Here is a 43,770-nt window from a genome sequence, read left to right on the forward strand (position 1 = left end):
TGCCGGGGGTGACCGTGATCCGGCCGGTGACCGGGCCGAGCACCTCGGCCGCGAGGTCCATCGCGTGGACGTCGACCGACTGGCCGCGTTCCAGGCCGGCCCGCAAGCCTTCCAGACGCGCCGACAGGCTGGCGTGGCGTCGGTCCAGCTCGCTCTCCTGCTGCCGCACCTTCGTGAGCTCCTGCTCGGCGGCGCCGACCGCTTCCTCGGCGCGCTCCCATTCCTCGTCGAGGTCGGACTCACCGGAATCGAACTGCGCGACCTTGGTCTCGAGGCTCTGGAAGCGGCGGGTGGCCTCCTGGGCACGCTGCTGGGCGGCGGCGCGCGAAGCCTCCAGGCGCTCGACCTCCTCGTCGGCGGCAGCGGCGCGGGACTCGGCCGAACCGACCTGACCCTTGAGTTTGGCCAGACCCTCGCGCCGGTCCGCGACCGCCCGCAGCTGCGCGCTGTACGCCTTCGCCTCGGCTTGAGCAGTGGCCTCGGCCGCAGCCCGTTCCTCGCTGGCGGTGGTCAGCGTCTCGCGTCGCTGTCCCACCTGCTCGGTGAGTTTGGCTTCTTCCTTGCCGATCTGGTCAGCCTCGGCCAGAAGTTCGTCGGGGCTCTTGCCGCGTCGTTCCTCGGTGGGCTGGTTCTTGGCGTGCCGGATGCGTTCCTGGGCGATGGCGGCGGTGGCGCTGGCCCGTTCGGTGAGCCCAGCCAGGGCATACCAGGTGTCGGCTGCCTGCTGCAGTGCCGGACGATGCTCAGCGACGGCCTGTTCGGCGGCGGCTTCGCCCTCCCTGGCGGCCTGGGCGGCAGCGGCGGCTGCGGCTTGCTGTCGCTCCAGTTCGCGCTCGTCGGCCAAGTCGGCCGCCAGCGACAACTGCGCCTGGACCAGGTCGTCGGCGAGCAACCGGGCCCGGGCGTCGCGGGCCTCCGCCTGGATCACGGCAGCCTTGCGGGCCACCTCGGCCTGCCGACCCAGCGGTTTGAGCTGTCGGCGGATCTCCTGGACCAGATCCTCCAGCCGATGCAGGTTGCCCTCGGTTGCCTCGAGCTTGCGCAGCGCCTTCTCCTTGCGCTTGCGGTGCTTGAGTACGCCAGCGGCCTCCTCCACAAAGCCCCGGCGGCCCTCGGGGGTGGCTTGCAGGATCGAGTCGAGCTGCCCCTGCCCGACGATGACGTGCATCTCTCGGCCGATGCCGGAGTCCGACAGCAGGTCCTGCACGTCGAGGAGTCGGGCCGGGTTGCCGTTGATGGCGTACTCGGAGCCGCCGTTGCGGAACATGGTCCGCGAGATCGTCACCTCGGTGTAGTCGATCGGCAGCGCATTGTCGGAGTTGTCAATGGTGAGGACCACCTCGGCGCGGCCCAGCGGGGCACGGCCCGAGGTGCCCGCAAAGATGACGTCCTCCATCTTGCCGCCGCGCAGTGACTTGGCCCCCTGCTCCCCCATCACCCAACTGAGCGCGTCGACGACGTTGGACTTGCCCGAACCGTTCGGCCCCACGATGCAGGTGATGCCCGGTTCGAACTCAAAGCTGGTGGCCGACGCGAACGACTTGAATCCGCGCAGCGTCAACGATTTCAGGTGCATCGGGCACCCTCATCGGTCACCAGCTCAGCCGTCCTCACTCGACCTGCTCCTGCCGGCGGCGGAGTCAGACTCGTCCTGCTCCGGTGCGGGTTCGCCCAAGTGTGCCTCGTCGTCATCAATCACCTCGGGGGCGACCACGGCCCCGACCATCGGCGCTTCCTGCTTGCCGCCGCGTACGGCGGAGAAGGTCCACAGTTTGTTGATGATGAAGTTCAGCGGGGTGGTGATCAAGATCATGATCATCTGGGCCCAGTAGGCCTTGGTCCGGAAGCCCGAGGAATTGTCGAAGATGTCGTCGGGCAGGTTCAGCGGCGATGTCGGGTTGGTCAGCAACACCAAGATGCCGAGGCCGATGAACTGGGCGATTGCGCCAACCGCGACGAAGGGCAGATATTCCTTCCACCAGGCCCGGTGCTTGGAACTCTTGAAGGTCCAGGTCCGGTTGAGCTGGAAGTTCCACAGATTCGCGACCAGGAAGGAGATCGTCGACATCACCAGCAAGTAACGGATGCTGAAGTCGGTGCCGAAAAGCGGGATGAAGACGTCGTGCTCGTTGATCCCGAAGGAGCGGATCAGCCGGGTCAGGCCGATGAACACCAGCAGGTTGACCAAGAAGCCCGAGGCGCCGACGAGGCCGAACCGGATGAACAGCAGCCAGTTGTGGCGGTGCCGGACGAAGAGCAGATGGGCGAGTTTGGTCACAGTTGCCTCAGATTAGCCTCAGAACCGGGTGTCGCCGAAATTCCTGACGCGGCGATCCGCGGATCACGGCCCACCAGTTCACACCAGGCCTGCCGTTCGCGGAGCAGCCGAGCGACCTGGTCGGGGTGGGTTGTGGAGACGTCGGTGGTCTCACCCGGGTCGTTGGCCAGATCGATCAGCCGCAGCCCTCGCCCCAGTTGGGTGTGCTCGACGGATTCGATGGCGGCCAGTTGCTTGGCGTCCGGATCGACCCAGTGCAGCTTCCAGTCCGGTTCCACCACTGCCCACTGGAATTCGGTGTCGAAGTGGAGCCGGTCGTGTCCAGCGGCGTCGGCCTCGGCGGACAGCACCGGCGTCAGGTCCTGACCGTCCCACGCGTCCGGGTCCTCGATCCCTGCCAGCGCCGCCAGGGTCGGGACCAGGTCGAGGCTGGAGACCAGCGCATCGGTGCTGATTCCTGCGGGCCCGTCGGGATGATGGACCATGAAGGGCACGCGTACGCCACCCTCGTAGAGCGAATACTTGGTGCCTCGCAGCGGCGCATTGTCCCCGAAGTTGCAGGTGGAACCGCCGTTGTCGGTGAGGTAGATGATCACCGTGTCACGGTCCTGCCCGCTGGCCGCCAATGCCTGTCGGATCCGTCCGATCTGGGTGTCCATGATCTCGAGCTGGGCCAGATAGAACGCCCGACCGTGATCCAGCCCTGGGCTGATGGCGCCGTCGTACCAGTCGAGGTAGTCGTTGGCGCCGTCATAGTCGGGATGCTTCGGGAGGCCGCGAGCGTCGAGCTCGTCGTCGGGCAACTGCCACGCGAAGTTGTGCACCGCGTTGTAGGCAACCATGCACAACCACGGGGCGTCGTCGTCCTCGTCGATGAAGTCGATGGCGCGGTCGGTGAGGGCGACGGTGAGGTGTTCCTCGACGTCCTGCTGACCGTTCTCGGTCCACAGCGGCGCGACGCCGTGCACCCGGTGCTGGTCCCCGTACGCCTCCATGGTCGCCTGCGAGTGGTACAGGTAATGGAGCCGCCCCATCGACTCGGCGGCCAGCCCGTACAGCGTGGTGCCGAACCCGTGTTGGTCGGGGCAGGCGCGGCTGCCGGGCTCGTCGGGGCCGTAGTGGACCTTGCCGAAGTAGCCGCAGCGATAGCCGGCCGAGCGCATCACTTCGGCCATGCTGGGCACCTCCGGCGGCGGGAAAGCGGATGTGTCGAACCAGCCGGCCCCCCAGCGCTGCTGGTAGCGACCCGAGATCAGACCGGCCCGCGACGGCGAGCAGATCGGGGCGGTGACGTAACCGCGGGTGAAGCTCACGCCGTCGGCAGCCAACGCATCCAGGTGTGGGGTGCGTACGCCGGGGTCCGCGCTGACGGCGCTGCGGTCCCCGTACCCATGGTCGTCCGAGACGATCAGGACGACATTGGGTCTGCTGGTCATGTGGCTCCTCACCGCGCTGTGCACCTGTACACCCACCTGCTCGTGTACAGGCAACACGCTAGCTCAGCGGGCTGCAGCGGCGGGCGTACGCAACGCCCGCGCCGGCACGCACGCCGTCGGCGTGGGAGAAGATCAACTCAGCTCGACCGACGTTGGCACCGCGGGCAGAAGTGGCTGGACCGGTTCGTCCACTTCTGGCGTACGATCGTCGACCCGCAGCGGGGACACGGCAGGCCTTCCTGGCCGTACGCCTGCAGGCTGCGCTCGAAGTAGCCCGACTCGCCGTTGACGTGGGTGTAGAGCTCATCGAAGGACGTACCGCCCTGGGCCAGCGCCTCGGCCATCACCGTGGCGGCCGCCTCCAGCAACGCCACCGCGGTCTGCTGCCGGAGCCGGTCACAGAGACGCTCGGGATGCACCCGTACCCGCCACAGCGTCTCGTCGGCGTAGATGTTGCCGATGCCGGACACGAGTGCCTGGTCCAGCAGCGCCCGCTTGACCTCACCGCGACGACGTCGCAGTCGACGGGCGACATTGGCCACATCGAAGGCGTCCTCGAAGGGATCGGGCGCGATGTGACTGATCTCGGGCGGCAGCTGCGCTCCCCCAGGCGACAACTGCAGACCCCCGAACATGCGCTGGTCCACGAAGCGCAGTTCGTCGCCACCGTCGGTGAAGCGGAACCTGACCCGCAGGTGCCGCTGGTCCTCGGTTCCGGGGGCATCGATGCGGAACTGGCCACTCATCCCCAGGTGCGCGAGCACGGCGTCACCGTCATCCAGCGGCAGCCACAGATACTTGCCGCGGCGGCGCGGTTCGGTGAAGGTCCGGCCGATCAGTCGGGCGGCGAAGTCCTCGGGGCCGCCGAGGTGGCGGCGTACCGGGCGGGGGTGCAGCACCTCGACCGCGCTGATGGTGCGCTCTGGCAGCACCGCGGCCAGGCCGCTGCGGACCACCTCGACCTCGGGCAGCTCAGGCATCTGGGCTGCTCATCTGGATGCGGCTACGCCGGTGCCCTGCAGACTCCGCACCGCCACCTCGGCGGCATGCTGTTCGGCCTGCCGCTTGGTGGTGCCAGTCCCCGGCCCGAACCGGGCGCCGGCCGCGCTGACCCAGGCGGTGAAGCTGCGTTGGTGTTCGGGACCGGACTGCTCGACCTCGTACGTGGGCAGGTCCCCATTGGCGCTGGCCAACTCCTGCAACGCGGTCTTCCAGTCCAGACCTGCCCCCAGCGACACCGCCTGGTCGACCAGAGGGGCGAACACATGGCGTACGAAGTCCGCTGCTGCCTGCTCCCCGACGCCGATGTGGATGGCGCCGATCAGCGCCTCGGTGGTGTCGGCCAGGATTGAGGATTTGTCCGCTCCCCCGGTGGTGACCTCGCCGCGCCCCAACAGGATGTGGTGGCCCAGCCCGTGCCGGCGGGCCACATCGGCCAGGCTGTGGGTGTTGACCACGGCCGAGCGGACCTTGGCGAGCCGCCCCTCGGGCAAGTCGGGTTGGCTGCGATAGAGGTAGTCGGTCACGTGGATCTCCAGGACCGCGTCGCCCAGGAACTCCAGCCGCTCATTGGTGGGGATCTGGCCGTTCTCGTACGCATAGGAGCGGTGCACAAAGGCCAGGTCCCGCTCCGGTCCACTCAGGTCGATGCCCACCTCGTGGAGCAGGGCATCCAAGCCATCCTCGGGGCCCTGCGCCACCGATTCGGTCATCAGCGGCCCGCCTCCGGTCCCTGCCCCTGGTCGGTCTCCGAGTCCTGCCCAGCGTCCGACTCGTGCTCAACGTCCGATTCGCCCTGCCAGCCCGCGAGCTGGGCCCAGCGGGCGTCGATCGGCGCCTCGTGGGCGTGGTCGGGATGCTCGTTGAGGTTGACGCCGCACTCGGGGCACAGCCCCGCACAGTCGGGTCGGCACAGCGGGATGAACGGCAGATCCAGCACCACCAGGTCCCGGATCAGCGGTTCCAGATCGATGCAGTCGTCGATCACCCGGTCGGCCTCCTCCTCGCTGGCCTCGGATTCTTCGTAGACGTAGAGCTCCTGCAGGTCCACCTCGATGGTGTCGGAGACGGCCGTGAGGCACCGGGAACACTCCCCGGTCAACGGCATCGACGCGTCACCGGTGACCAGCACTCCCTCGCCGACGGACTGGAGGGTGACGTCCAGCGCGATCGGCGCCCCCTCGGGTACGCCGATGATCGGCGATCCGATCTCGGCAGGCGCCGCGACGGTCTCCTGGATCTCCTTGGTGGCGCCGGCCTCGCGGCGCAGTTCGTGGATGTCGAGCACCAGCTCGCTGCGGCGATCAATCTTCATCGCTGTCCTCCTCATCGCTACGCCAACCAGGAATCGGCTCAACCCGGTCCTCGTCCAACCCGGCCCGCTGCGACAGCTGGGACCGGATCTGGCCGATCTGGCTCAGGGTGCGCTGCAGGTCGGCCTCCAGACCTGCCATGCGCTGGTCCACGAAGGTGTCCGCCTCCTGCTGGAAGCCATCAGCCTCCTGACGGGCCGTCCGGCCCAGCTCCTCGGCCTGGGCGCGGGCCGCCTGCATGATCTCGGTCTCCGACACCAACTGCTCGGCCTGCTGGCGCGCCTCCGCAATGATCTGTTCGGCCTGCTCCCGGCCCCGCTCCACCTCGGCCTCACCCGAGCCGATGATGGTCTGGGCGCGTTCCAAGTCCTGCGGCAGGTCCGCCAAGGCAGCGTCCACCATGGACAGCGCCTCGGAGCGGCCGATCATGCAGCTGGTCGACATCGGAACGCCCTTGGCGTTGGCGATCAGGTCACGCAGTCCGCGCAGATGAGTCTCAGTGCTCATGGGTCCCTCCCGATGGTGTGGTCAGGCGTTTCAGGATGGCGGCTGGCACGAGGTCCCTGACGTCACCACCGAATCGGTGGACCTCTCGCACCAGCGTCGAGGAGACGAACGCCCATTGTGGCGCGGTGGGCAACAGCACCGTCTCCACGTCGGCGATGTGGGCATTCATCTGTGCCATGCCGAACTCGTAGTCGACGTCGGCACCGTTGCGTACGCCCTTGACGATCGCCTTGGCACCGACCTCGGCGCACAGGTCGACCAACAAGCCGGTCAGCGGGCGGACCTCGACAGCTGCCAGGTCGGCGGTCGCCTCCTGCACCGCCGCGACTCGTTCCTCGACCGGCGGCACGCCGGCCTTGCTGGAATTGGTGCCGACCGCGATCACGACCCTGTCAAACAGGGCGGTGGCCCGGCGCACGATGTCGTCGTGGCCCAAGGTGAACGGATTGAAGGATCCGGGAAACACAGCTGTCACGGCAGGCATCACTTCGTCCCCTTCTCCAGCGTGTCTTTGTCCAACATGTCTTTGTCCAACATGTCTTTGTCCAACATGGCGTAGTGAATCTCGGTCTCACCGTAGCGCTTGGACCACTGCTCCCCGACCGGAACCTCGGCGGGCCACTGCGGCGCGTCGCTGCGGCGATCCCGCTCCAGGGCGATGATGCCGTCGGCGACCAGCCAGCCCTGCTGCCAGGCCGACCTGATCACCTCCACCGCCCGCTCGGTGGCGAGCTCATAGGGCGGGTCCAGCCACAGGATGTCGTACGCCCGGGGCGCTGGCTCGGCCATCGCAGCCGCGGCGTCCCCGGTGCGCACCTGGACCGGCAGGTCCAGGTCACCGGCATTGGCGCGGATCAGGTCGGCGGTGCGTCGGTCCTGTTCGACGGCGAGCACCGGCGCACAGCCGCGGCTGGCGGCTTCCAGGGCGATCGCGCCACTGCCGGCGTACAGGTCCAGCAACCCGACTCCAGTCAGCTCGCCGGCCCACGCCGTCAGTGCCGAGAAGACCGCTTCGCGGGCCCGGTCGGTGGTCGGCCGGGTCTTGTCGCCGGCAGGTGTCCGCAGCCGGCGGCCGCCGTGGCTGCCGGCGATGATGCGCGTCACGTCGTGCCCCGCTTCATGCTGGTCCCCTGTTCACTCGTTCCACCATTCGTCGCCGGCGATCTTCTCCACCTGCGCGACCGCATCGGCAAAACCGTCGGTGGTCAGATCAGGATCGGCGCGCAGCGCCTCGACCGCATCGTCGCGAGCCCGCAGGATCAGGTCGACGTCCACCAGCGGACTCACCAGCCGCAGCCCGGCACTACGACCGGACTGTGCCGACCCCAACACGTCGCCCTCCCGGCGGAACTGCAGGTCCACATCCGCCAACGCGAAACCGTCGTGGAGACTGGCCACCTGCGCCAGCCGTTGGGCGGCCAAGGTGTCCCCCTCCACCCCGGTCACCAACAGACACAGACCGGGATGTTGGCCACGTCCGATCCGGCCGCGCAACTGGTGCAGCTGGGAGATCCCGAAGCGATCGGCGTCCATGATCACCATCACGCTGGCGTTGGGAACGTCGACGCCGACCTCGATGACGGTGGTGGCCACCAGCAAGTCGGTGTCGCCGGCAGCAAAGGACCGCATGATCCGGTCCTTGTCCTCGGTCGGCAGTCGGCCGTGCAGCACCTCCAGCCGCAGCCCCTCGAGCGGCCCCGCCGCCAAGTCGGCAGCCACGGCCTCGACCCCGTCCTCACCCTCGATCCTGGGCACCACCACGAAGGCCTGCCGGCCAGCCTCGGCGGCCTCCCGGATCCGCTGCCAGGCCGTCGGCAGCCAGTCGGTGGTCAGCGTCGGGATGACATGCGTGGCGACCTCAGCCCGGCCCGCCGGCACCTCCGTGAGCGAGGACACGTCCAGGTCGCCGAAGACCGACATCGCGATCGTGCGTGGAATCGGGGTGGCCGTCATCACCAAGGTGTGGGGTCGACGACCTTGACTCCCCTGCAAGGCAGTCCGCTGCTCGACGCCGAAGCGGTGCTGCTCGTCGATCACGACCAGCCCGAGATCGGCGAATTCGACCCCGGACAGCACCGCGTGGGTGCCGACCACGATGCCGATCTCGCCGCTGGCGATCTCGTCGTGGACCTGGCGACGCTGGGCCGCGCTCACCGCACCGCTGAGGTAACCGATCCGGGTCGCGTGCGGCGCCGCGGTCAGCGTGCCGCCGGCAGCCAGATCCCCCAGCAGCGCCTCGAGGCTGCGCAGGTGCTGTCCGGCGAGGACTTCGGTGGGTGCGAGCAGCACCGCCTGACCACCCGCGTCGACCACCTGGGCCATCGCCCGCAGCGCCACCACGGTCTTGCCCGAGCCGACCTCGCCCTGCAGCAGCCGGTGCATCGGCACCTGTTGCTGCAGGTCGCTGCTGATGTCAGCGCCGACCCTGCGCTGGCCCTCGGTGAGTTGATACGGCAACGCCGCATCCACGGCAGCGAGCAGTCCGTCGGCGACCGGCGTACGCGGTACCGCAGCGGTCGCGCGGGCCCGTTGCCGGCGTACCTGCATCGCCAGCTGGACGCCGAAGGCCTCGTCATAACGGATCCGTTCGGCTGCCGCTTCGGCGGTGGCCCGGTCGGTCGGTTGGTGCACCTGGCGCAGCGCCTGCGGCAGGCCCATCAGCTCCGCCCGTTCGATCAGCCAGTCCGGCCACGGGTCGCCCCCGCTGATCTGGTCCAGCGCCAGTTGGATGCACTCAGCAACCCGCCAGGTCGGCAACTTGGCCGTCGCCGGATACATCCCGATGTAGCCGGTCTGCGACATTCTGGCCATCGTCATGTTCCGCTCGGCGCCGCCGATGACATTGCCCTGCTCATCGACGATGACGAAGTCCGGATGGCTCAACTGCGGTTGGTCACGGAAGGCGCCGACCTTGCCGGCGAAGATGCCGCGAGCGCCGGGTTTGAGCAGCGTCGACCAGTACTTGATGTGGTAGGGCTTGCCGAAAAAGGTGACCCGCAGCTGACCCTGGCCGTCGCTGAGGACCAGTTCGAGCCGTTGCCGCGGCTCGTACCCCAGGATGTCGACCTTGGCGACCACCGCCATCACCGCCACGTCCTCGCCGACAATCAGCTGGCTCAGGTCACTGGTCTCGGTGCCGGACAGGTAGCGTCGGGGCAGGTGACGCACCAACTCACCGACGGTGGAGATTCGTAACTTCTCCAGTTGTTTGGCGGTCTTGTCGCCCACCACACGCACCACGGGCCGGTTCAACTCGGCAAAGATCTGCGTACGCCACTGGTCACCGGCCATGGCCCCAGCCTAGGGCCGGGCTCCGACGTTTGGTGTGACCGCGCGCGAGTGTGTAACATTGTCCGGGTTGCCTCGCCGCGGACCCCTTCTCGGAGGACCGGCGGGCACCCGAACTGTCAGATTTCCAGCAAGGAGACTCCCGTGGCCGCTGTTTGCGACGTATGCGCCAAGGGCCCGGGCTTTGGTCACAACAAGCCCTGGTCGAAGAAGAAGACCAACCGCCGGTGGAACCCGAACATCCAGACGGTGCGCGCCAACATCAACGGTGGCACCAAGCGGATGAACGTCTGCACCAGCTGCCTGAAGGCCGGCAAGGTCACCCGCTGACCACTGGCCCCACGCCTTTCGCCAATCGGCCCGTCCCACTAGGGGGCGGGCCGCTTGCGTTCCCCTCTGACGAGCAGGTGCGCTGCCGATGCCGGACGAGTCCCCTGGTGGCGCCTCAGCGAGCCCGGGCGTAGCGCCTGCCAACCGTCGCCACGGTCGCTGCCAGCACCACCATCACGACGGCGGTCCCGACCAGAGCCGGGATGCCACTGCTGTCGATGAGTTGACCGCCCAACAGCGCACCCAGCGCGATCGACACGTTGTACATCGCCGAGTTGAGGGCGGTCGCCGGTTCGGTGGTGCCGGGCTTGGCGGCGCGCAACACCCAGTTCTGCACCGACACCGACACCGCCCCGCCGAAGATGCCCCAGCCGGCCATCGCCGCCAACGCAGCCGCCGGACTGGACACAAACAACCAGATCACCGTCAGCGCCACCGCGATCCCGCCTCCGATCAGGGCGACCGCCAGCGGCACATTGCGTTGCAGCAGCGGCGCCACCGCGAAGTTGCCGATCAGGCCCGCCACTCCGAAGCTCAGCAGCAGCGTCGGCATCGCCTCCGGTCCCACGCCGGTCAGTTCCTGCAGCATCGGGCTGGCATAGGTGTACGCCACGAAGTGGCCCGTCACCAGCAGCCCGGTCAGCACCACACCGATCTGCACGCCACGCTGCCGAAATGTGGCCGCCAGGTCGGCCAGCTGAAGCGCCTGGCGTACTGGAACCGAGGGCACCAGCAGGAGCAACGCTGCCGCGACCAGCAACGCGAAGCCGCCGACCACGACGAAAGCCATCCGCCAGCCCAGCCAGGTGCCCAGGAATGTGGCGAACGGTACGCCCATCACCACTGCTGCCGACGCGCCACTGAAGACCACCGTGGTGGCCAGTGCCGCCCGGTGGGCGGGCACGATCCGGACCGCCGTGACGGCCACCACGGCCCAGAAGACGCCGATCGAGAACCCGACCAACATCCGCGAGACCAGATAGAGGCCGACGCTGTCCGACAGCATCGTCACCACACACGCCAGCGTCACCACCACCAGGGCGGCAGCCATCGCCAGCCGGCGGTCCAGCCGTCCGATCGCCAGCGGGGTCAGCACGGAGATCACTCCGGCCAGCAGACCAGGCAGGGTCACGCCGAGACCGACGATGCCCTCACTGGTGTTCAGCTCCTCGGCGATCAGGGTGAGCACCCCGATCGGCAACTCTTCGATCGTGACCATGGTGAAGATGCCCACCGCCAGGGTCACGACGCCCAACCACGCCCTCACGACACTGCAGCGTGGTGGCCGTCCCACCAGTCGAGGACCCGGGTGCCCTGCAGGGTGAGCCATCGTGACGGTTCGCCGGTCGGTGCGTCGATCTCGAACCACACCCGGCCGGGCAGCATGGTGCCCTGCAGCCAAGCGCCAGGACGTTCGGAGTCGGCGCCCAGGCGCATCCTGCGGACGGTGTCGACGGCCTCGGTCAGACGCGGATCGGGCGCGGTCTGGTCGTGCCGGGAGGCTGACCGGAAATGGTCCAGTGCCGCCAGCGCGTGATACTGGTGCCGGTTGGGCGCAATGAAGTCGGTGACCGTGTCGGCGTACGGCTCACCGGTGCTGAGTCGGAACATCAGCCGACGGGCCAACAGGTACGCCTCGCCGCTGTGGCGGGCTTCGCCCAGGCTGGTGTCACCGGTGACCTGTTCCCAGGTCAGCAACGCCTTGACGACGCTGAGGGTCGAATCAAATGAGGAGCGCACCGAGCCCTGTTCGATCGCAAAGCAGTTCCAGCCGCCGTCCTCGAGTCGGTTGTCGGCAAACCACTGCACCAACTCGGGCACCTCGACACCGAGCCAGGCGGCGGCGCTGAGGACGTAGCTGTTGATGCAGGCATCCACCTCGCCCTGCCAGAACGGCAGGTCCTCATACTCCCAGGTGCAGTGCTGGGCGATCCGATCGGCGGTGTCGCCGAGTCGGGCCGGGTCGACGCCCCACTCCTGCAGGGACTTCAGCGACCACGTGGTCGCGGTCCACGGCTGGCCGGCATCCCGGTTGGCGGGGTCATCGAAAAATCCGGCCGGAAAGTGCGCACCGCCGGCCCAGGTGCCCTCGGGGTCCTGGTGGGACAGCAGTTCGGCGCCCCAGCCCTGGTCGTTGACCAGCGCTCGAGTGGCCCGCCACTGCTCCTCGGGTGCGCCGACCAGGTCACGTTCGACCTGCCAGCGCAGCGCCGGATCGGAGTCCAGCAACCACTCCAGGGTGTCCCCGGAGACCTGAGACACGATCAGCTCGCCACCACGACCGGAACAATCATCGGGCGGCGCTGGTGGGCCTTGTTGACCCACCGCCCGATGGTGCGCCGCAGCAGCTGCTGCAGCCGGTGGGGGTCAGTGACTCCCTCGGCCAGGCCCTGTTCGAGCACCTGACGAAGCTGCGGCAACACATCGTCGAAGACCCGGTCGTCCTCGACGAAACCGCGGGCATGGATGTCAGGCCCGGCGACGATCGATGCGGTGGCGAGGTTGACCACGGCCACGATCGAGATGAAGCCCTCCTCGCCCAGGATCTTGCGGTCGGTGAGGTCGTCTGCGGACAGTTCTCCGACCGACGAGCCGTCGACGAAGATGTAGGAGGCATCGATCTTGCCGACGACCTCGACCGGGCGGCCCGGTGCCAGGTCGACCACGGCACCGTCCTCGACGATGGCGATGTTCTCCTCCGGCACCCCGGTGAGGGCCGCCAGATTTCCGTTGGCGATGAGGTGGCGGATCTCGCCGTGCACCGGCATCACATTGCGCGGGCGCACCAGGTTGTAGCAGTAGAGCAATTCGCCTGCGGCGGCGTGCCCCGAGACGTGCACCAGCGCGTTGCCCTTGTGGACCACGCGGGCGCCGAGCCGGGTGAGTCCGTTGATGACCCGATAGACGGCGTTCTCGTTGCCGGGGATCAGCGAGGAGGCCAGCACCACGGTGTCGTCGTCGGCAACCTCGATCACGGGGTGCTCGCGATTGGCGATCCGCGCCAGCGCGGACAGCGGCTCGCCCTGGGATCCGGTGGAGATGATGACGACCTTGTGGGGCGGGTAGTCGTCAATCTCCTTCAGGCTGATGAGGGTGTTGGGCGGCACCGTCAGGAAGCCGAGTTCCTTGGCGATGCCCATGTTTTTCACCATTGACCGGCCGACGTAGACGACCTTGCGGCGGTGTTTCACGGCGGCATCGAGCACCTGCTGGACCCGGTGCACGTGTGAGGAGAAGCAGGCCACGATGATCCGGCCGCTGCTGGAGTTGAAGGTCCGCTCCAGCGCCGGCGCGATGTCGCGCTCGGCAGTGACGAAGCCGGGCACCTCGGCATTGGTGGAGTCGGTCATGAACAGGTCGATGCCCTCGGCACCCAGCCGCGCGAACGACCGCAGATCGGTGAGGCGGCCATCCATCGGCAACTGATCCATCTTGAAGTCACCGGTGTGCAGCACCCGACCGGCGGCGGTACTGATGGCGACCGCCATGGCGTCGGGGATGGAGTGGTTGACGGCCACGAACTCCAGCCCGAACTCTTCCAACCCGACCTGCTCGCCGTCGTCGACGACATGGAGCTGGGTGTTGCGCAGCCGGTGTTCGCGCAGCTTGTTGTTCAGCAGCGCCAAGGTGAGTTCGGAACCGTAGACCGGGATGTCTTGGCGGCGGCGCAGCAGATAGGGCACCGCTCCGATGTGGTCCTCGTGACCGTGCGTCAACACCAGACCGACGACGTCGTCGAGCCGGTCCGCGATGGCGTCCAACCCCGGCAGGATCAGGTCCACACCGGGATGGTCGTCCTCGGGGAAGAGAACACCGCAGTCGACCAACAGCAATCTGCCGTTGATCTCGAATGCGGTCATGTTGCGACCGACGTCACCAAGGCCACCCAGCGGGATCACTCGCAGCGTGTCAGCACGCAGCTTGCGGGGTTGCTGCAATCCAGTTCTTACCACCGTCGCAGTCTAGCCTCACGCCCCGGTCGGGGCCGGCAGGAGACCCGAAGAAAAGCCGCAGCAGGTCTTCCCACGCCCAAAGCAACCTGCTAGGTTCCCGACATGGAACAGCGTGCCACGTCGTACCACTCGCAGGGGTTGAGTCGCGCCCTGGCGATCTTGCGGCTGCTCGGCAAAGCCCCCGCACCGATGCCACTGGCGGCGATCTCCGCCGAGTTGGACCTGCCCAAGTCAACCGTGGTGCGGCTGTTGCTGGTGATGGAGGAGGAAGGCTTCGTACGCCGTTCCGGCGAACCCCCGGTCCACTCCATCGGGCACGCGGTCCACGAGATCGCCGAGGGCTACCGACCGCCGAGCATGGCCGAGGTCACCAACGAGGTGCTCACCCGGCTCGCCGAACGAGTCGGCTTCACCGCCAATCTCGGGATGCTGGAAGGTCCCTCGGTGCTGCACCTGCACGTCGTCGAACCGCAGCGGGCGCTGCGCTTCGCCACCGGCGGCACCTTGGACTTCGCCTACTGCACCGGCCTGGGCAAGTTGCTGATGTCGGTGCTGCCCACCGACGAGATCGACGCTCACCTGCCCGAGTCCGAGCCGTACACCAGTTGGACCCCCCGCACCGTCACCACCCGGGCCGGCATCCTCGCCGAACTGGAGCGGACCCGGGAGGCGGGCTATGGCGTGGACGACCAGGAACGCAACCGCGGTGTCACCTGCATGGCCGTGCTGCTGCCGACCGAGAACGCCCCCGCCCTGGCGCTGTCGGTGTCCGCGGCCAGCGGCGAGTTGGAGGAGGCCGCGCGGGAGCGGGTGCTGCCGATCCTGCGGGAGGCAGCTGCCGCGCTGGTGGCACTGCCCGACTTCGAGGCCGCCCTGGCCCCGCTGCGAACCCGTCTGGCGCTCGCGAATCGAATGGAAACCGCATGATCATCGATGTCCACAGTCACTGCCACCAGCCCGAGCACTGGGGCCACGAACACGAGGATCACTGGCAGGGCGCCTACGGCGGCGAACCCTACCCCGTCGTCACCCCGGAGTCCTATGACCAGGTGATGCAGGCAGCCGGCGTGGACGTCGCGGTGGTCTTCGGCCTCGCGGCATCCCGGGCAGGGGTCCGCACCCCGAATGCGTACGTCGCCGACTTCGTGGCCAGGATGGCCACCCCAGCCATCCCGTTCTGCGCCATCGACCCGCTCGACACCGACTGGCGCGACCAGCTCGACGAGGCGATCGAGCTCGGCTTCCAGGGCGTCAAGCTCTATCCAGTGCTGTCGCTGTTCGATCCGCTGGCACCCGAATTCGACGAGTTCTACACCACGCTCGTCCGGCACCAGATGGTGGCGCTGTGGCACATGGGCGCCACCCCCAGCCCGATCGGTCAGCTCGCGGTGAGCCAGCCGCTGATGATCGACGAGGTCGCCCGACGCCACCCCGACCTGACCCAGGTGATGGCGCACATGGGTCACCCCTGGCAGCGCGACGCCAATGTGGTGCTGCGCAAGAACCGCCGGGTCTTCGCCGACGTGTCCGGTGTGCCGTCGCGCCCGATGGACGCATTCTTCGCCCTGGTCGGCGCTCAGGAGTGGCGCACCGTCGACAAGCTGGTCTTCGGTTCGGACTATCCGCTGTGGGATCCGGTCGAAGCCATCAACAACCTGCGCAACGTCGCCCAGTTCCGCGCCGGCAACCTGCCCTTCGTCGCCGAGGAGACGATCGAGCAGATCATCCACTGCGACGCGCTCACCATGCTCGAACTGACCGATCCCCGGTCCTGAATCCTCACCCACGTACACCCGCACTAGGAGCACCCAACGTGACATCGGCCGCACGCCGCCTCGCTGAAACGGCAGAACAGATCATCCCGGGCGGGGTGAACTCCGCCACCCGGCGCATCGCCGCGCCGTGGTCGTGGAAGTCCGCCCACGGCGCCACCATCACCGACCTGGACGGCAACGACTACATCGACTACCACGCTGCCTTCGGTGCGATCCTGCTCGGCCACACCAACGAACGGGTCAATGCGGCTGTCAGCAAGGCCATCACCGACATCGACCTGGTTGGCCTCGGCACCACCGAGTTGGAGGTGGAGGCAGCCCAACTGATTGTCGACGCCATCCCGAGTGCGGAGATGACCATCAGCACCATGAGCGGTTCGGAGGCGACCTTCCAGGCCGTACGCCTGGCGCGCGGCGCCACCCATCGGCCCTTCATTCTGAAGTTCCAGGGCTGCTTCCACGGCTCCTACGACGCCATCGCCCGCAATGTCATCTCGCCGGCCGAACGAGCCTGGCAGCGGGACCCGAACTCGTCGGGCATCCTCGACGACGCCGTCGACCACACCCTGATCGCTGAGTTCAACGACCTCGCCTCGGTCGAGGAGCTCTTCGCCAGCCACCCCGAACAGATCGCCGCGGTGATCTTGGAGCCGGTGCCCCACAATGTCGGCGCCGTGATCCCCGACCAGTCCTTCCTGGAGGGGCTGCGCGAGATCACCCGCCGGGACGGCAGCCTGCTGATCTTTGACGAGGTGATCACCGGCTTCCGGCACGCCTTGGGCGGCTACCAGGAACTCTGCGGAGTGATGCCTGACCTCACCACCTTCGGCAAGTCGATGGGCAACGGATTCCCCGTCGCTGGTCTGGCCGGCACCCGCGAGGTGATGTCGAACTTCACCCCAGCCGGCGGCACCGTGATGTTGGCTGGCACCTTCAATGGCAATGCCGCCTCGATGGCTGCCGCCATCGCCACCATCACGGCCCTCCAGGACCCCGAGGTCGACTTCTACGGTCATGTCCGCCGCCTCGGTGACCGGATGCGCTCCGGGCTGCAGGAGATCACCGACGACCTCGGCGTGCCCGCCCAGATGGCCGGCATCGGATCGGTCTTCGTGGCGTACTTCCTGGAAGGTGAGGTGAAGGGCTACCGGGACCTGTTGCGCAACAATGACGAGGCCCAGCTCACCTTTCACCGCCGCATGATCGATCAGGGTTCGTTCATGTATCCGATGGCGCTCAAGCGCAACCACATCTCGTTGGCCCACACCGAACAGCACGTCGACGAGACCCTCAGCCAGGCCCAGCAGGTGCTGGGCGAGATGGCCCGCGAGGGCCTGTTCAGGACCGCCGCCGCGGAGCCGGTGCGAGCCTGACATGTCCTCGATCTCCACGGTGCTGCACGGCGGCCTGGTCGCCGATGGTCGCGGCGGTGATCCCTTCCTCGGTGACGTCCTGGTCACCGGGGAACGGATCGTTGCCGTGATCCCGGCGGGGCAACGTCCCGCCGGCGGCTATGACGCGGAGATCGTCGACTGCTCCGAGCGCGTCGTCGCACCGGGGTTCGTGGACGTGCACAGTCATTCCGACCTGAGTCTGCTCTCCTACCCCGACAACGCCAGCCGGATCAGCCAGGGCATCACTACCGAGGTGGTCGGCAACTGCGGCATGTCTCCGGCACCGGGCAATGGCGACCCGGTCGGGCTGGCCAAGGTCATCAGCACCATCGCCGTCACCCCGGACCTGGTCTGGGCCTGGTCCGACGTTGCCGGCTGGTTGCAAGCGCTGGAGGACGCCCCCACCGCCACCAACGTCGCGGCCCTGGTCGGTCACGGGTCGGTCCGGTTCACGGCCAGCGGCACCAGCGTCACCGCGTTGGACCCCGATCAGTTGGCCGCCCTGGAACGTGAGCTGCAGGTGGCCTTCGCCGCCGGCGTACTTGGGGTCAGCCTGGGTCTGATGTACCCCCCTGGCGAATCTGCCCACCGCGACGAGCTGGCGTCAGTGGCACGGATCGTCGCCGCCCATGACGGGATGCTGTCCGCACATCTGCGCGACTATCGCACCGAGCAGCTGATCGGCTCGGTCGACGAACTGGCCGACGTTGTCGATGCCCATGGACCCCGGCTGCAGCTGTCCCACTTGCGCGGCATCGGCGGCGGCTCCGGTTTCACCGAGGCCCTGGCCCACGTGGCGAGATTGCGTGAGTCGATGGACATCGCGGCCGATGCCTATCCCTATGTCCACGGCCACACCACGCTGATCCAGTTGCTGCCCTCCGAGGTCCGGGTCGCCGGCACCGACGGGGTGTTGCGAGCCTGCATCACCAGCCCCCGCGCGATCGCGGAACTCTTCGAAGCGGCCGGCTACCAGCCCCACCAGCTCATCATCATGAAGGCGGCCCGGACACCTGAGGCGGTCGGCAGGGATCTCACCGACGCCGATGGCAACCCGTGGCGGTGGTTGGTCGAGCTGTTGGTGGCCAACGACGGCAATGTGGATGTGGCCGCCGAGAGCGGGCTGTGGAGCGATGTCGACCTGGCGTTGGAGATGCCCTGGATCAGCATCGCCTCCGACGGCACTGCGCTGGATGCCTGCCACCGGGCATCGGCCGCCCATCCACGCTCCTGGGGTGCCTTCTCGCGCGGCTACCGGCATCTCCGCGATCACGGCATCGGCATCGGAGCGGCTGTTCAGCGACTCTCCACCGGTCCAGCGGCCCGGGCGGGCCTCCGCAGCGGCATCGAGCCGGGCGGGCAGGCCGATCTGGTGGTCCTCGACGACGCCCGCTTCGATTCCACCGCCACCTTTGGTCGGCCTGCCCAACCCTCGGTCGGACTCGACCATGTCTACGTCAACGGCACCGCCGTCCTCGGGTCAGGACGACCCACCGGCGCGCGTCCGGGACGCCTCATCAGGAAGGACCATTCGTGAATCAGGACCAGACGCCGGTCGGCGTCGCCATCGTGGGGGTCGGCGGTATCGCGCTGTCCCACATCGCCGCCTTGCGCGCGATGACCACCGCCGAACTGGTGGCGGTGTGCGATCTGGACGCCGCCCGGGCCGCCGAGATGGCACACATCCAGCGCTGCACCGGCTACGGAACCGTCGAGGAGCTGCTCGCCGACGATGCGGTCGAGGCAGTGATCCTGTGCACCCCGAACATGACCCACGAGCAGCTCGGTCGCCAGATCCTTGTCGCCGGCAAGCACCTGCTGATGGAGAAGCCGCTGGCGCTCACCAGCGAGGGGGCTCGGGCCGTCGCCCAGGAGGCCGATGATCGCGGCCTGACGTTGGCCGTTGGGCACAGCCACCGGTTCAGCGACCAGGGGCAGGCGATCGCCTCGCTCATCGATGCCGGCGAGATCGGCGAGGTTCGATTCGTACGGATCGTCATGAACGGTGGCTGGATCTGGCCGGGCTGGCAGGCCTGGATGCTGGATCCCGAACTGTCGGGAGGTCATTCACTCCACAACGGCGTCCACCTGATCGACCTGGCCAGCTGGTGGGTCGGCGAGCCCGTCACCAGTGTCCACTCGGTCGGGCAGCACGCCACCAGCGAGGCCTTGCCGATTGCCGACTATCTGGTGATGGAGCTCGGATTCGCCAGCGGCGCCGCGGCGGTCTGTGAGATCAGCCGCGGCGAACGGCCTCGCACCGCCAGCTACCTCGAGCTCACCGTGGTCGGCAGCACCGGCATCATCTCCCGGGAATGGGACGCCGAGGGGGTCCTCGCCTGGACCGACCTCGGTCTGACCGCTTGGGGTGTCGACGGTGCTGCGGGTCGCACCTTCGTGCGCGAGTTGGAGGCCTTCGCCGCTGCCGTACGCGGCCGGGCCGAGGTGGTTCCGCCCCTGCCGGCCACCATCCACGCCGTCGACGTCGCCGTCGCCTCCGAGGAGTCGCTGCGACACGGCACCACGATCAGGATCGGAGCATCGGCATGACACTGGCCACCCATCCGGGCTTCACCCGAGCCGTCGCTGCCGTCCGTGCGGCAGAGATCGGGCTGCTCCGCGCCGCCGCCGTCGACATCGTCGCGGTTGGCACCGGTATCGCCGTTGACGTCGTGGGCACCGAGACGATCGGCCTGTTGCGCGCCGCAACCGGTCCCACCTCGGTGACATTGCAGGCGCACACCACCGGTGGCGGCGCCGCCACCACTTTCCTGGGGCGCGCCGACCACGGGGTCGCGGTCAGCGCGCACCTCTCACTGGTCGAAGGACCGGACAGCGCCAGCGGCGACCAGTTGCGTGCACTCGTCCGGCTGGTCGGTAGCCACGGCTCGGTGGTGGTGGACCTGCTGCGCCCCCAGTTGGAGCTCCGCACCGCATCCAGCACCACGCACGTCCCGTTCGGCGTCCCGGGTCCCCAGCTCGACATCACGACAGCCGCCGAGACCTTGGCAGCCGTCGTCGAATCCGCGCAATCCGGCACAACCGTGACAACCCAGTGGTGAGGAAGGACCAGTAATGAAGTGGTTGACGTTCCAGGACGGTGACACCGTCCGGCACGGCCATCTCGACGGCGACGAGATCGTCGTCGCCGGCGAAGGCGACCTGAGCGAGGTGGTGCGTGGCACGACGACCGCCCCGGCCGCCGGCGCCGAGCGGCGTACGCTCGCCGGCGTCCGAGTGCTTGCCCCGCTGCTGCGGCCCGGCAAGGTGCTGGCGGTGGCGGCGAATTATCAGGAGCACGTCAAGGAGGCCGGTAAACAGGCACGGGACCAGACAACCGCGACCCCGCGTCTCTTCCTCAAGCCCGACACCACCGTCACCGGGCCCGACGCCCCGGTGGAGCTCAACCCGATCACCCAGCAGCTCGACTGGGAGGTCGAGATTGCCGTGGTGATCGGGCGTCGGGCCAAGGGCGTGTCGGTGGAGCAGGCCCTGGACCATGTCTTCGGGTATGCCACCTCCAACGACATCACCGCCCGCAGCCTCGATCTGGGCGTCGAACGCGATGGCGAGGCGATGACCGGATTCTTCGACTGGCTGGAGGGCAAGTGGCTCGACGGTTCGGCGCCGTTGGGTCCCTACCTGGTCACCGCCGATGAGGTTGCGGATCCGCAGCGCCTCGATCTCTCCCTCACCGTCAACGGTGAGGTGATGCAGCGCGGCAGCTCCACCGACATGGTGCACACCGTCGCCGAACTCGTGTCGTTCAGCTCGCGGCTGATGACCCTCAACCCCGGTGATGTCATCCTCACCGGCACCCCTTCCGGCGTCGGTGCCACCACCGGCCGGTTCCTCAAGCCCGGCGACACCATCGTCGCCGAGGTCCAGGGACTCGGGTCCCTGACCACCCCCATCGTGGCCCCCGGTCAGAGCCCGGCCGGGACCTCCAACCAACCCAATTGATTCAACGAGGAGCAATCATGAGAACACGTATCTCCAAGGGCGTACTCGCGCTCTGCCTCGCCCTCGCGCTCCTCACCGGTTGTACCGGTGGGACCGGCGGCGAAACGGGGGCTGGCCCGACCTCGGCCAACCTCTACCTCTACCAGAAGCCCACCCAGTTCAACCCGTTGGCGCCGGGGCAGGGAGCCGAGCAGCTCACCATGTCGCTGGTCTACAACGGCCTGTTCAACACGGGCCCCGACTTCAAGCCGGTGCCCCGGCTCGCTGAGTCCTGGGAGGCCAACGACGACGCCACCGAGTACACCTTCCACCTGCGCGAGGGCCTGAAGTGGAGCGACGGTGAGCCGCTGACCGCCGAGGACGTGGTCTTCACCTACAACCTTTTCGTCAACCCCGACGTGGCCAGCGCCAACTCGGCCCCGTTCGCCAAGGTGCTCGGCTACACCGAGGTCAAGGCCGGCACCGCCGAGACGATGGAAGGTGTCGTCGCCACCGACGACCGGACCATCACCATCACCCTGACCGCACCGTCCCCGGGCTTCGTGGCCCTGTTCGGCGGTGGCTACGGCATCCTGCCGAAGCACATCCTCGGTGAGGTCGAGCCCAGCGCGATGCTGGAGCACGAGTTCTTCAAGCAGCCCACCGTCAGCTCGGGCCCGTATGTCATGAAGGAGTTCAACGTCGACCAGAACATCGTTCTGGAGAAGAACCCGAACTACTGGACCGAGGTCGGAATCGACACGCTGTACCTGCAGATGCTGACCAGCGATGTTGCCACCGCCCAGCTCGCGACCGGGGAAGTCGACCTGGTGCAGATCTCGCCCCAGGACCTCGCCACCGTCGAGGGCCTGCCCGGCGTCCAGGTCAGCTCCGCTGCCTCCCCCGGCTTCATGCGTCTGCTGGTGAACTTCAAGAAGTTCGAGGACGAGCGGATCCGTCAGGCCTTCCTCCACGCCATCGACCGTCAGGGCATCATCGACGGCATCCTCGGTGGCAAGGCCGAGGTCCTCAACAGCACCATCATGACGCCATGGGCGCTGCCCGACGACATCGAGGGCTACGCCTACGACCCGGAGAAGGCCAAGTCCCTGCTGGAGGAAGCCGGCTTCGACTTCAACCAGGAGATCAAGCTGAGCTGGATCCCGGGGACCGCCGACCGTGATGCGGTGGTGGCCGTGGTGCTGGAGAATCTCAAGGCGATCGGCGTCAAGGCCGTGGCCAACCAGATCGAGAGCGCCAACCAGCTGGGCATGATCGAGAACGCTGAATATGACCTGATGCTGTCCGCCGGTGGCAACTACACCCCGGACCCCACCGTGTCGGCCAACGCGCTGCTGTGCAGCAGCGTCTACCCCGCCGGCGGCAACACCTCGCTGTTCTGCAACGAGGAGCTCGACGCGCTGCTGAACGAGGGCGCTGTCACCGCTGACGAGGGCGAGCGGGCCAACATCTACCAGGAAGCGGTCCGCCTCGAGAACGAGATGGTCCCCTACCTGTGGCTCTATGTCCCCGAGACCGTGTGGGTCAGCAGTGAGCGGTTGCAGGGATTCCAGCCCCACGGCGACTTCGCCAACGGCTTCTGGAACGCTGCAGAGTGGACTGTGACGGGCTGATCACATGATCCGACGTCTCCTGATACGCCTCGCCTCAAGCCTGGCCGTCTTCCTGCTGATCGCGGTGGGACTGTTCACGCTGGTCCGACTCGCCCCCGGCGACCCCATCGACATGATGGTGCCGCCGGAGGTGTCGGGCCCGGACCGCGAGGCGTACACGACCGCAGTCCGAGAACGGCTCGGTCTCGACCAGCCGATCTTCGTGCAGTTCTGGAAGTGGCTCGGCGGACTGTTGACCGGAGACCTCGGCTACTCCTACACCAACGGCCGGCCGGTCGGCGACTTGCTCGCTGACCGGCTCGGCCCCACGGTGCTGCTGATGGGCAGCGCCGTCCTGATCGGCCTGCTGGTGGCGGTGCCGCTGGGCACCATCGCCGCGGTCCGACGCAACACGCTCGTCGACTACACCATCAGCTCCGGCAGCGTGATCGCGATCTCGGTGCCGAGCTTCTTCCTGGGCATGCTCGCGATCTACGTCTTTGCCGTGAAGTTGCGGCTGCTGCCCTCGGCCGGCATGCATGCCACCGGCAGATCGGACCTGCCAGACCTACTGGTGCACATGGTGATGCCGGTCGGACTGTTGGCCCTGGCCAATGCCGCCTCCTACACCCGATATGTCCGCAGTGGCGTACTCGAAGAACTCAACAAGGACTATATCCGCACCATCATCGCCAAGGGCGGTACGCCGGCGCGTGCGTTGCGGCACGCCTTGCGCAACAGCCTGATGTCGCTGATCACGGTGCTGGCGATGGGCATCCCCGCTGCCATGTCCGGCGCGGTGGTGCTGGAGCAGATCTTCGCGTGGCCCGGCATGGGTCAGCTGGCGATCTATGCGTTGACCAACCGTGACTATCCGATCCTGATCGGCTTCGGTCTGTGGGTCGCGATGCTGGTGCTGATCTGCAACCTGATCGCCGACCTGTCCTACACGATCATCGATCCGAGAGTGAGGACCTCGTGAGCGACCGAGACATTCTTCCCGGGCCGGCAACCGGGCTGGTCCCCACCGTCGAAGCGTCCCCGGACAAGCTCGCGCTGCGGCGCTTCCTGCGCAATCCCGCGGCGGTGGCCGGCACCATTGCCTTGGTGATCGTCGTGGTCGTCACCCTGATCGGCCCGATCATCAGCCCGTTCGAACCGACCGCGATCGACCTGACCCAGGTCCGCAAGCCGCCGTCAGGCGAACACCTGTTGGGCACCGACTCCACCGGCCGTGACGTCTTCAGCCGGCTGCTGGCCGGGGGTCAGATCTCGCTGTTGGTGGGCTTCTCCGCCGCCCTGGTGGCCGTCGCCTTCGGCACCCTGGCCGGTGTAGTGGCGGGCTGGTTCGGCGGCATCGTGGACGCGATCATCAGCCGCATCATCGACATCATGTTGTCGGTGCCGGCGGTGCTGGTGATCATCGTATTGGCCGGTGTGATCGGCCCGTCGGTGCCGATGCTGATCATCGTGATCGCCGGCCTGGCCTGGCCCAACCCTGCCCGCATCGCCCGCGGTGTGGTCCTCAGCCTCCGCGAGGAGGAGTTCGTCCAGGCCGCCCGGGCCATCGGCTCGCGGACCAGGTTCATCCTCGCTCGGCACCTGGTGCCCGGCGCGCTACCCCCGATCGTGGTCTCGGCCACACTGCTGGTCGCCGAGTCGGTGCTGCTGGAGTCCTCGTTGTCCTTCTTGGGCGCGGGCGTACAGCCGCCGCAGTCGAGCTGGGGCAACATGCTGAACGAGGCCCAGTCGCTGACCGTGCTGTCCTCCATGCCGTGGTTGTGGGTGCCGCCGGGACTGATGATCGCCGTCATTGTGCTGTCGGCGATGGCCATCGGAGACGGCATTCGTGACGCCATCGACCCCCGAAAGAACTGACATGAGCAACGAGAACGCTGCCCACAACCATGGCGAGACCAGCCACGACTCCAGCAGCCAGCCGCTGCTGGCGATCCGCGGGCTGACGCTGGACATCAGGACCCCGAAGGGCGACTCCCGGATCCTCGAGGACATCTCCTTGGAGGTACGCCCGGGGGAGATCTTGGGCGTGGTCGGCGAGTCCGGCTCGGGAAAGTCCATGACCGCGCTCAGCGTCATGCGGATCCTGCCGACCACCGCCACCATCACCTCGGGCACCATCGAGTTCGACGGGGTTGACCTGGCCTCGCTGAGCTCGGGCAAGATGCGCAAGATCCGAGGCCGCCGGATGGCGATGGTCTTCCAGGACCACATGACCACCCTGGACCCGGTCGCCTCGATCGGCGCGCAGATCGAGGAGGCGTACCGGATCCACCACCCGCGCGCCTCGCGTGCTGAGGCGCGCGCCCGGATGGTGGAGACGCTGACCCAGGTCGGCGTCCTGGATGCCGCCGAGCGCGCCAAGGAGTATCCGCACCAGTGGTCCGGAGGCATGCGACAGCGCGCGGTGATCGCGATGGCCCTGGTCAACGACCCGGACCTGATCATCGCCGACGAGCCCACCACCGCCCTCGACGTCACCATCCAGGCGGAGATCCTGACGCTACTGCGCAAGCTGCGTGACGACCGCGGCCTGTCGATCCTGCTCATCACCCACGACATGGGGGTGATCGCCGACATGGCCGACCGGATCGTGGTGATGAAGGACGGCGAGATCGTCGAGACCGCCAAGGTGCACGCGCTCTTCGAGGACCCGAAGCACGCCTACACCCGCAAGCTGTTGGATGCGGTCCCCCGCCCGCTGCACGACGAGGCGGTCGAGTCCGCGCCGCCCCTCGACGAGCCAAACGCCCTCGAGGTGCAGAGCCTGATCGTTGAGTATGGCCGCGGCCCGTTTCGGTCCGGCTTCCGTGCGGTCAACCACGTCAGCTTCACCGTCCCGGCCGGCAAGGTCGTCGGATTGGTCGGCGAGTCCGGTTCGGGCAAGTCGACCATCGGCAAGGCGGTGGTCGGGCTGGCGCCGATCACGTCCGGCGTGATCCGCGTCGGCGGCCGGGAGCTGCGGATGTTGCGGGGCAGGGCGGCCCGTGCCGCCCGCGCGACCTACGGCATGGTCTTCCAGGACCCCGCCTCCTCGTTGAATCCACGCATGTCGATCGCGGAATGCATCGCCGAGCCGCTCATCGCCCACCGCGGTCAGCTGGGGGCCAAGGCGCGCCGGGCCCGGGTCAGAGAGCTGATGGAGCACGTCGAGTTGCCCACGGCCTGGACCGCCCGATTCCCACACGAGCTGTCCGGTGGTCAGCGCCAGCGCGTCGGCATCGCCCGGGCGTTGGCCCTGGAGCCGGACCTGTTGATCGCCGACGAGCCCACCTCGGCCCTGGACGTCTCGGTCCAGGCGGCGGTGTTGGAGCTCTTCCAGGACCTGCAGCAACGACTCGGCTTCTCCTGCCTGTTCATCAGCCACGACCTGGCTGTGGTGGAGCTGCTGTCGGAGAGCGTCGTGGTGCTGCAACGCGGCCAGATTGTCGAACAAGGAGATGCCCGATCGGTTCTCAATGACCCCCAGACCGACTACGCCCGTCGGCTCGTCGATGCAGCCCCGCTGCCCGACCCGACGCTGCAGCGGGCCCGTCACACCTCAACCATCACGACCGTCTAGACGCCGGTCCACTCAGCACACCATTTCCGAGCACGTCTGTCAGAACACAGCTTCACCAGGAGAACACCCATGCGCATCATGACCGTCTATGCCCACCCCGCCGACACCATCACCAACTGTGGCGGCACCTTGGCGTTGCATGCCGACGCCGGTGACGAGATCGTAGCGGTGATCCTCACCCACGGCGGCCGGATCCACCCCAACAAGTACGCCGAGGAGGCCCGCAAGGAGGACGGCGCCGATGAGGCAGTGGTCACAGCTGACCGCGAGGAGATCATCGAGAACAAGAAGGAGGAACTGCGTCGTGCCGCCCGGATCATCGGCATCGGCACCGTGGAGTTCCTCGACAACGACGACACCATGAGCGTGGTCGACGAGGACATCGTCGACCAGGTCGCGGCCCAGATCGCCAAGCACCGTCCCGACGTCATCATCGCCGACTACCCGCAGAACCCGGTGGTCACCGACTCTGCCCACACCATCGCCACCATGACGCTCTTCGCCGCCATGGACCGGGCCGCGACCTACCTGAAGAACATCGACGGCCAGGCCGAGGTGAATGTCAAGCAGGTCTTCCTGGGCGGGCTGCCGGTCCTCACCAACAACGCGCTGTCGACCTACGGCGTTCACAATGACCTGCTCATCGACATCACCTCGGTGGCGGGCCGCAAGGTGGAGGCGATGGACTGCTTCGTCAGCCAGGGCTACGACGGGCCGTTCGCCCGCAAACTGATCGAGGCCAGCAACGGTGAGTTCGGACGCTGGGCCGGTGTTGCGTTGGCCGAGCCGTATGTCCGTTTCCGCAGCGAGACCCACCAGCTGCTGCCCCTGACCGACTACGCCAAGGACGTCGACGTGCTCACCCGACACGTGTCCTACTCGCAGTTCGACGTACGCCGATCCTTCCCGCTCAAGTGAATCCGGCCGAGTTGGTGGGCAGCTCGATCGACGAGCTGCCCACCCCGGCAGTGCTGATCGACCTGCCGACGCTGCGCGGCAACATCGCCCGGATGTCCGAGCTGGCCGCCGGATTCGGGGTCGCCCTGCGCCCGCACTGGAAGACCACCAAGAGCGCCGAGGTCGCCCGGCTGCAGCTCGCAGCGGGCGCCGTCGGCCTCACCGCGGCGACCGCCGCCGAGGTCGAGGCGCTGATCGATGCCGGCATCACCGATGTCTTCTGGGCGTACCCGCCGGTGGGGCCGCACCGGGTCCGCACCGCGATCAACGCCGCCCAGCGGGCCCGCCTCATCGTCGGTCTGGACTCGATGGCCTCGGCTGAGCCGCTGGCGCAGGCCGCGGTCGCCGCCGGGATCGAGGTCGAGGTACGCCTCGAGGTCGACTCCGGTCTGGGCCGCAGCGGTGTCGACCCGGACGCCGCCGCAGCGGTGGCTGCTGAGATCGCTGCGCTCCCGGGCCTGCGTCTGGAAGGCGTCTTCACCCACGAGGGCCAGGTGCAGGGCGTCGGCGCGGACCCGCGGCGCCGCATCGAGGCCGGCACCTTGGCCGGTGAATGCGTGGTCCAGGTCGCTGAGGCGATCCGCGCCGCGGGGCTGTCACTGACCAGCGTCTCGGTCGGCTCGACCGCCGGAGCCCGGTCAGCGCCGGGCGTGGCCGGAGTCACCGAGGCCAGACCGGGCACGTATGCGTACGGGGACCAGAATCAGGTCGCCATCGGCACCATCGACCCGAGCGAGGCCGCGATGACCGTCCTCAGCCGAGTGATCAGTGTCGAGCGCGGCGACCCGGCGATGGTCGATGCCGGCATCAAGGGCATGAGCTCGGACGGCAGCATGCACGGGGACGGTCGCATCGGCACCCTGTGCACGGTCAACGGCGCTGAGACCGATGGGATCCTCAGCACCGGCCACGAGGAGCACGGCTTCCTCACCGGGGCCGGGGACCTGCGGGTCGGCGACCTGCTTCGGATCCGGCCCAACCATGCCTGTGGGCTGACCAACATGCACACGCAGGTCTTCGCCGTCGAGGACGGCGTCGTGAAGGAAGTCTGGCCCGTCCTGGGCCGTCACTAGAGATTGGACTGACATGAAGAAGATCACCGCCTCATCCACCGCCCCGGCTCCGGCCGGCACCTATTCGTCCGGAATCGTCCACGGAGGATTCCTCTTCCTGGCCGGACAGGGCCCCTTCGACGCTGACGGCACCATGCTGTGCGGCTCCTTCGCCGAGCAGGTCCGGCGTACCTTTGCCAACCTCGAGGCCGTCGCCAACGCTGCGGGCACCTCGATGAGCAACGCGGTCCGGATCGGCGTGTACCTCAACGACATGGCCGACTGGCCCGAGTTCAACGAGGTCTCCAAGGAATGCCTCAGCGAGCCCTACCCGGCCCGCACCGCGATCCAGGCCGACCTGAGCGGCTTCCTGGTCGAGATCGACGCCATCGTGGCCCTCGACGGAGGCAACTGATGACAGAGCTGCTGCGGGTGGGCGCGGTCGGCAGCGAGCGGCCGGTGGCCCGTCACCAGGGTACCAGTTATGCCCTGGACTCCCTCACCACCGACATCGATGGCGCCTTCCTGGCTGCCGACGGCCTTGCTCGGGTCACCGCGGCGCTGGCGGCCGGCGAGCTGCCGGAGCTCGACATCGACGGGGAACGGATCGGTGCGCCGATCGCCCGCCCGACTGCGGTGATCTGCATCGGCCAGAACTACGCCGCTCATGCCCGCGAGTCCGGTGCCGAGCCACCGACCGAGCTGATCGTCTTCTTCAAGCACCCCAACACGGTGGTCGGCCCCCACGACGACATCGTCATCCCGCCCGGCTCGCAGAAGCTGGACTGGGAGGTCGAGCTCGGGGTGGTGATCGGCAGCACCGCACACCGACTGCCCTCCCGCGAGGCCGCCCAGGCCGCCATCGCCGGATATGTCGTGGTGAACGACGTCTCCGAGCGGGAGCACCAGTTGGTGACCTCGCTCGGCCAGTGGTCCAAGGGCAAGATGGCGCCGACCTTCTGCCCAGTCGGTCCAGTGCTGGTGCCCGCCACCGAGGTGGACGCCGGCGACCTGCGGCTGTGGTCCAGCGTCAATGGCGAACCGCGCCAGGACTCCTCGACCGCTGATCTCATCTTTGATGTGGCCAGCATCGTGCAGGATCTGTCGCACTATGTTCAGCTCGAGCCTGGGGACCTGATCTGCACCGGTACGCCACAAGGGGTGGCCCTGTCGGGTCGATTCCCCTACCTGGCTGCCGGTGACGTCATCGAGATGGGCGTAGCCGGACTGGGCGAACAGCGCTCGGTCGTCGTCGAAGAGGAGAACCGATGAATCAGCCCATGTCGGGATATGTGGTGGGAGCCTACGCCGCCACCCCGACCGCCGGCGGTTGGGATCCGGAGCTGGAATCGCAGTACTACGCCGCCGTGGCTGCGGACGCGCGGGTCGCCGGCTTCGAGTTGCCATGGCTGGGTGCCCTGCACCCACACGACGAGGAATGGCTCATCGCGAATCTGCCGGCTCCGCTGACCGCAGTCATCACCGATGTCCCCCACGTCTTCCCCACCGTGCTCAAGCAGCCCACCTACGGGCTGGCGTCCGCCGACGAGGAGGGTCGCGCGCAGGCGATGGCCGATGCTCGTCGACTGAAGGAGGACGTACGCCGACTTCACCAGCGACTGGGCCGCCAGGCCGTGCACACGGTCGAGTTGCATGCCGGTCCGCGGGCGGACCAGGCCGGGGTGGAGCCGCTGGTGGCGTCACTGACCGAGCTGGCCGGTTGGGACTGGGACGGCGCCGAACTCGTGCTGGAACACAGCGATGCGCTGGTCGCAGGTCAGACCCCCGAGAAGGGCTTCCTGCCGCTGGCCGACGAGATCGCTGCCATCCAACAGTCCGGCACGCAGCTGGGTGTGACGCTCAACTGGGGGCGTTCCGCGCTGGAGCTGCGGGATCCGAATCGGGTCGTGGAGCACATCGCCCAAGCCCGCGAGGCAGGCCTCCTGCGGGGCTTCCTCTTCTCCGGCGTCACCGACACCTCCGAACAGTTCGGTCGGCCCTGGGCCGATGCCCACAACCCGTTCCGGGCATCCGACCTGCATGGCCACGGGGACGAGGTGTCGCTGCTCACCGACGATCTGGCGCGCGATGCCATCGCCGCTCTCGACCCGCAGACCTGGCTCGGCATCAAGATGTCCTGGCCGGCCGGCGGCACCGAGATCGAGGACCGAGTGGCGATGCTGCACGAGTCGCTCGATGCGCTCGATCGGGTGCGCTGACCAGACGCGGACCGTCGATTCGCACAGTGCCAGGCCGAAGGCGTACGCGGGATGCCGGGGCCGAAGCTCAGCACGCTGTAGTTGTGCACGTCAGCTGACCCATTTCACCTGCGCGACTACAGCACGCTGTAGTTGTGCCGACCACCAACGGGACAAGACCAGCGGGCGCCGGGATCTCCCCGGCGCCCGCTGCTGTGTGTGCGGTCAGTGCTGCTGTCCGATCAGGCGCACTGCCCCTGCCGCTTGCCGCCGACCGTCAACTCGACGCCGGCATCGGTGGGCGTCACGGTGTTGCGCGAGCAGGTGATCGAGCCGCCCACGGACAATCCCGACACGACGGTCTGTGCGCCCCGGTTGTTGGTCATCGACACGTTGCCGCTGACCGTCGACCGGTCCACGACCACCGGGCCCTGACTGTCGACGATCCGCAGCTGCCCATCAATCGTGGCGGGATCACAGGCGGCGCTGGTGTCACCGACCGACACCGCCGCCGTGCTGCCGGTCAGCGTCACTCGGCCGTCGACCCTCGAGTCGCAGATCGCGACCGTGGAGGCCTCGATGGTGGTGACCGAGCCGGTGACCTCGGAGTTCTGGATCAGCAGCTTGCCGCCGTCCTTGACCGTGATCGGACCATCGACAGTGGCGTCGATCAGGCACAGCCCGCCGGCTCCCACCGACACTGCCCCGTCATGCTTGCCGGTGATCGTCTGTTCACAGCTCGGCTGGAAGGTCGTCTTGCGCGACCACACCTCCCACGGCTGCACCCGGCCCCGGTCGCCGAGCACCAGGATGGTGGTCGGGTCGAGCACGGTGAAGCCGCCATTCTCGGTGTTGGCGTAGTCGATGCCCACCGGCGTGGTCCAGTCGTCGGCGAGCCCGCTCTTGGAGATGGTCATGACCAGGCCGGGGCGGCCGACCATCAGCATCAGTTCACCGCTGGGCATCAGCTCCAGGGTGGGCTGGACGCTGAGCAGGTCCTGACCCTGCGGGCCAGTCTTGATCTCCTCGGGTTCGGTCCAGGTCTTGCCGTTGTCGAAAGACCGCGACTGCAACATCGGCAGCCGCCAACCGACCCGCATCACCATCAGCAGCGATCCGTCTGCCAAGCGTTCGATGGCGCCCTCGCAAGGACCCTCGTACGCCTGGATGTGGAGCTGCTCCGGATCGGCCTCACCGGCGGTGCCGGCGATGTTCCAGTTCACGCCGCCATCGTGGGAGACGAGCACGACCTGGCGGAAGCCCTCGTCGCGGGCGTAGTAGCCGTACGCCGCCATGTACATGGTGCCGTCGGGATCCTCGACCACGGTGTGGTGCAGCACGAAGCCGCCCAGCCGGGTGCCGGGACGTTCGGACAAGCCGATCGGGCGCATCGCCTCGGGAGCAACCATGGCGCCCTCGCGACGGATCCAGGTCTCGCCACCGTCGGTGGAGATCGCGGTCTCGACCAGGGCTTCCTTGTCGTCGGTGCCGTCGGTCATGTACGTGTGGTAGTTGACCGCGAACAGGTTGCCGTTGCGCATCCGGGTGATGGTCGTGCCGGCATCGTCGGGCATCGGATTGAGGTGCTGGCCGCTGAACCAGCTCTCGCCACCGTCATCGGTGGCACCCAGCCAGATGCCGCCGGCGTCATCGACGTCAGGGTGGCCCGAGTAGGGCACCAGGACCCGCTTGTCGTTGTTCTCGTTGCGGACGACCACGCCCGAGCTGGGGAAGCCGACCTGCTCGCCGAAGTTGTCCACCACGACGGTGTCACCGAAAGTGAACGGCGTGGTGCCGAACGCTGCCGGCGGGGTGATCTCCGGCGTACCGAAGGTGAGGTCGTCGATGAAGACGTCATCGTTGACCGCTGCAGCGCCACTGCCCGAGGTCGTGAAGGCAATGCCGGTGATCGAGATGACCTCGTTGTGTCGGCTGGAGTTGTTGCCGATGGTGGCACCGGCCGATCCGACATAGGTCCCGTTGATGCTGACCCGTGCCGCGGCGTGGTCGGCCGGGACCGACACCTCGATCTGGCTCCACTGGTCCAGCGCGACGCTGCCAGCGGGGCTCAGCTCCCGCCAGGTCGCGGTCCACTGCTCGTACCACTGGATGCCGCCGTCGGCGCGCACCGCAAACCGGAAGAGCGAGTTGGCCGGCTGTCCGGTGGGCAGCAGCGACTGGCCGATCAGGTCAAAGGTGAGGCCCTGGGTCGAGGTCGGGTTGAGCTGGAAGGACAGGTAGCCGCCCCGCTGGGGCAATGCCGTGCAGGTCACGCCCACCGACTTCGACGGATCGGTGTCTCGGATTCGCAGCGACTGCTGGCCTTCGGATGCCTTCTCGTCGGTGACTGCGGCCGGCAGATAGCCACTGAGCGAGGAGCATTGCGGCGGGATCGAGTCGACCTCGTCGTCCTCGAACGTGAGGGTGGACAGGCCGCCGATGACGGTGATCGCCTGGCTGCTGACCGAGCGTACGCCGGCAGCATCGGTCACCTCGAAGCGCAGCTCCCCCACGCCGGCCCGGGCAAAGGTGTGGCTGATCGAGGCGGTCACCCAACCGTCGGCATCGGCGCCGCTCAGCGTCACCGGCACGGTTTGGTCGCCGAACTGGACGCTCGCGTCATAGTCGGCGACGTCGGCACCATCGGGCAGTTGGAAGCGTGCCACGGGGGCGTCGACCACCTCGGTGCCGCGCACCAGCCCGGTGTCGTCGAAGATCGTCTCGATCTCCAGGCCGGCGAAAGCGTCATCGGGCAGTTCGCTCGAGACGGTCAGGTCGTCGATGTAGTAGTCCACGCCAACCGGGCTGGCACCGGCCGACCCGAAGTAGACCTCTCCCATCGTCGGCGAGGCGGCGTTGCGGCGGTCGGTCTCGAAGCGGACCCCGTTGACGATCAGCTCGGCGCGTTCCGTGGTGGCGTTGATGGTGACGTCGACCCACTCGTTGAGGGCGGCGCCGCCCTTGACTCGGGCGACGTCGGCGAAGCTGGAGCCGTTGTAGGCGGCAATCCGGATGTCGTCGCCGTCACGGTTGAAGGTGAAGCGCCATACGCCGTTGGCCGAGGTGCCCGGGGCGCCTTGAATGGCGACGTAGGGGCCGGCGTTGAACTGGGCCGGCGAGAACCGGTAGGACACCGACTTCTCTGCACTCTGCGGATAGTCGCACCATGCGCGCGTGTAGACCGTGTTGCTCTGGTCACTCACTCGCATCGCTCGGTTGCCGGCCGAGGCGCCACCGAAGGCGGCCTCGGCGACCGTGACGTCACCGATGACGCGGCAGTCCGCCGGCGCCTGACCGAGCGGCTCGCTGTCGAAGGTCCGCACCTCACCGTCGGCGGGTGCGGCGAGTGCGTTCGGTCCTGGTAGTAACGGCAGGACCAACGCCAGCGCAGCCGTGGCGGCGAGCGCCACCCGGCCGGGTCGTGGCAGTTGTGGGGGCATTCTGGGTCTCCTTCAGGTTGGTGCCGTCGGCACGGGGTGAGAGGTGGAGAGATTCTGACGGTGCGGCGCCGGCTAGCGGGGACGGACGGCGTACGTCCGGACGGAGGTGAAGTTGCCGACGATGGCACCGAGGTTGGTGTCGTAGCTGACCGTGAGCAGCTGACTGCCGCTGACCACGGCGCTGCTCGGATCGCCCTGATCGATGTTTCGCTCCGACAGATAGATCAGGACGGGGCTGGTGTCGGTCCATGCCTGACCGCGGCGCAACAACCGCCCGACGACCGGCTCATTCGACCCGTAGTCCTGGCCCCCGTAGGTGAGCAGCACCTTTCCGTCGGGCAGGGTGAGCAGGTCGGGTGCCTGCATGGTCCACGGCACCTTGGTCGCGACGGTCCAGGTGCGGCCGCCGTCGTAGCTGTCGCTGACGTGGCCGGGGCGACTCACGGCCGTCACGCGATTGTCGGGCAGCACCGCTAGCTCGGTCTCGGACAGCGCCTGCCCCGGTGCGGCGGGAATCATCACCTCGTTCTCGATCGGCCAGGTGCGTCCGCCGTCGACGCTGCGCACGACGCTGACGTGGCCGAGCGAGGAGTCAGGCAACGTCCCGTACAGGGGGATGAGCAGGTCTCCGTTGTCGAGTTCGACCACTTCGCCGGATTCGGCCGACCAACCCAACTCGTACGCCCCGCTGCGAGCTCCGCAGCCACAGCTCATCGCCGATTCGACCAGGGCCGGCTCGGACCACGTCTGACCGCCGTCGGTGGACCGGGCCACATAGGTGCCGGTGATGGTGGCGGGCTGGTCCGGATAGCCCTCCCATTCGGTCTGGAACCAGGTCAGCACGACGGTGCCGTCACGGAGCTGGGTGATCTGCGGGTCCCGGTCGTCGGCCGGGGTGTCGATGACGACTCGTGCCGCCGACCAGGTGCGGCCACCGTCGCTGCTCTCGGTCCACCGGATCTGGCCGTGCTCGCCGCCGGAGATGCCCGGTGAATGTTCGTTGGACCAGTAGAAGACCGTCACCAGGCGGCCGTCGGCAAGGTGGGCGATCTCGGGGAAATAGGGCTCCTGCTCCCCCTCACCGGAGGCGATGATGACGTCGGGTTCAGTGACGTAGTCAGGGAACGCGGTGGCCGGCAACTGTCCCGAGACGGCCAGGTCATCGATGTAGTAGTCCACTCCGACCGCACTGGCACCGGCCGACCCGAAGTAGATCTCTCCCATGGTCGGCGAGGCCGCATTGCGCAGCATCGTCTCGAAGCGGACCCCATTGACGATCAGTTCCGCGCGGTCGCTGGTCGCGTTGATGGTCACCTCGACCCATTGGCCAGGAATGGCCCCGTCGACGACGGTGCCGACCGTGCCAAAGGCGGAGCCGTCGTACGCCGCGATCCGGATGTCGTCGCCGGCGCGATTGAACGTGAACCGCCACACGCCGTTGCTGGAGGTGCCGGGCGCTCCCTGAATCGCGACATAGGGTCCGGCGTTGATCTGGGCCGGCGAGAACCGGTAGGACACCGACTTCTCCGCACTCTGCGGGCTGTCGCACCAGGCGCGGGTGTAGACGGTGGAGCTCTGGTCGGTCACTCGCATCGCCCGGTTGCCGACCGAGGCGCCACCGAAGGCAGCCTCGGCGACCGTGACGTCACCCATGACGCGGCAGTCCGTCGGCGGCAGGCCGAGGGGCTCGGCGTCGAAGCTGCGCACGGCTCCGTCAACCGGTGCCGCGGTGGCCTGCGGTGTGGGCAGGAACGGCAACAACAAACACACCAGCGCGGCGAGGGCCAGCCAACGGTGGCAGCCCGGTCCGGCGATGGTGCCACGGGGGTGGTGCGACACGATCGGCTCCTTTGCTTGTGGCACAGCCCAACATGGAGCACCGTTCCATGTCGAGAGTTTCAGATCGCGTTACCGAATCGTTACCGGCCACGACGGGCTGGCCCCCACCTCCGCACTCCCCTAGGCTGGCGCGGTGACTGAGCCCAGTTCTTTCGCCGATTCCGTACGCCTCGCCCTCCCTGCCGAGGCACCCGCCCTGGCCGGCCTGCAGCGACGCGTCTGGCGTACGGATCTCCCCGAGGAACTCAGCGCCGAACTGCTGGCGCAGGGCGAGGGCGCGATGACTGCGGCCTGGCAGTCCGCCATCCATGCACCACCGGAGGCTCGCTTCCGGGTGCTGGTCGCGGTCGCCGACGGCACCGCTGAGACCGCCGGCCGCACCATTGTCGGCTTCGCCGCGGTCGGGCCGGCCGCCGATCCGGGCTCGGACCCGGCCACCACCGGCCTGATCGGCGAGTTCCTCATCGACCCCGATGCCCGCCGCCAGGGCCACGGCTCCCGACTGCTGAACGCCTGCATCGACACCCTGCGCGCCGACGGCTGCACGCTGGCGCAATGGTGGCTGTCGAGCACCGACGACGTCACCCGGGCCTTCGCCGTAGCGGCCGGATGGGCAGCCGACGGCGCCCACCGGGAGATCGGCAGCGAGGACGGCGCCCGCCTCAAGCAGGTGCGCCTGCACACCTCCTTGGCCAAGGACTGAATCGGCTCGCGGTGGACGCCCCCTTGCGCTTCCCCGTCGACCCTCGCTAGACAGGTGAGTACTCGACGAGGAGGCCCACCCCATGGCACCCAGCAAAATCGGATCGATGATGCTTCGCGTCGCCGCGGCCTGTGCCGCGGTGGCCATGACGCTGAGCCTGCAGCCAGCCGTGGCGCAGGAACGGTCCAATCCCCACGACCAGCAACCGCTGTCGCTCGGCTTCAACGGCCGAACCAACCAGATCGCTGCCATCGACCACTTCTATGGCGACGGCGACGAGCACGGCCCCCGGCTGTGCCACTACTACACCGGTTGGGACACCGCGGTCCACACTGACGGGACACCCGATCACCCCTCCGGCCTGGCAGCGAACATCGCCTGGCTGGAGAACGCGCAGGCCAACGGCTGCGACGAGGTGATGGTGTCGTTCAAGGCATTGTCCTCGGCCGACCCGAAGGACGAGTTCGATCCCGAACCGCCAACGGTCGAGGAGTACCAGGCCGCCGTGGCCGACTACCTCGACACCGACTGGGAGGCCGAGGCCGGCTACACCGGCGACATCGTCCTGACCGCCTGGAACGAGCCCAACCTGAACGCGACCGCCGGCAACGGCTACCCGCCCCCGAGCCCGGGCGCCGAGTCGGTCATCAGCCCGCGGCTGGCCGCCCAGTACTACCTGGCGGCCTCCCAGCTCTGCGAGGAACGCGGCTGCGTGGTCGCCGCGGTCGACTTCGGCTCCAACGGTGGCCGCTGGGTCGACTACATGACCAACTGCGCCACCGCCAACGTGCCCCGCGACCAGCTGTGCGCCGAACCGAGCAAGCACAACACCGAGGGCCTGCCGCCCTCCTACCTGGATCTCTATCGCAACGAGATCATCAACGCCGCCACCGACTTCGGCTTCAAGCGGAGCTTCCGACCGGCGGTCGTGGCGTACCACGGCTGGGCCGACACCAACGCCTTCCTCAACGGAACGCGGCACTGCAGCAGCTACGACGACTGCCTGCTGGAGCGGGTGCTGTACGCCTTCCGCGGGTCGTGGCAGGGTGCGGAGATCTGGAACACCGAGGACGGCGCCGGCCAGCCCGGCTTCTACAGCCACGAGGAAATGACCGACGAGCGCCAGGTCGAAGCGCTGGAGTACATGTTGGAGTTGGTCGACTCGACGCCTCGCTACACCCGGCTCTACTGGACCCACATCGTCGGGTCCCCGTCCCGGCTGCTCATCACCGATGACAACGGTGACGTCGAGCGCGTACGCCCGTCCATGACGATCCTGCAGGAGGCCACGCGGCGCTAGGTGTTCAGAGGCCCTGGTTCAGGACAGCTAGTTCAGTTCGCTGAGGTTCACGTCCGTGCCGGTGACCTTGACCTCGAAGCCGGCATCGCCTGCGGTCAACGACGTTGCCCGCAGGCCTGCCGGCAACCCCAGCGGAAACGGCTCGGTGACGTGGTCCACCAGCTCCGCCGACTGCTCGGGACTCAGCTGGACCTGCGCGACCGTGATCTGGGGATCCAGCAGTCGGATGGTCTGATCCGCCTCGTTCAGCCCCAGCCGGCCCTCGACCTGGGCCTCGATCGGCGTACCGAAGACGGACATCTCGTGCACCACCCGGACCCGGCCGCCGTCGTCCGGGCGGATCTCCAGCCCGGAGAGTTCACTCAGGGTGGCGTAGGGCAGCACCGTTGTACCGTCGAAGTGGGCGATCCGGACGTTGTCGCGGTCGGCGAAATCGACGCCCGTGGCATCCACCGAACTGACACCGAGCTGCACCGGCGAGCCCTGCAGGCTCAGCGTCAGGCTCTCGGCGTCGATCTCGAGCCGGTCCAGCTCCCGGGTCAGCAGTTGCAGTGTCATTGATCCCTCGGGGATCTCGACCGCGGGCGGTTCGGCAGCACCGATCGCGCTCTGCACCTCATTGGCGAAGATGTCGGCAGTGATGTCACGCCCGACTGTCTCGACCAGGGCAACCACGGCGGCCAGAACCAGCACCAGAGCCGTCAGTGCCCATCGCCAACCCCGGCCCGAACGGGCTCGTTCAGCCATCGGCTCAGGCAATCTCGAGAAGCTCTTCGATGCCTTCGGTCAGTCCAGGATGGTCCGCAACCGCGCGTACCGCCAGGATCACGCCGGGCATGAAGGAGACCCGGTCGTAGGAGTCGTGCCGCAGGGTCAGCGTCTCGCCGGTCTGCCCCAGCAGCACTTCTTGGTGGGCCACCAGGCCCTGCAGGCGTACGCCATGCACCCGCACCCCGTCGATGTCAGCACCCCGAGCGCCGGCCACCTCGTGCTGGGTGGCATCGGGACTGGCCGGCACGCCGGCCGCCTCCCGGGCTGCCGCGATCCGCTGTGCCGTCGTGGTGGCGGTCCCGGAGGGCGCATCGGCCTTGTTCGGATGATGCAGTTCGACGATCTCGACCGAGTCGAAGAACCGGGCCGCGATCTCGGCGAACCGCATCATCAGGACCGCGCCCACCCCGAAGTTGGCGGCAACGAGCACGCCGACCTCGGGATGTGCGCTCAGCTGCTCGCGCAGCGTGTCCAATCGTTCCGCGGTGAAGCCGGTCGTCCCGACCACCGCGTGGATGCCGTGGTCGATGCACCAGGCGAGGTTGTCCATGACGACGTCGGGGTGGGTGAAGTCGACCACGACGTCGGCCTCCGCGGCCTGGTCACGATCATCCCCGACATCAATCCTGGCGACGAGCTCGAGGTCGTCGGCCGCCTCAACGGCCCGACACACCTCTGCCCCCATCCGCCCCTGGGCACCGAACACGGCAACCTTCATGCGATCACTCGCCCCGATCCTCGGAGCCGTTGTCGTCGCTGGCGCGACGCTGGCGGCGACGGCGGCGCGGACGCTCCGAAGCCTGGTCAGCGTTGTCGCCCTCACGCTCGGCAGGCGCGGCCGCGGCCGGAGCCTCGGACGAGCCCTCGACAGCCTCGGACGAGCCTTCGGCGGCCTCGGACGAGCCCTCGGCGGCCTCGGCGTCCTCACCCTCGATCACGGGGATCAGGGAGAGCTTGCCGCGATCATCGATCTCGTTGATCTCGACCTGCAGCTTCTGGCCCACGCTGAGGATGTCCTCAACGTTGTCGACCCGCTTGCCGCCGGCCAGGCCGCGCAGCTTCGAGATGTGCAGCAGGCCGTCCTTGCCGGGCAGCAGCGAGACGAACGCGCCGAAGGTGGTCAGCTTGACGACGGTACCGAGGTAACGCTCGCCCTTCTCCGGCATCTGCGGGTTGGCGATGGCGTTGACCATGTCGCGGGCCGCTTCGGCCGAGGAGCCGTCCTCAGCACCGATGTAGATGGTGCCGTCGTCCTCGATGGTGATGTTGGCGCCGGTGTCGTCCTGGATCTGGTTGATGACCTTGCCCTTGGGCCCGATCACCTCGCCAATCTTGTCGATCGGGATGTGCACCGTGAGGATCCGCGGAGCGTACTGGCTCATCTCGTCGGGAGTGTCGATGGCCTCGGCCATCACCTCGAGCAGCGTGTAACGAGCCTCGCGGGCCTGCAGCAGAGCCTTGGACAGCTCCTCGGCGGGGATGCCGTCGAGCTTGGTGTCCAGCTGCAGCGCGGTGACGAACTCGCGGGTGCCAGCGACCTTGAAGTCCATGTCACCCAGTGCGTCCTCGGCACCCAGGATGTCGGTCAGCGCGACGTACTCGGTCTTGCCGTCAACCTGCTCCGACATCAGACCCATGGCGATACCGGCCACCGGCGCCTTCAGCGGCACACCGGCGTTGAGCAGGGCCAGCGTCGAGGCGCAGACCGAACCCATCGAGGTGGAGCCGTTGGAGCCCAGCGCCTCCGACACCTGACGGATGGCGTACGGGAACTCCTCGCGCGAGGGCAGCACCGGCACCAGGGCGCGCTCGGCGAGCGCACCGTGGCCGATCTCGCGACGCTTGGGCGAACCCACCCGGCCGGTCTCACCGGTGGAGTAGGGCGGGAAGTTGTAGTTGTGCATGTAGCGCTTCGAGGTCTCCGGGGAGAGCGTGTCGAGCTTCTGCTCCATGCCGAGCATGTTCAGGGTGGTGACGCCCAGGATCTGGGTCTCACCGCGCTGGAACAGTGCCGAACCGTGCACCCGCGGAATCACGCCGACCTCGGCCGACAGGGTGCGGATGTCGCGTACGCCACGACCGTCGATGCGGATCTTCTCGGTCAGGGTGCGGTGCCGCACCACAGCCTTGTTGACGGCCTTGAAAGCGGCGTGGATCTCACGCTCGGAGTCGGGGAACTTGGCCGCCAGCTCCTCGGTGACCTTGTCGCGCAGCGCGTTCAGGGCGTCGTCGCGCTCCTGCTTGCCGGCGATCTGGAAGGTCTGGGCGATGTCGGCCTTGTAACCGGCCTCGATGGCGTCCTTGATCTCGTCGGGGTAGTCGACGAAGACGGGGAACTCCTTGGTGGCCTTCTCCGGCAGCTGCTGCGCCAGCGCGACCTGCGCCTCGCACAGTGCCTTGATGAAGGGCTTGGAGGCCTCCAGACCCTGGCCCACGACCTCCTCGTTGGGGGCGACCTTGCCGGAGCGGACCAGTTCGATGGTCTGCTCGGTGGACTCGGCCTCCACCATCATGATGGCGACGTCGCCGTCGGGCAGCACCCGACCAGCCACGACCATGTCGAAGGTGGCACCCTCGAGCTGCTCGACGGTGGGGAACGCGACCCACGTGTCACCGATGAGGGCGACGCGGACGCCGCCGATCGGGCCGGTGAACGGCAGGCCGGCAATCTGGGTCGACATCGAAGCAGCGTTGATGGCCACCACGTCGTAGAGGACGTTGGGGTTGAGCGCCATCACGGTGACGACGACCTGGACCTCGTTGCGCAAGCCCTTGACGAAGGACGGACGCAGCGGGCGGTCGATCAGGCGGCAGGCCAGGATCGCGCCCTCGGAGGGGCGACCCTCGCGACGGAAGAAGCTGCCGGGGATGCGGCCGGCGGCGTACATCCGCTCCTCCACGTCCACGGTCAGCGGGAAGAAGTCGATCGAATCGCGCGGCTGCGCCTGCGCGGTCGTCGCGGACAGCAACATGGTGTCGCCGTCCAGATAGACAGCGGCCGCACCATCGGCCTGCTGGGCCAGCAAGCCGGCCTCAAAACGTACTGTGTGCTTGCCGTAGGCGCCATTGTCAATGACGGCCTCGGCAAACTTCACCTCGGGTCCCTCCATGGGAATGTCCTTTCCTGTTGGGCAGCGCTCGAACGCGTACAGCTGCGTGAGCTGCTCCACAGGACCGGTCTTCGATCGAGGCCCACGGGATCGGCGACTGTACGCCGGCCCGGAGGCCACTACCGAGGACCGAAGTCCCGTCGACACGTGTGCGTGCCCAACGCTGTGACGGGGCGCCAAGAATCAGACGCCCTCCGGGGCAACCCTACCCGGACCGTCCGACACCGACCACTTCCCCACGCCCGCGGATAATGATCAGGTCACAGATCCCCCCATGCGGGAACTTTTGCTCCATGATGTCACTCGGGTGCCCGCGTGGGCGCGCCACGCCGACAAGTCTGGACCGAGGGGAGTTCATTGATGTCGACGTTGTTCCTACGCGGCTTGCGCCGCACCGCGGCGGCGACCGCCGCACTGGCCTGCATCATCACGGGCCTGTACGCGAGCACACCCGCCGAGGCGACACCGCTGACCGCATCGGCCGATCTGGTCGCCGCGCCGCAGCAGCCGTCGGTGAGCACCCAGATCACAGCGCGTCCCGAGCTGGACGAGCGACTGATCCTGCAGTCCTTCAGCCTGTACCAGCCCTACTCCAGCGACATGTACCGCCGGCTCGCCGAGCTCTCCGTCGGGCTCGGCGAGCTCGGCGTCACCGACGTCTGGCTGCCACCGGGGTACCGCTCCTTCGGCATGGCCCGTTACATGGAGGGATACGCGGTCGCCGACCGGTACGACTTCGGCGAGTTCCCGCAAGGGCCCAACGGGGAGCGTGCCACCAAGTACGGCACCGCCGAGGAACTGAAGCTGGCCATCGACTCGCTGCACGACAAGGGGCTACGCGTCCAGATGGACCTGGTCCCCAACCAAGTGATGGGCCTGCAGGGTCAGGAACCGGTACGGATCCAGCGGGTCGGCCACAAGGGCCAGCCGTTCACCAACCCCTACACCACCCACCTGCCGTCGGAGTACACCGATGAGCTCTACCTCGCGTACACCAAAGGCGGCGGACAGGGCCAGGCCGCGTACGGCCTCATCCCCGAATTCAACAAGGAGCACTTCAACGGCACCTCGCTGCAGCAGTTGGGCATGTCCAACGTGCTGGTCGACGACTCCGGCGAGCCCTACCGGGTCGAGCAGCCCAGCGACAACAACTACCCCGACTGGCTGACGCCCGGACAGGCGGTCAACAACGTCGAGGGATATCTGCAGGCCAACGGTGCCTACGAGTACGAGCCGGGCAACTGGAAGCCACTGCTCATCAGCGACGACGCCTTCGTGACGTGGGCGACCAGCGGCTCCTCGACTTCCTGTGACTACGACAGCCGCGAGGACCTGCTGGTCAGCGGGGACAACAACATCTGGAACTGCCGCGACGCCTACCTGGCCGCCAGCCCCGGCCACGGGCCCCGGTCGGAGCAGCCCACCTTCCAGAACGAGGACTCGGGCATCGACTGGGACGACCAGTTCCTCTTCCTCACCGACGAGGGCGAGATCGACCCGAACCGTCCGCTCCACAAGAACTTCAGCAACGGCGAGGAGTTCCTCGTCGGCAACGACCTCAACAACGCCGACCCCGAGGTCCAGGCCGAGCAGCGGCACTGGATGGAGTGGATGCTGGAGACCTACGGCTTCGACGGCTTCCGCATCGATGCCGCCGCCCACTACGACACCGCCATCCTCGACATCGAGGCCGAGGTGGTCGCCGAACACTTGGGACTGCCCCGGGTTTGGTTGACATCAGCAGCTCAGGTCCGTGAGGGCCTGGTGAGAGGATGTATGTCATGCCCAAGCCCCATCCCAAAGAGTTCCGTGATGATGTGGTCGCAGTTGCTCGCAGAGGGGAGGCTCCGATTGGTCAGATCGCGAAGGACTTCGGGATCAGCGAGTCCTGCCTGCGTAACTGGCTGTCGAAAGCTGACCGTGCTGATGCTCCGGCCGGGGACAATCGGTCCGCAGCTGAGCTGCGCGAGGCGAAGAAGCGGATCCGGTTGT

At 67.8% G+C, this 43,770-nt stretch carries 37 protein-coding genes and 2 pseudogenes (1 of these 39 running past the window's edge); 21 read left to right on the forward strand and 18 right to left on the reverse strand.

Annotation, left to right across the window (positions count from 1 at the left end; translation table 11 throughout):
- The 10 genes from smc to CGZ91_RS08075 all read right to left on the reverse strand — a co-directional run.
- On the reverse strand, window positions 1–1,576 hold the start of the coding sequence (smc, locus tag CGZ91_RS08030) for a chromosome segregation protein SMC (RefSeq protein WP_094454003.1). Its footprint begins 1,988 nt before the window's first position; the window shows 1,576 of its 3,564 coding nt (coding positions 1–1,576); its start codon is at window positions 1,574–1,576; its stop codon lies beyond the left edge, outside the window.
- Between the two features lie 24 nt (window positions 1,577–1,600).
- Complete coding sequence (locus tag CGZ91_RS08035; RefSeq protein WP_094454005.1) at window positions 1,601–2,278, reverse strand: GtrA family protein; 678 nt, start codon at window positions 2,276–2,278, stop codon at window positions 1,601–1,603.
- On the reverse strand, window positions 2,275–3,714 hold the full coding sequence (locus tag CGZ91_RS08040; RefSeq protein ID WP_094454007.1) for a sulfatase family protein: 1,440 nt from the start codon (window positions 3,712–3,714) through the stop codon (window positions 2,275–2,277). The genes CGZ91_RS08035 and CGZ91_RS08040 overlap by 4 nt, the downstream gene beginning before the upstream one ends.
- Before the next feature lie 137 nt (window positions 3,715–3,851).
- Window positions 3,852–4,694 carry a bifunctional DNA-formamidopyrimidine glycosylase/DNA-(apurinic or apyrimidinic site) lyase gene (mutM, locus tag CGZ91_RS08045; protein ID WP_094454009.1) on the reverse strand — a complete coding sequence of 281 codons (843 nt, stop codon included), beginning with the start codon at window positions 4,692–4,694 and terminating at the stop codon, window positions 3,852–3,854.
- Between the two features lie 9 nt (window positions 4,695–4,703).
- On the reverse strand, window positions 4,704–5,426 hold the full coding sequence (gene rnc, locus CGZ91_RS08050) for a ribonuclease III (protein WP_094450186.1): 723 nt from the start codon (window positions 5,424–5,426) through the stop codon (window positions 4,704–4,706).
- Window positions 5,426–6,028, reverse strand: coding sequence for a YceD family protein (locus tag CGZ91_RS08055; RefSeq protein ID WP_229116504.1), 603 nt, complete (start codon window positions 6,026–6,028; stop codon window positions 5,426–5,428). Before CGZ91_RS08055 ends, rnc begins: the two co-directional genes overlap by 1 nt.
- Window positions 6,018–6,533: an ATP synthase subunit B family protein gene (locus tag CGZ91_RS08060; protein ID WP_094450188.1), complete on the reverse strand. Its 516-nt coding sequence runs from the start codon at window positions 6,531–6,533 to the stop codon at window positions 6,018–6,020. Before CGZ91_RS08060 ends, CGZ91_RS08055 begins: the two co-directional genes overlap by 11 nt.
- Window positions 6,523–7,017: a pantetheine-phosphate adenylyltransferase gene (gene coaD / locus CGZ91_RS08065; RefSeq protein WP_094454013.1), complete on the reverse strand. Its 495-nt coding sequence runs from the start codon at window positions 7,015–7,017 to the stop codon at window positions 6,523–6,525. Before coaD ends, CGZ91_RS08060 begins: the two co-directional genes overlap by 11 nt.
- Window positions 7,017–7,637, reverse strand: a complete 621-nt coding sequence (gene rsmD, locus CGZ91_RS08070) for a 16S rRNA (guanine(966)-N(2))-methyltransferase RsmD (RefSeq protein WP_094454015.1) — start codon at window positions 7,635–7,637, stop codon at window positions 7,017–7,019. The genes coaD and rsmD overlap by 1 nt, the downstream gene beginning before the upstream one ends.
- A 30-nt stretch (window positions 7,638–7,667) precedes the next feature.
- Window positions 7,668–9,824: an ATP-dependent DNA helicase RecG gene (locus tag CGZ91_RS08075; RefSeq protein ID WP_094454017.1), complete on the reverse strand. Its 2,157-nt coding sequence runs from the start codon at window positions 9,822–9,824 to the stop codon at window positions 7,668–7,670.
- Window positions 9,825–9,965: 141 nt separating this feature from the next.
- On the opposite strand from CGZ91_RS08075, the gene rpmB reads away from it, so the two are divergent.
- Entirely contained in the window at window positions 9,966–10,151 is a 186-nt protein-coding gene (gene rpmB, locus CGZ91_RS08080) for a 50S ribosomal protein L28 (RefSeq protein WP_094450192.1), read from the forward strand.
- A gap of 115 nt (window positions 10,152–10,266) precedes the next feature.
- On the opposite strand, the gene CGZ91_RS08085 is transcribed toward rpmB, so the two are convergent.
- The 3 genes from CGZ91_RS08085 to CGZ91_RS08095 are packed head-to-tail and all read right to left on the reverse strand — an operon-like array spanning window position 10,267 to window position 14,104.
- Window positions 10,267–11,418, reverse strand: coding sequence for an MFS transporter (locus CGZ91_RS08085; protein WP_179228977.1), 1,152 nt, complete (start codon window positions 11,416–11,418; stop codon window positions 10,267–10,269).
- Window positions 11,415–12,413 carry a squalene cyclase gene (locus CGZ91_RS08090; RefSeq protein ID WP_094454019.1) on the reverse strand — a complete coding sequence of 333 codons (999 nt, stop codon included), beginning with the start codon at window positions 12,411–12,413 and terminating at the stop codon, window positions 11,415–11,417. The genes CGZ91_RS08085 and CGZ91_RS08090 overlap by 4 nt, the downstream gene beginning before the upstream one ends.
- A gap of 2 nt (window positions 12,414–12,415) precedes the next feature.
- Window positions 12,416–14,104, reverse strand: coding sequence for a ribonuclease J (locus tag CGZ91_RS08095; protein ID WP_229116505.1), 1,689 nt, complete (start codon window positions 14,102–14,104; stop codon window positions 12,416–12,418).
- A 102-nt stretch (window positions 14,105–14,206) separates the two neighbouring features.
- Here CGZ91_RS08095 and CGZ91_RS08100 point away from each other — a divergent pair, with 102 nt between their 5' ends.
- The 16 genes from CGZ91_RS08100 (at window position 14,207) to CGZ91_RS08175 (ending at window position 30,636) form a co-directional block, all read left to right on the forward strand.
- Window positions 14,207–15,031 (forward strand): IclR family transcriptional regulator, encoded by an 825-nt coding sequence (locus CGZ91_RS08100; protein ID WP_094454021.1) that lies wholly within the window; start codon window positions 14,207–14,209, stop codon window positions 15,029–15,031.
- Complete coding sequence (locus CGZ91_RS08105) at window positions 15,028–15,879, forward strand: amidohydrolase family protein (RefSeq protein ID WP_094450196.1); 852 nt, start codon at window positions 15,028–15,030, stop codon at window positions 15,877–15,879. The genes CGZ91_RS08100 and CGZ91_RS08105 overlap by 4 nt, the downstream gene beginning before the upstream one ends.
- 38 nt (window positions 15,880–15,917) lie before the next feature.
- Window positions 15,918–17,252 (forward strand): aspartate aminotransferase family protein, encoded by a 1,335-nt coding sequence (locus tag CGZ91_RS08110; RefSeq protein ID WP_094454023.1) that lies wholly within the window; start codon window positions 15,918–15,920, stop codon window positions 17,250–17,252.
- A 1-nt stretch (window position 17,253) separates the two neighbouring features.
- Entirely contained in the window at window positions 17,254–18,810 is a 1,557-nt protein-coding gene (locus tag CGZ91_RS08115; protein WP_094454025.1) for an N-acyl-D-amino-acid deacylase family protein, read from the forward strand.
- A complete protein-coding gene (locus CGZ91_RS14260) occupies window positions 18,807–19,823 on the forward strand; it encodes a Gfo/Idh/MocA family protein (RefSeq protein ID WP_179228978.1) in 1,017 nt (338 codons plus the stop codon). Before CGZ91_RS08115 ends, CGZ91_RS14260 begins: the two co-directional genes overlap by 4 nt.
- Window positions 19,820–20,335, forward strand: coding sequence for a hypothetical protein (locus CGZ91_RS08125; RefSeq protein WP_094454027.1), 516 nt, complete (start codon window positions 19,820–19,822; stop codon window positions 20,333–20,335). The genes CGZ91_RS14260 and CGZ91_RS08125 overlap by 4 nt, the downstream gene beginning before the upstream one ends.
- A gap of 13 nt (window positions 20,336–20,348) precedes the next feature.
- On the forward strand, window positions 20,349–21,236 hold the full coding sequence (locus tag CGZ91_RS08130) for a fumarylacetoacetate hydrolase family protein (protein WP_094450201.1): 888 nt from the start codon (window positions 20,349–20,351) through the stop codon (window positions 21,234–21,236).
- 17 nt (window positions 21,237–21,253) lie between these two features.
- Window positions 21,254–22,849: an ABC transporter substrate-binding protein gene (locus CGZ91_RS08135; protein WP_094450202.1), complete on the forward strand. Its 1,596-nt coding sequence runs from the start codon at window positions 21,254–21,256 to the stop codon at window positions 22,847–22,849.
- A gap of 4 nt (window positions 22,850–22,853) precedes the next feature.
- On the forward strand, window positions 22,854–23,810 hold the full coding sequence (locus CGZ91_RS08140) for an ABC transporter permease (protein ID WP_094450203.1): 957 nt from the start codon (window positions 22,854–22,856) through the stop codon (window positions 23,808–23,810).
- A complete protein-coding gene (gene opp4C / locus CGZ91_RS08145) occupies window positions 23,807–24,706 on the forward strand; it encodes an oligopeptide ABC transporter permease (RefSeq protein ID WP_179228979.1) in 900 nt (299 codons plus the stop codon). Before CGZ91_RS08140 ends, opp4C begins: the two co-directional genes overlap by 4 nt.
- Window position 24,707: 1 nt before the next feature.
- Entirely contained in the window at window positions 24,708–26,408 is a 1,701-nt protein-coding gene (locus CGZ91_RS08150; protein ID WP_094454029.1) for a dipeptide ABC transporter ATP-binding protein, read from the forward strand.
- 69 nt (window positions 26,409–26,477) lie between these two features.
- A complete protein-coding gene (locus tag CGZ91_RS08155) occupies window positions 26,478–27,326 on the forward strand; it encodes a PIG-L deacetylase family protein (RefSeq protein ID WP_094450206.1) in 849 nt (282 codons plus the stop codon).
- Entirely contained in the window at window positions 27,323–28,438 is a 1,116-nt protein-coding gene (locus CGZ91_RS08160; protein ID WP_094450207.1) for an alanine racemase, read from the forward strand. The genes CGZ91_RS08155 and CGZ91_RS08160 overlap by 4 nt, the downstream gene beginning before the upstream one ends.
- A gap of 13 nt (window positions 28,439–28,451) precedes the next feature.
- Window positions 28,452–28,832, forward strand: coding sequence for a RidA family protein (locus tag CGZ91_RS08165; RefSeq protein WP_094454031.1), 381 nt, complete (start codon window positions 28,452–28,454; stop codon window positions 28,830–28,832).
- Window positions 28,832–29,689, forward strand: coding sequence for a fumarylacetoacetate hydrolase family protein (locus CGZ91_RS08170; RefSeq protein WP_094450209.1), 858 nt, complete (start codon window positions 28,832–28,834; stop codon window positions 29,687–29,689). Before CGZ91_RS08165 ends, CGZ91_RS08170 begins: the two co-directional genes overlap by 1 nt.
- The gene (locus tag CGZ91_RS08175; protein ID WP_094454033.1) at window positions 29,686–30,636 is read left to right on the forward strand and encodes a DUF4862 family protein; all 951 of its coding nucleotides are present in this window, start codon (window positions 29,686–29,688) and stop codon (window positions 30,634–30,636) included. Before CGZ91_RS08170 ends, CGZ91_RS08175 begins: the two co-directional genes overlap by 4 nt.
- A gap of 221 nt (window positions 30,637–30,857) precedes the next feature.
- Here the strand turns inward: CGZ91_RS08175 and CGZ91_RS08180 are convergent, their stop codons facing one another.
- Together CGZ91_RS08180 and CGZ91_RS08185 are read right to left on the reverse strand one after the other, a co-directional pair.
- Window positions 30,858–34,055 (reverse strand): sialidase family protein, encoded by a 3,198-nt coding sequence (locus tag CGZ91_RS08180; RefSeq protein WP_094454035.1) that lies wholly within the window; start codon window positions 34,053–34,055, stop codon window positions 30,858–30,860.
- A gap of 72 nt (window positions 34,056–34,127) precedes the next feature.
- Window positions 34,128–35,894 (reverse strand): sialidase family protein, encoded by a 1,767-nt coding sequence (locus tag CGZ91_RS08185; RefSeq protein ID WP_094454037.1) that lies wholly within the window; start codon window positions 35,892–35,894, stop codon window positions 34,128–34,130.
- Window positions 35,895–36,027: 133 nt separating this feature from the next.
- Between CGZ91_RS08185 and CGZ91_RS08190 the strand changes: the two genes are divergently transcribed.
- Both CGZ91_RS08190 and CGZ91_RS08195 read left to right on the forward strand, forming a co-directional pair.
- On the forward strand, window positions 36,028–36,597 hold the full coding sequence (locus CGZ91_RS08190) for a GNAT family N-acetyltransferase (protein WP_094454039.1): 570 nt from the start codon (window positions 36,028–36,030) through the stop codon (window positions 36,595–36,597).
- 82 nt (window positions 36,598–36,679) lie between these two features.
- Entirely contained in the window at window positions 36,680–37,897 is a 1,218-nt protein-coding gene (locus CGZ91_RS08195) for a hypothetical protein (RefSeq protein WP_094454041.1), read from the forward strand.
- Window positions 37,898–37,924: 27 nt separating this feature from the next.
- Here the strand turns inward: CGZ91_RS08195 and CGZ91_RS08200 are convergent, their stop codons facing one another.
- From CGZ91_RS08200 to CGZ91_RS08210, 3 genes and pseudogenes are all read right to left on the reverse strand, one after another.
- The gene (locus CGZ91_RS08200; protein ID WP_094454042.1) at window positions 37,925–38,644 is read right to left on the reverse strand and encodes an LmeA family phospholipid-binding protein; all 720 of its coding nucleotides are present in this window, start codon (window positions 38,642–38,644) and stop codon (window positions 37,925–37,927) included.
- Window positions 38,645–38,648: 4 nt separating this feature from the next.
- Window positions 38,649–39,386 carry a 4-hydroxy-tetrahydrodipicolinate reductase gene (gene dapB / locus CGZ91_RS08205; RefSeq protein ID WP_094454044.1) on the reverse strand — a complete coding sequence of 246 codons (738 nt, stop codon included), beginning with the start codon at window positions 39,384–39,386 and terminating at the stop codon, window positions 38,649–38,651.
- A gap of 196 nt (window positions 39,387–39,582) precedes the next feature.
- Window positions 39,583–41,778 (reverse strand): annotated as a pseudogene (locus tag CGZ91_RS08210) (polyribonucleotide nucleotidyltransferase); the annotation flags it as partial.
- Between the two features lie 360 nt (window positions 41,779–42,138).
- On the opposite strand from CGZ91_RS08210, the pseudogene CGZ91_RS14830 reads away from it, so the two are divergent.
- Window positions 42,139–42,795: pseudogene (locus CGZ91_RS14830) on the forward strand (glycoside hydrolase family 70 protein); the annotation flags it as partial.
- Between the two features lie 764 nt (window positions 42,796–43,559).
- Window positions 43,560–43,770 (forward strand): transposase (locus CGZ91_RS14585; RefSeq protein ID WP_324252658.1); only part of this gene is annotated, 211 nt, incomplete at its 3' end.

It is taken from the genome of Parenemella sanctibonifatiensis, from assembly GCF_002250565.1.
Classification (GTDB): Bacteria; Actinomycetota; Actinomycetes; order Propionibacteriales; family Propionibacteriaceae; genus Parenemella; species Parenemella sanctibonifatiensis.

Excerpts from the sequence above, each read along its gene's own strand:
- CGZ91_RS08040 (WP_094454007.1), bottom strand. The coding sequence starts at position 3,714 with ATGACCAGCAGACCCAATGTCGTCCTGATCGTCTCGGACGACCATGGG.
- mutM (WP_094454009.1), bottom strand. The coding sequence starts at position 4,694 with ATGCCTGAGCTGCCCGAGGTCGAGGTGGTCCGCAGCGGCCTGGCCGCG.
- rnc (WP_094450186.1), bottom strand. The coding sequence starts at position 5,426 with ATGACCGAATCGGTGGCGCAGGGCCCCGAGGATGGCTTGGATGCCCTG.
- CGZ91_RS08055 (WP_229116504.1), bottom strand. The coding sequence starts at position 6,028 with ATGAAGATTGATCGCCGCAGCGAGCTGGTGCTCGACATCCACGAACTG.
- CGZ91_RS08060 (WP_094450188.1), bottom strand. The coding sequence starts at position 6,533 with ATGAGCACTGAGACTCATCTGCGCGGACTGCGTGACCTGATCGCCAAC.
- coaD (WP_094454013.1), bottom strand. The coding sequence starts at position 7,017 with ATGCCTGCCGTGACAGCTGTGTTTCCCGGATCCTTCAATCCGTTCACC.
- CGZ91_RS08075 (WP_094454017.1), bottom strand. The coding sequence starts at position 9,824 with ATGGCCGGTGACCAGTGGCGTACGCAGATCTTTGCCGAGTTGAACCGG.
- CGZ91_RS08100 (WP_094454021.1), top strand. The coding sequence starts at position 14,207 with ATGGAACAGCGTGCCACGTCGTACCACTCGCAGGGGTTGAGTCGCGCC.
- CGZ91_RS08105 (WP_094450196.1), top strand. The coding sequence starts at position 15,028 with ATGATCATCGATGTCCACAGTCACTGCCACCAGCCCGAGCACTGGGGC.
- CGZ91_RS08115 (WP_094454025.1), top strand. The coding sequence starts at position 17,254 with ATGTCCTCGATCTCCACGGTGCTGCACGGCGGCCTGGTCGCCGATGGT.
- CGZ91_RS08125 (WP_094454027.1), top strand. The coding sequence starts at position 19,820 with ATGACACTGGCCACCCATCCGGGCTTCACCCGAGCCGTCGCTGCCGTC.
- CGZ91_RS08130 (WP_094450201.1), top strand. The coding sequence starts at position 20,349 with ATGAAGTGGTTGACGTTCCAGGACGGTGACACCGTCCGGCACGGCCAT.
- CGZ91_RS08135 (WP_094450202.1), top strand. The coding sequence starts at position 21,254 with ATGAGAACACGTATCTCCAAGGGCGTACTCGCGCTCTGCCTCGCCCTC.
- CGZ91_RS08140 (WP_094450203.1), top strand. The coding sequence starts at position 22,854 with ATGATCCGACGTCTCCTGATACGCCTCGCCTCAAGCCTGGCCGTCTTC.
- CGZ91_RS08150 (WP_094454029.1), top strand. The coding sequence starts at position 24,708 with ATGAGCAACGAGAACGCTGCCCACAACCATGGCGAGACCAGCCACGAC.
- CGZ91_RS08155 (WP_094450206.1), top strand. The coding sequence starts at position 26,478 with ATGCGCATCATGACCGTCTATGCCCACCCCGCCGACACCATCACCAAC.
- CGZ91_RS08165 (WP_094454031.1), top strand. The coding sequence starts at position 28,452 with ATGAAGAAGATCACCGCCTCATCCACCGCCCCGGCTCCGGCCGGCACC.
- CGZ91_RS08170 (WP_094450209.1), top strand. The coding sequence starts at position 28,832 with ATGACAGAGCTGCTGCGGGTGGGCGCGGTCGGCAGCGAGCGGCCGGTG.
- CGZ91_RS08175 (WP_094454033.1), top strand. The coding sequence starts at position 29,686 with ATGAATCAGCCCATGTCGGGATATGTGGTGGGAGCCTACGCCGCCACC.
- CGZ91_RS08180 (WP_094454035.1), bottom strand. The coding sequence starts at position 34,055 with ATGCCCCCACAACTGCCACGACCCGGCCGGGTGGCGCTCGCCGCCACG.
- CGZ91_RS08195 (WP_094454041.1), top strand. The coding sequence starts at position 36,680 with ATGGCACCCAGCAAAATCGGATCGATGATGCTTCGCGTCGCCGCGGCC.
- CGZ91_RS08200 (WP_094454042.1), bottom strand. The coding sequence starts at position 38,644 with ATGGCTGAACGAGCCCGTTCGGGCCGGGGTTGGCGATGGGCACTGACG.
- dapB (WP_094454044.1), bottom strand. The coding sequence starts at position 39,386 with ATGAAGGTTGCCGTGTTCGGTGCCCAGGGGCGGATGGGGGCAGAGGTG.